General features: G+C 39.7%; 47 protein-coding genes (2 of these 47 running past the window's edge). 20 read left to right on the forward strand and 27 right to left on the reverse strand.

Features of this window, described 5'->3' with window-relative positions; translation table 11 throughout:
* From IE199_RS07475 to IE199_RS07485, 3 genes are all read right to left on the reverse strand, one after another.
* Nucleotides 1–609 carry the 5' portion of an ATP-binding protein gene (locus IE199_RS07475; RefSeq protein WP_189768804.1) on the reverse strand. Its footprint begins 750 nt before the window's first position, so the window shows 609 of its 1,359 coding nt (coding positions 1–609); it begins with the start codon at nucleotides 607–609; its stop codon lies off the left edge, out of view.
* Entirely contained in the window at nucleotides 602–943 is a 342-nt protein-coding gene (locus IE199_RS07480) for a hypothetical protein (protein ID WP_063530254.1), read from the reverse strand. The genes IE199_RS07475 and IE199_RS07480 overlap by 8 nt, the downstream gene beginning before the upstream one ends.
* A 419-nt stretch (nucleotides 944–1,362) precedes the next feature.
* The gene (locus tag IE199_RS07485) at nucleotides 1,363–2,901 is read right to left on the reverse strand and encodes a DNA cytosine methyltransferase (protein WP_189768805.1); all 1,539 of its coding nucleotides are present in this window, start codon (nucleotides 2,899–2,901) and stop codon (nucleotides 1,363–1,365) included.
* 368 nt (nucleotides 2,902–3,269) lie between these two features.
* On the opposite strand from IE199_RS07485, the gene IE199_RS07490 reads away from it, so the two are divergent.
* Both IE199_RS07490 and IE199_RS07495 read left to right on the forward strand, forming a co-directional pair.
* Nucleotides 3,270–3,632, forward strand: coding sequence for a hypothetical protein (locus IE199_RS07490; protein WP_189768807.1), 363 nt, complete (start codon nucleotides 3,270–3,272; stop codon nucleotides 3,630–3,632).
* A 259-nt stretch (nucleotides 3,633–3,891) separates the two neighbouring features.
* On the forward strand, nucleotides 3,892–4,617 hold the full coding sequence (locus tag IE199_RS07495) for a YkgJ family cysteine cluster protein (RefSeq protein ID WP_189768809.1): 726 nt from the start codon (nucleotides 3,892–3,894) through the stop codon (nucleotides 4,615–4,617).
* A 101-nt stretch (nucleotides 4,618–4,718) separates the two neighbouring features.
* Here IE199_RS07495 and IE199_RS07500 read toward each other — a convergent pair whose 3' ends face one another.
* A complete protein-coding gene (locus IE199_RS07500) occupies nucleotides 4,719–5,042 on the reverse strand; it encodes a hypothetical protein (protein ID WP_189768811.1) in 324 nt (107 codons plus the stop codon).
* Nucleotides 5,043–5,157: 115 nt separating this feature from the next.
* On the reverse strand, nucleotides 5,158–5,379 hold the full coding sequence (locus IE199_RS07505) for a hypothetical protein (RefSeq protein WP_189768813.1): 222 nt from the start codon (nucleotides 5,377–5,379) through the stop codon (nucleotides 5,158–5,160).
* Nucleotides 5,380–5,576: 197 nt separating this feature from the next.
* Between IE199_RS07505 and IE199_RS07510 the strand changes: the two genes are divergently transcribed.
* Entirely contained in the window at nucleotides 5,577–6,236 is a 660-nt protein-coding gene (locus IE199_RS07510; RefSeq protein ID WP_189768814.1) for a recombinase family protein, read from the forward strand.
* Between the two features lie 85 nt (nucleotides 6,237–6,321).
* Here IE199_RS07510 and IE199_RS22165 read toward each other — a convergent pair whose 3' ends face one another.
* Nucleotides 6,322–6,630: a winged helix-turn-helix domain-containing protein gene (locus IE199_RS22165; protein ID WP_189768816.1), complete on the reverse strand. Its 309-nt coding sequence runs from the start codon at nucleotides 6,628–6,630 to the stop codon at nucleotides 6,322–6,324.
* A 284-nt stretch (nucleotides 6,631–6,914) separates the two neighbouring features.
* Here IE199_RS22165 and IE199_RS07520 point away from each other — a divergent pair, with 284 nt between their 5' ends.
* Together IE199_RS07520 and IE199_RS07525 are read left to right on the forward strand one after the other, a co-directional pair.
* Nucleotides 6,915–7,775 (forward strand): hypothetical protein, encoded by an 861-nt coding sequence (locus IE199_RS07520; protein WP_189768818.1) that lies wholly within the window; start codon nucleotides 6,915–6,917, stop codon nucleotides 7,773–7,775.
* 406 nt (nucleotides 7,776–8,181) lie between these two features.
* Complete coding sequence (locus tag IE199_RS07525) at nucleotides 8,182–8,583, forward strand: DUF6957 family protein (RefSeq protein ID WP_100914093.1); 402 nt, start codon at nucleotides 8,182–8,184, stop codon at nucleotides 8,581–8,583.
* A gap of 18 nt (nucleotides 8,584–8,601) precedes the next feature.
* Here IE199_RS07525 and IE199_RS07530 read toward each other — a convergent pair whose 3' ends face one another.
* Nucleotides 8,602–8,895, reverse strand: a complete 294-nt coding sequence (locus IE199_RS07530) for a hypothetical protein (RefSeq protein ID WP_100914092.1) — start codon at nucleotides 8,893–8,895, stop codon at nucleotides 8,602–8,604.
* Nucleotides 8,896–9,144: 249 nt separating this feature from the next.
* Between IE199_RS07530 and IE199_RS07535 the strand changes: the two genes are divergently transcribed.
* Both IE199_RS07535 and IE199_RS07540 read left to right on the forward strand, forming a co-directional pair.
* The gene (locus IE199_RS07535) at nucleotides 9,145–10,482 is read left to right on the forward strand and encodes a HipA domain-containing protein (protein WP_189768820.1); all 1,338 of its coding nucleotides are present in this window, start codon (nucleotides 9,145–9,147) and stop codon (nucleotides 10,480–10,482) included.
* Entirely contained in the window at nucleotides 10,472–10,753 is a 282-nt protein-coding gene (locus IE199_RS07540; protein WP_229854591.1) for a helix-turn-helix transcriptional regulator, read from the forward strand. The genes IE199_RS07535 and IE199_RS07540 overlap by 11 nt, the downstream gene beginning before the upstream one ends.
* A 550-nt stretch (nucleotides 10,754–11,303) precedes the next feature.
* On the opposite strand, the gene IE199_RS07545 is transcribed toward IE199_RS07540, so the two are convergent.
* Both IE199_RS07545 and IE199_RS07550 read right to left on the reverse strand, forming a co-directional pair.
* On the reverse strand, nucleotides 11,304–12,032 hold the full coding sequence (locus IE199_RS07545; protein WP_189768822.1) for a helix-turn-helix transcriptional regulator: 729 nt from the start codon (nucleotides 12,030–12,032) through the stop codon (nucleotides 11,304–11,306).
* The gene (locus IE199_RS07550; protein WP_189768825.1) at nucleotides 12,007–13,344 is read right to left on the reverse strand and encodes a tyrosine-type recombinase/integrase; all 1,338 of its coding nucleotides are present in this window, start codon (nucleotides 13,342–13,344) and stop codon (nucleotides 12,007–12,009) included. The genes IE199_RS07545 and IE199_RS07550 overlap by 26 nt, the downstream gene beginning before the upstream one ends.
* A 386-nt stretch (nucleotides 13,345–13,730) precedes the next feature.
* Between IE199_RS07550 and IE199_RS07555 the strand changes: the two genes are divergently transcribed.
* Nucleotides 13,731–13,886, forward strand: coding sequence for a hypothetical protein (locus IE199_RS07555; protein WP_189768827.1), 156 nt, complete (start codon nucleotides 13,731–13,733; stop codon nucleotides 13,884–13,886).
* A gap of 53 nt (nucleotides 13,887–13,939) precedes the next feature.
* Nucleotides 13,940–15,286, forward strand: a complete 1,347-nt coding sequence (locus IE199_RS07560; RefSeq protein ID WP_189768829.1) for a hypothetical protein — start codon at nucleotides 13,940–13,942, stop codon at nucleotides 15,284–15,286.
* Between the two features lie 292 nt (nucleotides 15,287–15,578).
* Here IE199_RS07560 and IE199_RS07565 read toward each other — a convergent pair whose 3' ends face one another.
* The 7 genes from IE199_RS07565 to IE199_RS07595 all read right to left on the reverse strand — a co-directional run bounded on the left by IE199_RS07565 (nucleotide 15,579) and on the right by IE199_RS07595 (nucleotide 26,352).
* Entirely contained in the window at nucleotides 15,579–16,775 is a 1,197-nt protein-coding gene (locus tag IE199_RS07565; protein ID WP_189768831.1) for a tyrosine-type recombinase/integrase, read from the reverse strand.
* A gap of 182 nt (nucleotides 16,776–16,957) precedes the next feature.
* Complete coding sequence (locus IE199_RS07570) at nucleotides 16,958–17,821, reverse strand: YicC/YloC family endoribonuclease (RefSeq protein ID WP_189768833.1); 864 nt, start codon at nucleotides 17,819–17,821, stop codon at nucleotides 16,958–16,960.
* A 188-nt stretch (nucleotides 17,822–18,009) separates the two neighbouring features.
* Complete coding sequence (locus IE199_RS07575; protein WP_189768835.1) at nucleotides 18,010–19,188, reverse strand: AGE family epimerase/isomerase; 1,179 nt, start codon at nucleotides 19,186–19,188, stop codon at nucleotides 18,010–18,012.
* Nucleotides 19,189–19,198: 10 nt separating this feature from the next.
* Complete coding sequence (locus IE199_RS07580) at nucleotides 19,199–20,209, reverse strand: carbohydrate kinase family protein (RefSeq protein ID WP_189768837.1); 1,011 nt, start codon at nucleotides 20,207–20,209, stop codon at nucleotides 19,199–19,201.
* On the reverse strand, nucleotides 20,206–21,465 hold the full coding sequence (locus tag IE199_RS07585) for a sugar MFS transporter (RefSeq protein WP_189768839.1): 1,260 nt from the start codon (nucleotides 21,463–21,465) through the stop codon (nucleotides 20,206–20,208). Before IE199_RS07585 ends, IE199_RS07580 begins: the two co-directional genes overlap by 4 nt.
* A 5-nt stretch (nucleotides 21,466–21,470) precedes the next feature.
* Entirely contained in the window at nucleotides 21,471–23,981 is a 2,511-nt protein-coding gene (locus tag IE199_RS07590; RefSeq protein WP_189768841.1) for a GH92 family glycosyl hydrolase, read from the reverse strand.
* Nucleotides 23,982–24,036: 55 nt separating this feature from the next.
* On the reverse strand, nucleotides 24,037–26,352 hold the full coding sequence (locus tag IE199_RS07595) for a GH92 family glycosyl hydrolase (RefSeq protein ID WP_373304784.1): 2,316 nt from the start codon (nucleotides 26,350–26,352) through the stop codon (nucleotides 24,037–24,039).
* Nucleotides 26,353–26,617: 265 nt separating this feature from the next.
* Between IE199_RS07595 and IE199_RS07600 the strand changes: the two genes are divergently transcribed.
* The 5 genes from IE199_RS07600 to IE199_RS07620 all read left to right on the forward strand — a co-directional run bounded on the left by IE199_RS07600 (nucleotide 26,618) and on the right by IE199_RS07620 (nucleotide 37,635).
* Nucleotides 26,618–27,616 (forward strand): LacI family DNA-binding transcriptional regulator, encoded by a 999-nt coding sequence (locus IE199_RS07600; RefSeq protein ID WP_189768846.1) that lies wholly within the window; start codon nucleotides 26,618–26,620, stop codon nucleotides 27,614–27,616.
* Between the two features lie 246 nt (nucleotides 27,617–27,862).
* Entirely contained in the window at nucleotides 27,863–29,320 is a 1,458-nt protein-coding gene (locus IE199_RS07605; RefSeq protein WP_189768847.1) for a basic secretory protein-like protein, read from the forward strand.
* A 121-nt stretch (nucleotides 29,321–29,441) separates the two neighbouring features.
* Nucleotides 29,442–32,273 carry a TonB-dependent receptor domain-containing protein gene (locus IE199_RS07610; protein WP_189768849.1) on the forward strand — a complete coding sequence of 944 codons (2,832 nt, stop codon included), beginning with the start codon at nucleotides 29,442–29,444 and terminating at the stop codon, nucleotides 32,271–32,273.
* 21 nt (nucleotides 32,274–32,294) lie between these two features.
* Complete coding sequence (locus tag IE199_RS07615; protein ID WP_229854592.1) at nucleotides 32,295–34,355, forward strand: basic secretory protein-like protein; 2,061 nt, start codon at nucleotides 32,295–32,297, stop codon at nucleotides 34,353–34,355.
* 466 nt (nucleotides 34,356–34,821) lie between these two features.
* A complete protein-coding gene (locus IE199_RS07620; RefSeq protein WP_189768851.1) occupies nucleotides 34,822–37,635 on the forward strand; it encodes a TonB-dependent receptor plug domain-containing protein in 2,814 nt (937 codons plus the stop codon).
* A gap of 66 nt (nucleotides 37,636–37,701) precedes the next feature.
* On the opposite strand, the gene IE199_RS07625 is transcribed toward IE199_RS07620, so the two are convergent.
* A complete protein-coding gene (locus tag IE199_RS07625) occupies nucleotides 37,702–39,327 on the reverse strand; it encodes a methyl-accepting chemotaxis protein (RefSeq protein ID WP_189768853.1) in 1,626 nt (541 codons plus the stop codon).
* Nucleotides 39,328–39,518: 191 nt separating this feature from the next.
* On the opposite strand from IE199_RS07625, the gene IE199_RS07630 reads away from it, so the two are divergent.
* Both IE199_RS07630 and IE199_RS07635 read left to right on the forward strand, forming a co-directional pair.
* Nucleotides 39,519–40,595: a porin gene (locus tag IE199_RS07630; protein WP_189768855.1), complete on the forward strand. Its 1,077-nt coding sequence runs from the start codon at nucleotides 39,519–39,521 to the stop codon at nucleotides 40,593–40,595.
* A gap of 12 nt (nucleotides 40,596–40,607) precedes the next feature.
* Complete coding sequence (locus IE199_RS07635) at nucleotides 40,608–41,018, forward strand: type 2 periplasmic-binding domain-containing protein (protein WP_189768857.1); 411 nt, start codon at nucleotides 40,608–40,610, stop codon at nucleotides 41,016–41,018.
* Nucleotides 41,019–41,253: 235 nt separating this feature from the next.
* On the opposite strand, the gene IE199_RS07640 is transcribed toward IE199_RS07635, so the two are convergent.
* The 3 genes from IE199_RS07640 to IE199_RS07650 all read right to left on the reverse strand — a co-directional run bounded on the left by IE199_RS07640 (nucleotide 41,254) and on the right by IE199_RS07650 (nucleotide 45,209).
* Nucleotides 41,254–43,287 carry a TonB-dependent receptor plug domain-containing protein gene (locus IE199_RS07640; RefSeq protein WP_189768859.1) on the reverse strand — a complete coding sequence of 678 codons (2,034 nt, stop codon included), beginning with the start codon at nucleotides 43,285–43,287 and terminating at the stop codon, nucleotides 41,254–41,256.
* 338 nt (nucleotides 43,288–43,625) lie between these two features.
* Nucleotides 43,626–44,765, reverse strand: coding sequence for a putative porin (locus IE199_RS07645; protein WP_229854594.1), 1,140 nt, complete (start codon nucleotides 44,763–44,765; stop codon nucleotides 43,626–43,628).
* Nucleotides 44,766–44,771: 6 nt separating this feature from the next.
* Nucleotides 44,772–45,209, reverse strand: coding sequence for a type 2 periplasmic-binding domain-containing protein (locus tag IE199_RS07650; RefSeq protein WP_229854596.1), 438 nt, complete (start codon nucleotides 45,207–45,209; stop codon nucleotides 44,772–44,774).
* A 249-nt stretch (nucleotides 45,210–45,458) separates the two neighbouring features.
* Here IE199_RS07650 and IE199_RS07655 point away from each other — a divergent pair, with 249 nt between their 5' ends.
* Nucleotides 45,459–46,235, forward strand: coding sequence for a substrate-binding periplasmic protein (locus IE199_RS07655; protein WP_189768860.1), 777 nt, complete (start codon nucleotides 45,459–45,461; stop codon nucleotides 46,233–46,235).
* Nucleotides 46,236–46,382: 147 nt separating this feature from the next.
* Here IE199_RS07655 and IE199_RS07660 read toward each other — a convergent pair whose 3' ends face one another.
* From IE199_RS07660 to IE199_RS07670, 3 genes are read right to left on the reverse strand one after another with little or no spacing between them, the layout of a single operon-like run.
* Nucleotides 46,383–48,086: a GMC family oxidoreductase gene (locus tag IE199_RS07660; protein WP_189768862.1), complete on the reverse strand. Its 1,704-nt coding sequence runs from the start codon at nucleotides 48,084–48,086 to the stop codon at nucleotides 46,383–46,385.
* Nucleotides 48,083–48,766: a gluconate 2-dehydrogenase subunit 3 family protein gene (locus IE199_RS07665; protein WP_189768864.1), complete on the reverse strand. Its 684-nt coding sequence runs from the start codon at nucleotides 48,764–48,766 to the stop codon at nucleotides 48,083–48,085. Before IE199_RS07665 ends, IE199_RS07660 begins: the two co-directional genes overlap by 4 nt.
* A gap of 2 nt (nucleotides 48,767–48,768) precedes the next feature.
* Complete coding sequence (locus IE199_RS07670; protein ID WP_189768866.1) at nucleotides 48,769–49,290, reverse strand: thioredoxin family protein; 522 nt, start codon at nucleotides 49,288–49,290, stop codon at nucleotides 48,769–48,771.
* Nucleotides 49,291–49,495: 205 nt separating this feature from the next.
* Here IE199_RS07670 and rph point away from each other — a divergent pair, with 205 nt between their 5' ends.
* Both rph and pyrE read left to right on the forward strand, forming a co-directional pair.
* Nucleotides 49,496–50,209: a ribonuclease PH gene (gene rph / locus IE199_RS07675; protein WP_189768868.1), complete on the forward strand. Its 714-nt coding sequence runs from the start codon at nucleotides 49,496–49,498 to the stop codon at nucleotides 50,207–50,209.
* Nucleotides 50,210–50,217: 8 nt separating this feature from the next.
* Nucleotides 50,218–50,859, forward strand: coding sequence for an orotate phosphoribosyltransferase (gene pyrE / locus IE199_RS07680; protein ID WP_189768870.1), 642 nt, complete (start codon nucleotides 50,218–50,220; stop codon nucleotides 50,857–50,859).
* 57 nt (nucleotides 50,860–50,916) lie between these two features.
* Here pyrE and IE199_RS07685 read toward each other — a convergent pair whose 3' ends face one another.
* Both IE199_RS07685 and IE199_RS07690 read right to left on the reverse strand, forming a co-directional pair.
* Nucleotides 50,917–51,348, reverse strand: a complete 432-nt coding sequence (locus tag IE199_RS07685) for an META domain-containing protein (RefSeq protein ID WP_189768872.1) — start codon at nucleotides 51,346–51,348, stop codon at nucleotides 50,917–50,919.
* 358 nt (nucleotides 51,349–51,706) lie between these two features.
* A complete protein-coding gene (locus IE199_RS07690) occupies nucleotides 51,707–52,333 on the reverse strand; it encodes a peroxiredoxin-like family protein (protein WP_189768874.1) in 627 nt (208 codons plus the stop codon).
* Between the two features lie 144 nt (nucleotides 52,334–52,477).
* On the opposite strand from IE199_RS07690, the gene IE199_RS07695 reads away from it, so the two are divergent.
* On the forward strand, nucleotides 52,478–55,747 hold the full coding sequence (locus IE199_RS07695) for an ATP-binding protein (protein ID WP_189768876.1): 3,270 nt from the start codon (nucleotides 52,478–52,480) through the stop codon (nucleotides 55,745–55,747).
* A 4-nt stretch (nucleotides 55,748–55,751) separates the two neighbouring features.
* Here the strand turns inward: IE199_RS07695 and IE199_RS07700 are convergent, their stop codons facing one another.
* Both IE199_RS07700 and IE199_RS07705 read right to left on the reverse strand, forming a co-directional pair.
* Nucleotides 55,752–56,312: a GNAT family N-acetyltransferase gene (locus IE199_RS07700; RefSeq protein WP_189768878.1), complete on the reverse strand. Its 561-nt coding sequence runs from the start codon at nucleotides 56,310–56,312 to the stop codon at nucleotides 55,752–55,754.
* 12 nt (nucleotides 56,313–56,324) lie between these two features.
* Nucleotides 56,325–57,671 carry the 3' portion of a methyl-accepting chemotaxis protein gene (locus tag IE199_RS07705; RefSeq protein WP_189768880.1) on the reverse strand. Its footprint extends 531 nt past the window's final position, so 1,347 of the gene's 1,878 nt are visible here — the last part of the coding sequence; its start codon lies off the right edge, out of view; the stop codon is at nucleotides 56,325–56,327.

The raw sequence follows: 57,671 nt of genomic DNA on the forward strand, positions 1-57,671 counted from the left end.
CATAAACTTATGGAAGTGTAATCGAACATAGCTTTTTAAATTAGTCAGGTCTTGACCCAAGACAGCTTGAAGCTCTGAAACTGGATATCCATCATATTTTCCTATATTTTCCCATATGATGGCTGTCCCTTGCTTACCGAATTGGATATTGAATTTGGAACATAAATCATTTGTTTCTACTTCGGAGTGTTTGATAAGTTTCCAAGCATTTTCATGTTCAACTAAATCCAAATCCCAAGTTGCACTCTGGGGTTTCGAGCTTGAATCCTTACTTATTACGGTAAGCTTTCTCGCTTGAGAAAAACTAGCCATTTTCATTCCTGAACCAAATCGCCCCAGATCAAACTCGTTTCTAATATCAGCAGGGTCTTTACACCCAATTCGCATTGAATCTATAAGCGTCTCAGGGGTCATTCCGTAGCCATCATCTAGAATAATTAAAACGGCTTTCTCATCAATAATATCTATTTCAGTGTAGATGTTGTTTGATTCTGCTGTGACAGAATTATCAATGATATCGCTTATTGCAGAGTTAAGGTTGTACCCTATTCTTGCTAACGTTTTAATATGTGATTTAGGGTTTGGAGAAAGGTCTATATGTTCAGGCACCTGTTATCTCCTTCCAAGATATTTTCCAAAAATTCATTACCTTGTGGAGGGCTAAGTTTTCTTTTAGATCTAAACCGTCTGCTGAGGCAGTTTTAACCGCTAAGCTAAGTGCTAGTAGTTGACTTTCTTTATCGGTGATTTGTTCGCAGTAACTTTCTAATTGAAGGTCTTCTTCAAAGAATTCATCGATCCAAGAATCTAGTGACTGTCTGCTAATATTTGGAATGCTTTGGATTACTAGTCTTATTAATTCACTCTCTTCTTCTTGGGAAAATACACCGTCATTACTTGATATATATAGAACAACCTTAACTAGTGATTTTTCAAAATCCATTTGTGCAATATCCTTTATTATTTTAAAGTGAAACTGAGAGTATGTTTAACATAATTCTATATAAAAATCATTGATCTAGTTAAAATCCTAGATATCTAGTAAAAGAATTTCACGGTTTTTCTATAGGAAAGTTAGATGTCCTCTACTTGTTACGTATATATACTGAAAGATCATTGCTGCCGACCAGCTAATGTTTTTATATTGGAAAGGAACAGGCTGAAGAAAACCCAAGCGGAATTACAAATGCTGTTTGAGCATATTATTTGGGTCTTCAATCAGACAATCAAGGAAAGCAGCAAGATTACTTAACCTACGGTGCGCTAGGTCTTCTATTGAAAGAGGGAGTACTCACCACTGAAAAACAAGCTAATCGAAGAATATATAAGAAATCCTGACAATTACTCTAAATCTTTTAACTACTAAGTTGTAAGTAGCTCTAATACAACTTTGCCAATTTTTAAAGCCAAATATGGCGGAACAGCATTCCCAACTTGAACATACTGTTGTGTTCTATTTCCCTCAAAGAAGTAATTATCGGGGAAAGTTTGCAGTCGAGCAGCTTCTCGTACAGTAAGACTTCTACATTGCTGAGGGTCATAGTGAATAAAGTAATGACCATCTTTCGATATGTGGCTTGTAACTGTAGTAGCTGGTTTATTTGCGGCCTGCGTTCTAAACCTATCAGCATGAGAGCCTGAATTCCAATTATCGTGCTCAGGCGCGAGTTCAACAGGGAAGTCTCTAGACTTGGGCGAAACACCGTCATTTAGTTTGGTAAAAGCAGCACTATATCCATAACGCAGTAAATCAGAGGTCATGTGACCTCTTGTTTCATGATTAAGCACGTTGTTGGGGGCACAGTCTAAGTACCACTCTTTAATATGGCTTGGTATTTTAGGCTTAACATTTGTTTTCTTTGTGGAAAAGCGAGTTAGGCCTTTAATTGGGGTAAGAGGTAGAGTAGAAACAGATTCCTCTCCAAACCTTTTCGTAAGTAATTTCGTGATTACTTTTGAGTTATTTAAAATCTGTTTTTCCCAATCACATTGAATATCTTTTTGTTTGGAAAATCCACTTCTAAGAGGAGGCAGATCCGTAAGGACTTCTTCAACTGTTACTTGTTGCTGTAATTGTTCAATTGTTTGCGGTACGCGACCTAAATCCTCTCTCACTCCCAATAAAATTACTCTATGTCTAGCTTGGGGAATACCGTAATTTTCGGCTCTGATCAAAAAGTCAGAAGAGTTTTTATATTGAGGATTATTAGGGTTTTCTGCTGGTGCAACCAAAGAATAGATTTTATATCCTGGTACACCTTTAATCTTGGTAACTCTCCCTGGTTTTCTCAAGTCCTTGAGTATTTGAGGAAACATTACTTTGCCATTAATCTTTGCTGAAAGGATGCCTCTTACATTTTCCATTACGAAAACATCTGGTTGAGCAATTGATAGTACTTTTAAATATTCTAAATATAAGAAATTACGATGGTCTTTTTCAGCTTTATAATCTTCTATTCCTGCGTTGCGAGATCTTCCTGCAAGTGAGTAAGCTTGGCATGGAGGTCCACCAATGACTACTTTAGGTCCATTATGGTCGCTAATCAGCTTTTCAATACGGCTATGAATTAGTTTATTATCTTCACCAAGAGCTTTAGGGCCTTCTAATGTCTCATTTAGAGCAAGTTCAGATTGCTCAGGAAATTTTGCAAATAGCTCTTCGCGGGATAACTTTCCTTGTAAATATAGATTATAGTTTTCTATGCCTTTGGGCATCGTTCTGATTTTTCGAAAGAATGATCTGGTTGTTAAAGTTTTATGTGCCGAAGGTTCTTTTTCTACAGATATACGAATATCGAAAGGTTTTTTACCATTTTTATCTGTCGTAGCAGAAATACCTTCACCCAAGCCACCGGGGCCTGCAAATAGGTCTATTACCAGAACTTTATCTTTCTTATTCAATCTTATTTACCACTTTAAAATTCCGAAAGTGATGATACCAGGACGAAACATTTATAAAAAGCTAAACAGTAGAGTTTATATAACAAAAAATATTTAGGTTTTGTTACTTTATCTGTGTTTCTTTGTGTCGTGACAAGACAGTTAGTTGTTTTGAAAAGCTAAGCTCCTCACTATTCGCCTGTTTTTTGACAAGTTGTTGAACTAACTGAATATGGTGTTCAAGCTAATTAAAACGGAAAAACACCATGTTAAGCTTTAAGCAAGAATATTACTTACCGACTGCTGAGCAGCACCAACAAGCTTTAATTTCAAACCTTCAAGATGACTTAATGTCAGAACCAGAGTTCAAATCCCTGGTATCCAATCTCATGATCACCGATAGTGGCTTAGAAGCCGTTTTCGCTATGTCGTTAATTGACTTGAAGGTTAAGCAAATGAATCAGCATAACCAGAAGAACTATCAAGAACTAATTAATGACGCAGTGACTGCCATAACTGTCCTTAACGATGAAATTGATTACATTGTTGATGTTGCAGATGAAGAGCTAACTGTTCACGCAGTTATGCAGCCGATACTTGCTGTCACTACATTCCTATTGGGGAAGTCACCTATAGTTAGGTTTTGTGAGGAAAGGGAAGAAAAGGATCTTATGACTCGAGTTGAAGAACTCATCAATTCCTTTCATAACACGATCAGAAAATCCAAAGAGCATAACCGACGTCCTCATTAACTTGAATTAGCCCTGTTACTCAATTTTGCTTAACAGGGTTTTTTGTAGGTATAACAAAATTTACTTCTATCAATTCTAGGGAAGTTCTAAATTTCACTTATTTATGTCTTCACCGAGAAAATGGAGCTCGTAAAACTAAATCGAAGCAAACTAGGTTCCATCCCATAGTGCCTATGAGGATCCAAGTAAATTATGATTTTTGACAGGTTTACGGGCTGGGCGACACTAATTGCAACTTAATAAACAAGGCGCAATTATCATGACTTCAACTAATCCACTTTACCTTCTGCAATCTTTTTCTAAGCAAGCTCAGAAAGAAGCAAGCAGTAAACTGAGTCGGAAGACCACTATATCGACATTGCAGTCATCACTTAGACGACATGAATCTCTTATTGAAACAGTGAGCCAAGCGACCAATAAACAAGTAGCTTGTAAGGAAAGTTGCAGTTATTGCTGTTCGTATTGTCGGGTATTTGTTACGCCTGCCGAAGTTTTCTTATTAAATCAAAGCATTCAAAAAAGCCTTTCTACTACTCAGCTAACAGATTTCATACATAAGCTAACAGACAGAGTTAGGCACTTAACTACGCTTTCAAACGAAGATTTTTATAATTCAAATATCGACTGTATCTTCTTGGAAAATAATCTATGTAGTGTTTATGAAGTTCGTCCATTTAATTGCCGAAACTATCATGCAATCGATGTCGAAGGATGTATCGCAACATATAATGACGCCGAAGCTGATGTTGCCAACGCTTTCGTTGAAGAGCTATTTATCGCTGGGCAAGGCTTTAGCGAAGGTGTAATAAATTCTTACCAAGCTAAAGGATATGATGTTACTAGCTATGAGTTGCACAGCGCTTTGTTAGAAGCATTTACCAATACAAAGTCTGAGCAACGTTGGGCTAAGAAAAAGAAGGCCTTCTTAACAGCAATAGCACAAAGTTCTAGAGTGCCAACGGAGCCTTTGCAACTTGCTGTTTAACGTCGATGAGTACTTGGAGAGAAAAACCTACGCCGTAGGTTTTTCTTTGAGAATCATTCTATATCAATAATTCAGGTCGTATTTATTCTACTGTTTGAATATTATACACAATGCTGTTCAGATAAAGCTGAAACAGCCTTATAAAATTTATCTACCAAATCTTTTGCACAAGACATATCCCTAGAGAGAAAGTCAGGGCAATCAATGTTATCGAGCTTTAAGCTGTAAAAGTTATCTTCAAACTCGAAGTAGTCTTCAAGCTCTTCTAAGATCTCGTCTATCGACTCTTGAGTAGGCAAACTTTTTGACGCTAAGAGTTCATGGTACTCGTTTAATGCTTGTTCGAAAGTGTCGCTGATTGAGATTCCACTTTGAAGCGCTTCAATGGTGTCGTGAATATAGTCTGTCAAAATACTTGGTGTCATTTACACTGTTTCCTTTAATTATTAATTTAAAGCGAAAGCAGTTTAAATCGATGTCTCTTTTTTCTTGAGTGTGTATCGTTGACATTGATTATGAGTGTGTGAGCCGTTCAGTTAGTTAAGTGAAAATCAAAATGGCAGTTAACATTGCACTGCCAATACTAACTATCTTCAAGGTATATAAGTTCTCATCAAACCAAGTATTTGTGCGTAAATCTCGGTTCATTTCTATTGCAGTTTTGTAAGCAAATTCACGCCACTGAGCCACATCTTCAGGCTGATATTTATTTTTATATCTTTTAATTCGTTTTGCTCTTGCGAGTCTATGTTTGTTGTCCATTAGTAGGCCCCATAGTTTTGCTTTGTAGTCAATTATGGCGCCAAAAGAAAATAGAGAGAAGGCCCCTTAATTCTACTTTTCAATATTTGAGTACAACGGATATTTTTTGACGAATCTTCCTACGCAGGCAATCTACTAAGTCTAAATACAAACACGCAAACCGAAGATATTGCGCCTCTGTAATTGAGTACAACACTATGAATTTTATCGCTTACTATCGTGTTTCGACACAACGACAAGGTCAAAGTGGTCTTGGATTAGAATCTCAACAGTCTGTGGTGACTGATTATATAAATAGGCAAGAAGGCGCTTTGCTACATCAATACACTGAAGTGGAGTCAGGGAAAAATAACAACCGTCCAGAATTAGCCAAAGCACTTCAACATTGCCAGCTAACCAATTCAACATTAATCGTTTCAAAGCTGGATAGGTTGTCTCGTGATTTGCACTTTCTAAGTTCAGTGATGCAAAGCAATATTAAGTTCATTTGTTGTGACCAGCCCAACTCAGGCCCATTGGTGTTGCAAGTACTAGCAGCAGTGGCGGAAGAAGAAAGAAGAGCGATCTCCACAAGAACAAAATTAGCTTTAAAAGAAGCTAAAAAGAGAGGCGTGGAATTAGGTAACCCTAACTTTAATGAAGTCAGAAATACTTGTACCAGCAATGCTCATGCACAGTTTATGACAAACACAAAAAAATACCGAGAGGCTATTTTACCAGTTATTGAAAATGTGAAAGCCGCTGGCATAACAACTTTAAAAGGCATTGCTGACGAACTAAACCGGCTAGGCTTTAAAAGCCGAACAGGCAAGCAGTTTTACCCCTCTACAGTCAGAGGTTTGATAGGCCAGAATTAACGGCCTATTTGTAATATCTTGTCTTGGCAGGACCTTAAAATATGATTTTATATGTAAAGGTAGTCGTAGTTTTTTAATCATAGAACTAACTGCTGCAATTAATAATGCTCTTTAAAGGAGGGCTCTCGTGAGATATATGCTCTTCGATTGGATGCACGTCAGCAACTAGTCGATAACCTAATTTGCGTCTTGTTGCTATATATCGAGAATCCTTTGCAGTATCACCAAATATGGATCGTAGTTCTGATATCATTTTATTGATTGAGCTATCTGATACCTCGTGTTTCCACACCTTTAAAATTAACTCACGTTTATTCACTAAGCGATCATTGTTTTCGACCAAAAAGGTGAGAAGTGCAAATGGCGTAGATGTGAGCTCATAGCACTTTCCCATAGGGCACTCAATTTGTGCCAGCTTAGTGTTAAATATGTAATCACCGATTTTGTACAAAACTCACTCAGAAAACTAATCAATCCTATCTTCTATTATCCATGCCTTAGCACTTTGTCAAAAAACACAGAGGAGGCTACAGGCCCCAATTTTATTGGGGTGAAGTAAATGCAACGAAAATACAATCTACAGGTAAGGTTTAAGAAAGTTTTGTGCTGTGCATATGAAAGTGTCTACGTAAGAATGCGGTTGATTTTGGAATAAAATAAATAAAATGGAGAAGTCCCATGATCAAACGTATTGCGCCGATTGCTGTTTTAGCAGCTTCAATATCTGCTTGTGTTTCGGTTCAACCAGCTCGTGATATCCCGATCACTACAACTAACTCGAAAACATTCACTTTTGATAAAACACCTGCTCCTGGCGTTGAACTAACTCAATCACAAATATTATCAGGCTTAAAGAGTCAAATAGCTGAGGCTGCATCACATAAATACGGCTGTAATCCGATGTGTAATACCCCTAAAGGCTATAGCCCTGGCTACTTTTTCGAAGGGGCGATAATTGAGCGAAATGCTGATAGCTATGTTGTCACTTATCGTAAAGGTGACACTTATCGCTCAACAACAGGCACTATGATGGAAGCAAAGAAAGACATAACAGCTAAGTTACCTGTTAAGGTAGAGGAGATAGGAGACTCTTGGGTTGTACAATTATCATCACCTTCGATGCTACATAAAACCAAAGGGAATGATGATATGTTCTTGTTTAAAACTGATGCTAAAGCTATTAGTCAATACAATAAGTTACTATCAAAGTTAGACCCTGTCACCCTGGCAGAAAAAGTAGAAACGGGTGAGTTTAAAGTTAGTTATGATCCAGAATCAGTGGCTACTAGCTTAAATCGCAAATTACAAGCGCAGACAAGAACGACCACTAAAGGCGGTGCTTTACGTACTGTTTATAATCTAAAAAGTGGCGAGCATTCGGCTATAGCAGAAGTTAAAGTCTACCTTAACAAAGGTTCGTCACTTGTTGAATATTCTATCAAGCAGAAGTTTAATGTGGACGCAAATGGCGGCTCTTCTTTTGATGGCGATGCTTTTAAATCATTCAAGCAACAACTTGTTGATGCAGCAAATAGCTAGCCCAATTATTAAGTGAGTGCATTGCAGGTGCTAAGCTTTTATCGATACCTGCTCTGCCTCAATTTACACAATCAAAATCGGTTACCTCGCTATTATTTTATTGCTTAAGATTAAGCTCAATGAGCCCTCGAGTAGATTTGGGTGCCATGCAATAACTTAGGTACCTAGCAGTTAGCTAAACTGCCGCTCGATTCACACAAGAGCATTTACTGCTCATATCCGTTTTACATGTCAGCGAGCTGTTATTACAAATGCAGCCATCCTTTCCACAGGAAAAATGAATCATCCATTTTTTTAAAGTTCAAGGCAGGAAGCCTTTTGCACACATTTAAATTCGAAGTAGTTTTTTTGACAGATTAGAGAGTGCGCTCAAGCTAGTCATAACGTTTAATAGTAAGAGACAATTATGACTGATGAAATGAAACAAGAGCTTACTAGGCTTGCAGGTGTTTTGTCTGAGCCAGGAGTATTAACGAACTTTGGCTGCTTAGAATCACAAATCGAACTGATGAAACTAAAATGTGAGCACTTCTCCCCAAATAAACCAATATGCGTAGTTAAAGATTGGGCTATATGGGATATTGAGCCCCCGCAATCAGCACCTGATTGTGTAATATCGCTGATAAAGGCTGACTACATTATTTACGATGAGCTAGATAGGTTTCCTGTTGGTGGTTGGGTGCGTACAACAGCAATAATCAGTATCCACGAAAATTGCATATTTGCGACTAATAACACTAATTATATTTTGGTGGGAAGTGGCACTAGAAAAAATGTCGAATTCAAGGACATGATGAAGTTTTTCTGAGGTTGATAATAAAGCAGGTTACCCCTGCTTTTTTTGTTCACTTGGAACCTCCTCGCTCTCTTTAGTTTTTTTCGTAAAGTAGCGTTGATCAATACACAGCGCTAACAGATGGTTAATTGATGCGTCGGTATCCCCGTTTTGAAAGATGTCCATAGCATCTTGAAAGCTTATCTGTTTATCCAATAAATGTTTTGCCCAAGTATCCGCTTGTGCTTTCTTAATACCTAATGATTCTAAATCTTCGCTTTTCACTGCATCTGTAACTAATAGAATAGCAACTGCGATACGCTGCACTTTAGTAAAATTTTTCATAACCTATACCTCTGTTTTGGTTACAGAGGAGCGTAAGTAATAAATAGGTAGGCCTTCGGCTAAAACTCTAAGAAAGTTTGACGACTTTTAAATTTAAAACGGTAATAAAGTTCCGACTTGGAGGTTGTGTTTTATTAAAAGCGGTAGTTTGATACTGTTTTGTTGCTCTATTTTATAATGTAACGGTAGATTTCTACCGAAAAGTTGTTATTATCAGAGACTAAACAGTAATAAACTACTGGAGTAGCGATGCAAACTGTTACATTGCAGTTATTTAATCAAGGTCAATGGTGGGATGCTGCGATTTTGAACTTCTCTGAAGAGCAGTTTAGTGCCAGTTGTTCATTGTGCTATGAGCCTGAATACATTGCTGCAGTAGCAAGCTATGACATCAAAGACTGTTGGGCATGCACAGTTAATGCTCCCATTAGCATCATTCCGAAAGACTATTCCAAGTGGCCAGCATTACTAGATGACATTTTGCCAGTTGGTAAATCTCGAGATTGGTGGCTTAAATATCTTAATGTTAGCCGTTCTAACGAATTTCAGCAAAACTATGCGCTGCTCACAAATGCTTGTATGTCACCCGTTGGTAACTTACGAATAAAAGAGTCAGTAGCGACAGAGGGTAGTATAGATCCTCGCCGCTTTCCCATTGAAGATGTTATTTCATTGCAATACGACTTCTTAGAGTATGCCAATGAACAAGGTGCAGCGGTTGGGGGAGCTACTGGAGCTGGTGGTGTTGCTCCAAAACTTTTACTAATGCTCGAAGATGACAGTGTTTTTATTGACGGAGATTTTGCTGGAAAACCATTGGCTGCCACAGCCTACTTAACAAAGTTTGCTAGAAATAGGCGTACAACTCGAGACAACAATATTCTCAAAGCTGAAGGTGTTTTTTATCAGGCTCTTACAGAGCTTCTTCAAGGTACTAGTGTTAAAACCATCGAAGTCAACAAGTTAAAAATACTTGAAGATAAAGAAAGTGGACAAATCAGTTTATGGCTACCGCGCTTTGATATCGGATTTGAAAATGGCGTGGCTACAAGAATTGGTTTGGAGAGCATCTACTCAATCATTGATGCGGAGCCAGGCAGTTATCAAGAGCATTTTGATGTTATGGAGACAGTTTGGAGAAGGATTAATTCTGCAACTCAAATGACCAAAAGTGAATTTGCAAAGCAATATGTTGTTAGAGACTTTTTAAATCTTGTTTTTGGTAATTCAGATAATCACGGCCGTAACATTTCATTTTTAAAATTTGACGGCGACATTCGTTTTGCTCCTATCTATGACTTTGCTCCGATGAAAGCCGATGAAGAAGGAGTAACTCGTTTATTCAAATGGGGACGAAATTGTGAACTTGGTGGGCAAGTGAGTTTTTCAAAGATTGCTGAGCAACTTTCTGACTTTTGTGAACCGGACGAAATGATTTTATTTTTGAGTCAACTTGCTGAAAAATTAATCGACTTGCCAGAGCTGTTAGCAAGATTAAATTGCCCTGATGAAATATTAAATTTTCCTGCGATTGGGTTTAGCAACATAAAAAATAAATTAGTAGAGATGGGAGTTTATGATGGCTAGTTTGTCTGGTGAACAGCGAAAAGAAATTCTTGCGAAGCTAGAAAATGATGTTGCCAACAATGTAATCACCATTGGTGAATTAGTTAAGCAAGTTCGCACACAATTGTATGGTATGACACAAACTCAATATGCAAAGTTTATTAAGGTGTCTGACAAAACGCTTAGAGATATTGAAAAAGGCAATACAGATCCTAGAGTCTCAGTGCTGAATAAAATTTTAGCTCCAGGAGGCTTTCAACTATCAGTTCGTGCTCTTCGCCGTGAGATTTAATTTTTTGCAGAGTTTAGGTCAAACAACTTAAGGAGAGGAGATGCCAATTGTTACCATCTCAGTATTTCTGATAAGCGTATTAGTACTGACTATTACCTTCTTACTTTTATATAAACGTAAGTAAGTTCTAACCTTAATTGGCTCATCAGTCAGTTAGAACTTTTTTGTAAGTAATCAGAATCACCTCATTGATTTGTAGAATCCAACGACAAGATATTTTATCAATATAAAAATACTCGATATTGTTATTTCTTTATAGCGAGATAGTTCAAAACATAACCTTATGTTCCGCCCGTTGTTTAATCCTCATTATGTTGCAATGTCAAAGGGGTATTACCTCTGCATATTATTCCTCGCAGGAAAACAGTGTTCCTGCAATAGGGTACTGGTTTTAAGTTGAAGCGGTTTCTGCGAGGTATTGCAGGAAGTGTTGCACGCTCGAGCCACAAAGTTGGCTCTGTAGTCGAGCATATAGACAAAAGCCTGCAAGTAGTTGCAGACTTTAATCTTGAGTTTTAGGTTAGGTGCTTTTTTTATCAGATATGTCTGATTAGTTGGACGTGGCCCATTGCTGTACAGCTCTTAAGTTTATGTGTATAGACGCTTCTTTTTTGTTTATCTTTCGTTGGAAATCAAGGCGGATGTGCTTTCCTATTTTCCATTCGTTTTGAGCGAGTCTTGCTATGATTTGATGAACTGAGATGTCGACTATTTCAATGTACTTTTGCAAAGGTAAATGTTCCTTGTTGGAGTAATCGTCGACAAGCTTATCTTCTCTAAATCCAAGCTTAATTGGCTGTTCATCTACCTTAGTGTCACGTCGATTTTTTAGCAGTTCAGACATTGCTTCACTCTTAATCTTTACCAGATTAAGCTTGAGGTTATGTTCAAAGTGATCATCTAGAATATAAAATTTAGATTGAAAACGTCGACGAAAAAGATCCACGTTGATACCTGCAATTTCTCCAAATGATTTGATTGAAACTGTTGACGGAAACTGAGATAACTCTGAAAAAGAGATGATATTTTCTTGTTCAGTTAACAAATCTAGCTTTATGTTTCGTTCGTTTAGGTCTGTATCAGGTTCATGAGTACAATTGTTCATAGTTCTTTCGAGCGTTGACTTGCGCCAGAAGATTTTCCGACCAGATTTACGATCTGGAGGAGGAAAATTTCCTAAACGAACTTGCTCAAATAGCCAAGAGTAGCTTTTGTTTTTCGCTTTCAAAACTTCGCTGAGCGATAGCGTAGGTTCAGCTTTCAGATATTGATTTAGCATTTTTATTTTCCTGCATTACTTCTTCTATCAAATTTAATAATCGCGCCTCTTCAATTAAATTTTCTATAGTGTCTGAGAGCTCTATTGAGGCCCGTTTCCTAGCTGGATATAAATGGTAGTCATCGTGCCTGTATCGCCTTGTTGAGTGCAAGATATAGCTATCAGCAACATGATCAGAGACTTCCAATTCACTCAATAACGTTCTACAAGTGTGCCTCAGCTCGTGAGGCACTTTGGTCAGTTTCGGAGCAATTTTCCTAATAAACTTGTTGGGTGTAGATGAGCTTATAAAGGGACTGTCAGAATTAGACTTCCTTGCTGGAAATAAGTAGTTTGAACCATTCTGAACCTCAACGATTTCCAAAAGTAAGCTTTGAACAAACTGCGTCAGGTAAACAGCACGCTGGATACCGTTTTTTTCAGCAGTAAGATTCCATACTAAGTCAGCTTCTTCATCATCGCTAAGATGTTTTGTTGTATGCCCAAAGTCTTTGTTGTGAGCTTTTATTAAGTCTCCTTTTCGAGTGCCAAGCACTAGCAAAATGTAAACAATATTTACGTTAATAGGGGCTGTATTTCGGACTTTCTCTAAACATTGAATAAGGTAAAGCAGTTCCTCAGGTGCCAATGCAGTTCTATCGGAGTCATCAACATAGCCAGTTTCTCTAGCTGTAAAGTAACTAGCAACATTGATGTCGATTAATCTATATCGTATGCCTCGCTTGAGTAGTTTTTCTGCAATTTCTCGTGCCATTTTAGCGGTTGCTTTGTAGGAAAAAGGTGTTCCTGCTGCTTTTGCTCTTATTTTTTTCACCATGACCTCGATGAGGCAACCATCAAAGTGAGAAATGGATGCGTTGCCGATGTATGGTTGCATGTGTTTGTGATATAGGCCTTGAATACGAGCCATATCTTTAAGAGGCTCAGGTTCTGTAATGTCAAACTCAGCTTCAGATGCTATGAACCAGTCATAAGCTAAGTCATCAATGGTTTTTATGTTACGACGATGCTCTTGAAGCTGATATGTGTAATCGTCGATATAACCGTTTGTGTTCAACTGTTTTTCGTAAACAAAGCTCTGCTCGACAGCCTCTTCTAATGATATCTGCTTATCAAGTATTCCCAATGTTTGGTAATGATATTTCCCATGTTTTTGCATCCGGAAAATGAGGGTTTTATTACCTTGTTTAGCAGAAGCATAAAGACGGTTTGCAATTTTTCTTGTCGGAAATGCCTCTCCGAAATTCGCAGTTAATGTCTTGAGCCTTGTTTCAGCATCTAGAAGGCGTTCGGTATATATCTCTTCAATCATTTATTACTTAGTTCAGTGTTGTTATTTAAGACTCGCTCAATATATTCTGTGAGCAGTTTTCCCTCCATTATGAGTCTGTTGAAGCTTTCAGGCCTTTATATACAGGGGATAGGAGGTTTTTTGCCTCTTTGATTGGATCGGAGTATTCAAAAAAGAGAAGAGTATTGTGGCTGCTATTCTCCCTCTCAAGATAAAGAGGTTGAAATCCTGTGAACCAAGCTTGTAAGGGGCTAGAGAGGGAGTACGATAAAAAAGTATCGGTTGTACTTACATTAAGAGTTGTGAAACTAAGCTATAAAAATTGCGCCACTTGATTCCTGTCAACTTATTCAAATTTTTTCGATGATTGCTTATGAAGTTTATTTGGAATTATCAAGGAGAACATTATGGCTTCAAAAGCAAATGCAAAACCACCAACACCTATGACGCCACAAGTGGCGCAACGAATTCAAAGTTCGACAGCTAAAACCAATGGTGGCAACGTACCAAAAGGTAGTTTTGCGGCTCGCGCAACTAGTAGCGCTGCTAAAAATAATAAATAATAGTGAGGGGGATCACCCCTCTTTCAAAAAGGAACTTTTTAAGGTCTTAATTTATGGTGCCTATCAATGAATCTTATCCAAACATTGGATATGTTTTAAATCGTCTAGCTGATATTGCCGACACCAAATCATTGGCGGCTAAGGGAAAGAGCCGTTATCGCAAGGAAGAAGACTTTGCATCTAGGAAGTCTTTAGATCCAACACTGATTTCAGAGTCAGTGCGACATTTATTTTATGAGCCAATCTCTCAGGTTGTTACAGGTAGTTTCGCTGAGTTTTTCTCTGACTGTATCTGGATGGGGTTAAACAACTTCATAGAAATCATGAAGCGTGTACCTATGGAAGGAGTAGCACAAAATAAGGTAGTTTATCAGCTTAATCAGCACCTGCTTGTAGAAACACTTGCGAGTATCATTTGGCAGGTAGGAATTAACCAAATGCCAAATAATACTGTTCCAAGTTTCTATTTGGATAGTCATCCAATCAAAGCACTTATTGATTTTTACAATAGCCAGCAAGATTTAGCTGAAAACGACATAAAAAAATTCTTTGAAAATACTGACAGAACAGTTAGAAAGTGGCGAAGTGGTGAAGAGCTCCCTAATATTGGTAACTTAACTCTACTTGCTCAATGGGCATCATTATCCAATCCAGAGGCGGTTAATGAAGAGATGGAAACTTTGTTTTTAGCAAGATTCATTGATTCATTTCATAGAAAAACCAAGCATCAGTTTGTTACTCATTTAAAAGAGGCTGTTTTGTGGCGGTTACAACACAACCAAGAGCCGTTTATAGATTTTGGTCGAATATTTTATCAGTTTTACATCAATGAAATAAGTTCAGCCAACTTACATATACTGTCAGCAGAAGGTAATGAACTTCATAAGCTCCTGAGACGCTCTACAACTAAACCTTCTGGCAGTTTTGCTGATTATTCAGCTAGATTAGCTTCACTTAAAAAATCAATTGAAGAGCATAATTTAAACGATGAGCTTAGCTATCACTATTACTGGCTACAGGGACGAATGCTAATACTTAGTGGCCAAATCGATACAGCGCTTGAGTGCTATCTCAATGCAGTTGAGTCATCATTGTATAAATCGGGTGATAATATTCGTAATTTGTTAAAGGAAGCTCTAGCGATTGCAGCTATTCAACAAAAACCTCATAAACCAACTTTGAAAAAAATAAAAAGTCGAGCATTAACATTTTGTCCCCAAATAATTGAACCTCAACTTAGAGAGTTACCTGTAAATATCACAAAAGAAGACGTTGATGAATGGTGCTTTTGGTTTGCAATACGTTTCCCTCAATCAGGCTGGTTTGAGGAAGGGAAAGAGATACTAATGGATCGTTTAAGACAGCTAGGTTTAGACGAAGTAGCAAAAAAGTGCCATTAGAAATCAAAGATTATCAAGCTTAAAAGTGTAAAAGCGTTTATGCCAGAAAACTTGCTAGTGGAGACTTCAAGAGCATCTGCTAGCAAGTTATATCTAGGGATATGTATACCAGTGGTTGCCTTGCTTTCTGATTTTGCCTCTCAGAGTCGCCCTAACTAAGGCCTGCTTAACTATTTGTTCGTCAAACATAGGGAGAGCTTGGATAATGTACTCAGTTGTGGGCGGATAACCGTCCCAGTGCTTCAAATCTCTAATTGTTTCAATTAGCTTATTATCTGTTACGCGTTTCATCTTACTGTTCTTCTTCAGGTAAACATGCGCAAAAAGCTTCAGCTAACATTAACAGGGCTTCTCTTTTTTCTGGCAAAAATGAGTACTTGTTATAGATATGCTGCATCTTAGGGAGTTTATGGTTTAAACATATTTCGGCGACTTGATCAGATATGCCGAGTTTTGCCAATAATGTTCTTGTTGTTCTGCGGATATCGTGTGGTGCTAAAGCAAACGGTAGATTTAGATTCTTGAATGCGTGGTTTAACGTATCATGATAAACATGGGGGACACGGCTTTGCTTTCTTGCCGGAAACACATAATCGCTGCCACAGGCTCTTATTTTTAGTTCATCAAGCCAAACGATGACTTGTGGTGAGAGTGGAACTAAGAACTCACGGCGCGGTTTTGTTCTCTCCGCTGGAATTGTCCACAACAACTCGTCAAAGTCGAATTCTTCCCACTTAGCCCCTAACAGTTCCATCTTTCTAGTTGCCGTACAAAACAGCAAGCAGGTTGCTAGGTAGTTATCTCTACTAAAGGCGGTGCCTGCTGCTTCGGCTATGTCGAAAAACTGTCTGATTTGTTTTTCATTTAAATAGGTATCTTTTGGCCTTTCTTCACCGCCTGCATCCATAGCTGTGAAGGATAGGGCTAGGTTATGACGAATTAAATCGAGCTTAACAGCATGTTTAAATAACGCCTTCAGTAAATAAAGCGATTTATTTGCTATCGAAGGTCTCGGTGCTTTTGTTCGTGTGCCTTTTTTGATTCTCTGCAGTACATCAGAAATCTCCAAACCGTTTATTTCTTTAATTGAGCGATTACCTAATGGCTGCTGTAAATTCATTTCATAAAGGCGCTTTAAACGACCTGCATGCGCATAACGAGATTCAATGATTGTTTCGAAATAATGTTCAAAGACTGCATTTAAGGTATTACGTGCTTGAAACTCTGCTTTACGTTTTTCCATTAAAGGGTCGATACCGTTTGCAAGCTGGTGGCGAAAAAATAAGACTTTCTGTCTTGCTTCTTTTAACGAAATAGTTGGATAGGGGCCAATAGCGATCACCGAACGTTTTCCGTTAATTTGATAACGGAAATTAAAACTCGCATATCCAGATTTAGTGAGTGAAAAAAATAGGCCATCTTTATCGGCAATTCCGCGAGTTGGCTCTGCCTTTTTGATGATAGATTTTAGTATGGTCTCAGTTAACATATATATCCTCCAAATTTGTAGGGTTATTTGGACGACATTGGTGACTTGAGAGAGCGAACTACCACTCGCACTACCACTTTTTTGTATTTTTGGCCTAAATTATTCAAAATAATCTGGACGCTAAAAACACAAAAGCCCAGTATGACTGGGCTATAGCGGAGGTGTTTGGACTCTAATGGATATTATTCTATATTCTGGATCTGCTCACGCATTTGCTCAATTAACACTTTTAGTTCAACGGCAGCGTTAGTAATGTCAGTATTGATTGATTTTGAGCCTAGGGTGTTAGCTTCACGGTTGAATTCTTGCATCATAAAGTCGAGGCGTCTGCCCTGTGCGCCACCTTTTTTCAAGATGCTGCGGGTTTCTTTTACATGTGAAAATAAACGGTCGGTTTCTTCGTCTACGTCCATTTTTTGTGCCAGCAATACTAGCTCTTGTTCAACGCGTTGTGAGTCTAGTTCTAGCTTTGCTTCTTCAAATTTTTCTAAAATACGATCGCGTTGCCATTGCACAATTTCAGGCATGCGTGCTTTTACCGTTTCTGCTTGAGTTACTATGCCATCTAAGCGCTGTTCTATCAGCACTTTCATGTTTTCGCCTTCGCGAGCACGGGCAGCAATAAAGTCTTCAAGCGCTCGGTCAAAGCCTTTTAATAGGTCTACCTGAATTGCGTCCATGTCGGTTTCTTCGGCTTCCATCACACCCGGCCAACGCATAATTTCAACAGGGTTTACTTGGCTGTTTAACGTTTGTTCGTTGATCCAACCTGCGTGCTCTAATAGTTGGCTCGCCAGTTCTTTGTTTAAACTTAACTTGCCTTTGGCCGATGGATTTGGGTTAAAACGTAAACCACATTCTACTTTACCGCGAGCTAATGCTTTGCGAAAACGCTCACGTAAAACGGGCTCTATACCGCGAAATTGTTCAGGTAACCGAAAGTAGTTTTCTAAAAAGCGTTGGTTAACGCTGCGAATTTCCCAAATCGCATTGCCCCAGTCTTCTTTAATTTCTACGCGGGCAAAGGCGGTCATGCTGTGGATCATATAAAACACCGAAGTCATTGAAGTAGTGCGATTATGCCAAAGGTAGGCAAGGGTCGCCACTATTACCAACGTTTATTTGTTTTTGATCAGTATTTTGGGTGTGGCGCAAAGCAAGTTTGCACTTACTAAGCACCACCAAGGGAAGTAGGTTGCCAGTTGGCCATCCAGTGAACCAACCAGCGGGGAGCTTATACAGCGTTTAATTGGTTATAAACCTCAATACAAGCACCTAATGTGTGATAGTCACATTTAGCACCCGCTGCGCTTTTCTCATTTGAGTATTTGGTATTGTTTAGTGTTAATACGCGATACCAAGCGCCGTGTTCATGGTCGATAAAGTTATCCCAGCAGTATTGCCACAAGGCGTTGTATTGCTGTAAATATTTTTCATCGTTTGTTTGTTGATACAACATGGCGGCCGCCGCTAAGCTTTCGGCTTGTACCCAAAAGTATTTGTCGGTATCACACCAATTGCCCTGTGGATCAAAGCCGTATATTAACCCGCCGTGTTCTTTGTCCCACGCTTGTTGGTAAGAGCGGTCAAAAAATTCAGCCGCCTTTTCCACTAACCAAGCTTCAGGCGCAAGTTCGTTAATTAATAACAGTAATTTTGCCCATTCAGTTTGGTGACCCGGTTGGAAACCCCACGGACGATATAAGTTTTTTGGATCGTCTTTGTTGTAATCCCAGTCAGGTTCGAAGTTATCGTGGTAGTGTTCCCACACTAAACCGCCTGTTTTTGCTGCTTGTACTTGGCAGATATTTTTGGCCACCGTTTGTGCACGCTGTAAAAACTTGTCATCACCTGTTGCTTGGTATGCCGCGATCATGGCTTCACAAATATGCATATTGGCATTTTGGCCACGATACGGCGATAACTCACCCGAAGTTGAAAGTTCATCGGCATACAAACCGTATTCCGCTTGCCAAAAGCGCTGTTCAAGTAACTCAAATACTTTATCGAGTTTTTCATTGCTTGTGATCACACCAGCTTTATAACTGGCCGCATAAGCTAACAACACAAAGGCATAGCCGTAGGCTTGTTGTGTCATATCACTTGGCGCATTGTTGGCTATTGTCCACGCATAACCTTGAGCTTCTTCTTGCCAATGCACGGTTTCTAAGTAGTTTAGGCCGTGTTTAATTTTGTCTAGGTGCTGTGTTTGCCCTAGGTATTTAACTGCAAGCGCATAGTTAACGATAATGCGCGTGCTGCTAACTAAATGTCTGACATCTTTGTCGAATAATGATCCATCATCATAAAAATTTTGAAAATACCCCCCAGCATTATCAATAATATTTGGCTCGTAGAAGGAATAGATAGACGCGCAGTGGTCTGCCAAGAAGGTACGACTGTAAAAATTCACACACTTTCCTTTATAACAATTCGATAAGATTAGTAAAATGTTGCGATACGTTGTGCTCTTGAGCCCCAAACGCATGCATTGCTTGCTCAAATTGAGCAAATGCCGGAAATGCCCCTTGCTGACTGACAGCAATACCGCCGCAGCAGCAGGCAAAATTGATGATATTACTTAGCAGCAATTCATCGCTTAACGCTGTGTCTATATCGTCAATTAATGACAACATAAACAATAAAGCGCCAATAAAACCATCACCACCGCCTGTGGTGTCAGCAACCGTGACACTTGGCGGCGCGCAGCGAAACTCTCCGTGTGCTGATATAACTCGAACCGCACTGCCACCGTCAGTAACAATTAGCAGTTTGCAGCCCTGTGCCATGCAGTTTTTGACATACTGAGGTTCGTTGCCTTCGGCAAGAAATTCTAGTTCTTCAGCAGAAAACTTAAGAACGTCGGCTTGCTCAACAAAGCGATTAACTCGAGCTTTGTCGGCATGGCCTGCTTGCCACAAATTGTGACGCAAATTAACGTCAAAACTCACCAACGCCTGATGTTCTTTTGCCACAGTAATTGCTTGTAAAGTGCAATCAGCTATCGCTTCATTGGTTAAGGTATTGCTGCAAAAGTGAAAAATTACAGGTTTTGCAAACCAGTTAGCATCAATTTGGCTGGGTGAAAAAATCACATCGGCGGTGTTGTCTCGATAAAAGGTAAAACTGCGGTCATTGTCTTTATCAAGCATAACAAACGCCAAAGCCGTTGGTGCAGTAGCATGTTGATAGGTAAAACTCACATCAACGCCATATTCTTGCATTGAGGCAATTAAAAAATCGCCAAAGGCATCTTTACCCACTTGGCCAACAAAAAATGCACTGCCGCCAAGTTTGGCAACCGACACCGCGGCATTGGCAGGAGCCCCCCCCGGAAACTGGCGATAGCCTTTAATATTAAGTTTGTCTTGCGGCTGTTCATCAACGTTTAAAAAGTCGATTAGCGCCTCGCCAAAACAAATTACGGGTTTCATGCAGATGCTCCCACACTCGGCGTTCTTTTTGCGCTATATAAGCCGTAGAACAGAATATAAATATAGGCCAACGCTGGTACGATAAAGCTCATTTGTACTGAACTTACATCAGCAACATAACCTTGAATTAATGGCAGAATTGCGCCACCAACAATACCTTGGCATAACAAGCCAGAGCCTTTAGAGGTTAAAGGCCCTAAGCCGCGAATCGCTAAGGTAAAAATCGTCGGGAACATAATCGAGTTAAAAAAGCCAACCGCTAACACACTGTACATCGCCACGTTACCTTCTGTGTTCATGGTAACGATTAATAGAAGCATCGCCATCACGCCATTAAACGCTAAGATCAAACTCGGTTTGATAAAACGTGTTAAATATGCGCCAACAAAACGGCCTATCATGGCAGCACCCCAGTAGTAAGCTACCATGTCGCCCGCTTGCTTTTCAGTCATGGCTGCAATGTTGTTTTGCATAAAGTAGTTCACTAAAAAGCTGCCAATTGACACTTCAGCGCCAACATATAAAAAGATCGCTAATGCGCCTAACAACAATGGTTTTTCTTGCCAAATGGAACGATTAGCATCGTCAGGCGCTGCATGTTCAGCACTAATGTGTTTGATGGTTGGTAAATGTAGAAATTTAAACGCTACTGCAACTAACACAGTGGCACCAGCAATTAATAAGTACGGTAATTTAACCGCACTGGCATCAGCACTTGACGCTGTAGTGGCTACCGCACCAAAAATAAGGGCACTACCAAAGACAGGGCCAGCGGTGTGGCCAAGAGAATTAATAGCTTGCGCTAGGTTTAGTCGGCTTGCCGCTGTTGCTTCTTTACCTAGTGAAGCCACATAAGGGTTTGCTGATACCTGCAAAATCGTAATGCCAGAGGCAAGTACAAATAAACCTGTTAAAAATACCCAATAAGCGCCCATATCAGCTGCTGGGTAAAAAATCACACACCCGGTTGCTATGGTAAGCAAACCAGTGATGATGCCTTTTAAGTAACCAATTTTACTGATCAATCTGCCGGCAAAGGGGGAAACAATAAAATACGCACCAAAGAAGCAAAATTGCACCAACATGGCTTGAGTATAATTTAAGTCAAACGCGCCCTTTAAATAAGGGATCAAAATATCATTTAACGCAGTGATAAAACCCCAAATAAAAAACAGGGTGGTCATGGCGCCAAAAGCAAAATGATAATGTTCGTTATCGTTGCTCACGACCGTTGTAGTTGCAGGTTGAATCGCCATGTCAGTTACTCCTTGTTAGCCGCAGTGCTGTACGACGGTGGACGATCGTCCTTAGCCGCGCCAAACGCTGTATTTGGTGTTGTTGATAAAGTGAAGTCTAAGCTAACGGGTTGTTTAACGTGTTCGCTGTTGATCCAACTTTGATTTGTCGATTTACCATTCACTTCCAATGATTGAATATAGCGGTTTTCGTCAGAAGCGCCCGGCGCATTAATGCTAATATTGCCAATTTGTGCTTGGCTAAACAGTGGGCTAGACAACACCATATCCGCCTTGCCAGGGAAAAGTGGGTACATACCTAACGCAGAAAATACGTACCACGACGACATTTGACCTAAGTCGTCTTGCCCTGGAATACCCTTAGTAGTGTTATTCCAAAGCTGAGCCATGGTTTCGCGCACAGTATCTTGTGTTTTGTATGCTTTTCCTGAAAACAGGTACATCCAAGGTGAGGCAATTGATGGCTGATTAGATACATCTGAAAATTCGGCACTGTCTCTGAACAATACCCAAGAGCCATCAGGTTTATGGAAATGGCTGTCTAGGCGATCCGCCATGATTTGGTCGCCACCTAATTTGTCGTTTAGGCCTTGACCATCAAACGGTAACATCCATAGGTATTGCGCGGGGCTGCCTTCAACAAATAAATGGCCACTGTTGGCATCAAAGTTTTCTTTCCAAGTACCGTCTAAGTTACGACCTTGAATGTAGCCCAATTCAGCGGTTGCTTTTGGGTTATATAAGTTTTTCCAATAACCAGAGCGCTCAAGCAAAATGTTGGCGTGTTTGTCATCTTGCATGTTTAACGCTAATTGCGATAAGGCAAAATCAGCTGATGCTTGTTCTAACGTTTCAGACGCTCCTTCCCAGCTATTTGATTGGTCAGAAATATAGTTAACCGACATCCACTGATCGAGTGACGGATGCTGACCACGACAAAACACTGGGCAGCCTTCATCACTTAAATCAAGTGGTGTTGGGTTCATTGCCGCAGTTATTAGTGATTGATATGCACCATCAACATCAAAATTATTGGCACCAAAAGCAACAAAGTTGGCAATAGCAATACTAGAAGGATCGCCACTCATTACCCCCGTTGGGCCTGAGTTATGTGTCCATCTATCCCACACACCATTGTATTGAGAAGCTTGGTTATATAAAGATTGCGCAATATCGCTACCACGCTGTTGGTCAAGCATAGTCACTAACTGCAGTTGAGAGCGGTAAACATCCCAACCAGAAAAGTTAGCATATTGCGCCGTTTGTTTGTCTGTGATTTGATGAACTTGTTGATCAAAACCTTGATACTCACCGTTTACGTCACTGAAAATATTTGGATGATAAAGCGAATGGAAAAGCGCTGTATAGAATGTGGTTAACTTGTTTTGGTTTTCAGAAACCACTTTAACTTTTGCTAATTCGTTATTCCACGCTTTGTATGCTTGATGTTTAACATCGGCCAAACTCGTGTTATTGGCTTGTTCTGCTGCTAAGTTTTTACGGGCGTTTTCTAAGCTAACGTAAGAGATACCAACACGCATGGTAACTGGCTGCTCTGCCGTTGCCGCGAGATTCACCCAAACACCTGAACCTTGGCCCAAAGTAGGAACGCCTTTTTCACCATACCCCATGCCACCTTTAGCTTCGGTTGCATCAGCATAAACTTTATCGTTAGTCCAACCACCCGAGCCGGTGATTTTAGTGTCTAACTTGGCAACAAAGTGTAAGGTGTAGTAGTCACGGCGATTGTATTCACCTAAGTAACCACAAAAATTACCACTGGTTACATAACCGGTAATTTCGCCTTTTTCAGCGTCCACTTTGGCATAAGCATCGCCACTGCCAATTTGAGAATACGATGAACGGAATAACAGCTTGGCATGTTCAGGTTGGCTAAAAGTAAATTCAGCAATACCAGTGCGCGCCGTAGCTGATAATTCAACATTAACGCCGTTATCTAAACCCACTTGGTAATAACCCGGCACAGCGGTTTCGTCATGATGAGAAAAGCCTGCACTATAGTATGCATTTAAAAAGTCAGCGTCAGGTGAATGGGTAATATCTTGGGTAAATGGCATCACCGGTATATCACCCGAAGCACCTAAACAACCAGTGCCCGATAATCGTGTAAATGAAAAACCTTTTACTCTGCTTGCCGCATAGTTATAACCCCCCGGAGAGACAGGAATACGACCTTTTTCAACACGCACACGTTTATCAATGCCAGCGCTTTCTTTCAGCAAGTCTTCGGTATAAGCGTGTTCGGGGCCAAAGTTAAACATACCAAACGGGATCAACGCCCCAGGTGTTACGTTAGACGCCTGTCTGTGGTTGTACACACCTTCAGTACCAATGAAAGGGTTTACATAAGACGCTGGGTCGGCTACCCAATTGGGCTCGGCTGGTGTTTGTGCAACTTGCGCTGCTGGCTCTTTAGGGGCTGACGCTTGTTCACATCCTAAGGTAGCAATACACGAGGTCAGTATCGCTAACGGGTAAATTATACGGTTTTTCATGATCTAGTCCTTGGCCTTGCACAATGGCAAGGCCTTGTCTATTTGTTGTTATCGACTATCGGCTCATTGATGGTGGTCTGTGCTCAAGTGCACTGCCCCATGTTTTGTTTGGCTTGTCAGACATTTCGAAGGTTAAAACGCCACCTTGTTGAATATCATCATGAGTGATGTAACTGCGTTGTAAGGTTTTGCCATTTAAGTTAACCGACTTTATGTATTTATTCGCTTTAGACAACCCTTTCGCTTCCACAGTAAAGGTTTTGTTTTTCGCTAAATTTAATGAAATTTTTGGCAATTGTGGTGCGCCAATGCTGTAGCTTAAGTTACCAGGAGCCACAGGATAAAAACCCATTGCAGAGAAGATATACCAAGCTGACATTTGACCAACATCATCATTACCGGCTAAGCCGTCTGGTTTGTCAGACGATAAGGTGTCCATGATTTGGCGAATACGCTCTTGTGTGCGCCAAGGTTTACCCGCATCGTTGTACATATAAGCAATATGATGACTTGGCTCATTGCCGTGAGCATATTGACCAATTAAGCCGGCGATATCTTCATGTTCTTTGATTTTTTCGTGGCTTAACTCTTTTTCAAATAAGGTATCAAGGCGCTGCTCAAATGCTTTGTCACCACCAATAAGCTTTATCAGCTCTTGTGCGTCATGCGGAACATAAAAGGTATATTGATAACTGTTACCTTCAGTAAATGGCCCCATCAGTTTTGCTTCTTCTGGATCAAACGCTGGGTTCCATCCACCTTTTGAGTCTTTACCGCGCATAAAACCTACCGACGGATCAAATACATTTTTGTACGATAAGGCGCGACGATAAAATTCATCAGCAATTTTCTGCTCACCTAACGCCTCGGCAAAACGAGCAATAGTGAAATCATCGTAGGCATATTCTAAAGTGATCGAAACCGACTCACTTAACTTGTCCATTGGCACATAACCGTATTTGATGTATTCAGGAATAGCATCATATTTAGGATTGTTTGCTGTATCTAACATGGCTTTAAGCGCCAGTTCATGATCAAAATCACGAATGCCTTTTAGGTACGCGTCAGCAATTACAGATACCGCGTGATAACCTATCATGGTCCATGTTTCGTGGGCATGGAATGACCAAATTGGCAACATGTCATCGTAGCTTTGTTGGTAATGCACTAACATCGATTGGATCATGTCAGACACTTTTTCAGGTGCTACATAAGTTAAAAGTGGGTGTAGCGCACGATAGGTATCCCACAATGAAAATAAGGTGTAGTGTTGGAAGTCTGTGGCTTTGTGAATTTCACCATCAACACCTCGGTATTCACCGTTCACATCTTGGTAAACAGAAGGTGCCTGTAGTGCGTGATAAAGTGAGGTGTACAACTGACGTTTTTCAGCTTTTGTACCCTCTGCATCAATTACATTGAGCTTATCACGCCATTGTTCTTTAGCCTCAGCGCGGACACGTTCAAAGTTCCAGTCAGGTAATTCAGTGGTTAAGTTCTCTAACGCATTACTTCTGCTCACAGCAGATAAACCAACTTTCACTAATAACGGCGCTTGTTTTGCGTCATCAAAATGTGCAACCACTTTAATGTCTTTGCCTGCTGTAAACTGAATGGCGTCATTTACTATGGTTGACGGCTTGTTGCTTTTACCAGCATCTAAACAGCCATTGCAACGATAGCGAGCATTATCTTCATTTATTAGTTCAATACGGTCAAACGGGCGAGAAAACTTAATGGCAAAATACATTTCACGGTGTTTTGCCCAACCATTTGTAGAGCGATACGCTAATAAAGTTTGATTATCGATTACACGCACATCACTCCACACCACTTTATTTTTAAAGTTGTAGATTGATGAGGTTAAGTCCATCACCACGTGGCCATCTTTTTCACCATTAAAGGTGTATTTATGTAAACCGGTACGTGTTGTTGTGGTTAACTCGGCTTTAATTTGGTAATCATCAAGCTCCACCATGTAATAGCCAGGTGACGCTTGTTCTCTGTCGTGACTAAAACGTGAGCGATAACCGGAATCAGGGTCTTCTTCAGTTCCAGGTTTTGTATGAACTTTACCTGTACCCGGCATAATCAATAAGTCACCTAAATCAGAATGACCTGTGCCACTAAAGTGAGTATGTGAAAAGCCAATAATGGTGTGATCGTCATAATGATAACCAGCACAGTGTTTGTATATTTCATGCTGAGGGTCAACACCACGGCTTAACGCGGCAGTATCTGGGCTTAGTTGCACCATACCAAACGGCACAACGGCACCAGGGAAAGTATGACCGTCACCACCAGTTCCGATAAATGGGTCAACCCATACGGTATTGTCTTTTTTAGCTTCTTTATTAGCGGCATTTGCCATGGTAGGTACACCTACCAAACAAACAACTGCTAACAAAGCGCCTAGAGAGCGCTTTTCAAATACGCTTGCTAATCGCTGCATTGTATAGCTTCCTTCACTGATTACACCTGAGTATTTTTTCATTGTATGCAACATAATGATTGCCAAATACTTATTATTTTATTTTTGGAACGTTCCAATTATTGTGATTCAATATATCTTGAGTTAAGTTATAATTCAACCATCAAAAAATATTTTGCTCGCAGTTTTACCTAAGGAATACCGTTTGAAGAAGCAAGAAACCATCACTGTAGTTGACGTAGCAAAAAAGGCCGGCGTATCGAAATCCACGGTTTCCTTAGTCTTGACCAATAGTAATAAGGTCAGTGAAAAGTCGAAACGAAAAGTGCTAAAAGCGATCGAAGAAACTGGTTATGTCTATAACCGAGACGCCGCCTCACTGCGCAGCAGACGATCAAATTTAGTTGCAATTGTTATTAACGATTTAACCAACCCCTATTCAACACAACTTACAGTTGCCCTAGAGCAGCAGATCCGCAGCATTGGCATGTTTGCTATTTTGGTGAGTAGTGGGGAAAGTGTTGAGCAGCAAAGCGAACTTATTCAGCGGTTAGAAGAATATAAGGTGTCGGCTTATGTCATTTGTCCTGCACCAGGAACCAGCCCTGACTTTTTAAATGGCTTAGTTGATAAAGGTCGCTTAGTGATCAACATCATGCGTGAGATTCAAGGCGCAAAAGTATCAACCATTATTCCAGACAACGTCTCAGGTACTTACATGAGTACTAACTTGCTGATCAAAAAAGGCTATAAAAATATCGCTTTTTTAGGCGGTAACGAAAGTATTTCGGATTACCACCAACGTTTAGCTGGTTATAACAATGCCATGCATGAACATTTTCAAGATGACGCATTAACGCAAGTAATTCAGTCAAATACGACACGAGATGGTGGTCGAAAAGGCATGAAAGAATTATTAAACCAATCACCAAATATTGAAGCGGTTGTCTGTTTTAGTGATGTTATCGCTTATGGCGCGATTGAATACATGAAAGAGCAGCAAATTAAACCCGGTGTTGATATAGGTATTATTGGCTTTGATGATTTAAAAGACTCTCAATTAATGTCACCAGCGTTAACCACGATACATATTGACGAAAACCAAATTGCTCGTGCCGTTTGTCAGGAATTGATGGACGCCAATAGCAATGCGCGCAATAAGGTGCTTGTTGGTGTTGATTTAATCGAACGTTCTTCCTGTTAATAAACTTAACGAGTAAGCTATTGATCATGGCTTACTCGTTTGTTTTGTCGATTTATTAGACAGAACGCAACTATCTTATTCCACCTTATTCCACAAAAATATTCTGGCTTATACTTGACATTAGATGGCTTTTGGCAGAATCTAAATTGGAACGTTCCAAGTCGTATTTTAATAATTATAAAATCAATTTCTGCGTTTCAGTTACACAAACCGCTGAGTTGATTGCACCTAAAAGTGAGAATATTCATGTTGCCAACAAAGGTAAAACTGGCCGGTGTGGCCGCGTCTCTTGTTGTTAGCTTTACTGCTCTTGGCGGTAAATATGTAGCTACGCCTGTTGCTAGTAGTCAGTTATCTATTATCAGTCAGCACAGTAACTCACCCAAACAAGAACCAGTAGATGCTTTAATCGACGGGAAACTCGATTCAAAATTTTTAGTCTTTGATAACAATAGCCAAATTATTTTCCAATTAGATCAAGCACAAAGCTTAACAGGCTATCGTTTTACTTCGGCAAACGACGCACCAAAACGCGATCCCGAGCAGTGGCGTCTTGAAGGCTCTAACAACGCTAAGCAGTGGCATGTTATCGATGAACAACAACAGCAAACTTTTACCGATCGTCAACAGTCACGTCAGTTTCAGCTTAACACTGCTACAGCCTATCGCTTTTATCGTTTAACACTATCTCATGATAATACCTCACAATATGGTGATAACTATTTACAGTTAGCTGAAGTTACTTTTTTTGCCGATGATCAGCGCCCTATCGCCCGCTTTGGCAGCAGCCATCAACAAGCATCGGTTAACGACGTTGTAGAATTTTGGGATCACAGTCAAAACCACCCTACAAGCTGGCAATGGCAATTTGAAGGTGGTATACCTGCGACCAGTAATAAACAAAATCCAAGAGTCACCTTTGACAAACCAGGCGCTTACAACGTCACTTTAACCAGTCGTAATGCTTTTGGTGAAGATTCAAAAACGCAATCACGTCGTATAAAAGTGCTTGATGTTAATCAGCCGTGGCAAGGTTTTGAATTTCCTCAGGTTGAATTTCAACATGAAGATACCACCAGTGAAGGCTACCAACGTTTAACACGATTAATGCCTGACATTGAAAAAATTATTCACAATATTTCATTAGAGGTCAATAAACGCCTTTATAAAAACTACACACAATCCCCCAACTTTGATCGCATTGTTGTTTCACTGCAATGGAGCGACGTTCTTGCATCACGCGGTGGCAGCGGCAAAACCATGTTACTGACTTTTTCAACAAAATATGTGGCAGAGCGACTAAAAGACAAGTCAGATGAAGAGGTGTTGTACGAGCTTGAAGGTGTCTTTTGGCATGAATTAACCCATGGTTATCAATATCACATAGGTGCAGGGAATTATCTTGGCGGCTCGGGATACCACGCTTTTATTGAAGGTATGGCAGATTTAATTCGCATTGACGCCGGTTACCACAAAACCAGAAAACCCGTTGCTTCAGACTCATGGTTAGGTGGATACACCAACACAGGTTTCTTTTTACATTGGTTAAGTGAAAACTATCAACCTGACTTTGCTTATCTATTTAATCAAAGTGCAAAAACCTTACCTAACTGGACATTTGAAAAGGCCGTTGAATCCATTATCGGTGAACCGATTGACTCACTTTGGCAACGCTATCAAGCCGAGCTTGCCCAACAAGGATAAAAATACCACGCGTTAAATAATAGTTGCATTAACACGTATTGAAACCCCTTTTAATTGGAACGTTCCAATTAAAAATAAAAAAAAGAACAATTAAAAAATAATGATAAACAGGAGAGACAATATGCAGACGAGAAACAAAGCAACAGGCTTTAAACTCAGCCCTTTGGCCTTGCTCATTGGATTGGGTTTACAGTTGCCTGCTAGTGCACAAGAGGCACAACAGCAAAAGGCAGAGGAAGAGACTATCGAACGAGTGATGGTCACTGGTTCACGCATCAAGCGCACCGAAATGGAAGGTGTGGTTAATGTGCAGAGCATTACCTCAGACGACATGATCAAAAGTGGCTTTTCAAGTGTTTACGATGCGCTGAGTAACCTACCTGCAGCTAACGGTGCAATTTTAGGTGAAGTGGAAACAGGCTCTTATACACCTGGTGCAAAAGAGCTTAATTTACGCGGCCTTGGCCCTGAATACACACTGATCTTAGTTAATGGTAAACGCCTTGCCTATTACCCTATGCCTTTTGGCGGTCATACCAACTTTGTAAATTTGGATATGATCCCACAAGCTATGGTAGAGCGCATTGATATTCAAACCGGCGGTGCTTCGGCTATTTATGGCTCAGATGCCATGGCAGGTGTTATTAACATTATCACTAAACGTGGTATTGAAGGTCATCACGTTGAAGCTAAATACGGCTTTGACAATTACGATTCAAACAAAACCAAATCGTTGTCCTTTGTTGGTGGCTTAAAAGAAGGCAATTTTTACTTAGACTACGCCTTAGAATACCGTCAAAACGATGGATTACATTCAGGTGATAGACCATTTCACGACAGCGTATGGGACAGCCCAGATCCCAATTCAAATCGTGAATTAAACCGCTCAATTACTGTCTATTCAAGAGACACAGAGTATTTAAATAACTACGTCACTGAATATTGTAATACTGACGCAAACCCACACTCAAAAGCGATTCAGCACTTTATTGCTCGTAACAACTATGGCCCAAGCTGTGGATGGGACGAAACAGGTGAAGCACATCTGATCAACAAAAATGAAACCGCCAGTGTTTATGTGAATGCTCAATATGACATTACAGACACCGACACCTTTTTTGCGACTGGTTATTACGTCACTCAAGAGAAAAAAGGTAACCGTGGCAGCTTATTCTTCTACGATAAAGCGTTTTGGGATCCTGATCTAACCAATAAAGATGGTAGTCAAGGTGGTGAAGTTACCTATATGTGGCGCAAGGTTCTTGACCAAGAATATACCAGTGACGGTTACGGCAGAACCTACGACGATGCGGCTTACACCATTAGCTTTGGCTTAGAAGGCACGTTAGGTGAATTTGATTATTCAATGGGCTTCACTCGCTCAGCCTATGACTTTAATGATCAATACGCCCATTCAACGGTAGCAGGTCGTGAAAAATTATTAGGTCCACAATTAGGTACATATAACAATTTACCCATTCACCGCCCTGACTACCAAACATGGTTTGGCGGTTTTGATAAAGACACCTTTTTTGGTTTAGCCGACTGGGTGGAATACAAAGGTGAATCTTTCACAGAAATTTTTAATACTCATATCTCTGGCGAGCTTTATGAATTAGACGCCGGCCCAATCGCGTTTTCATTTTTACTTGAAGCAATGAAAGAAGGTACAAAAGCGATTCCAGATAGCCGTGTGATTAACAAAGAATTTACCGGTTTAACCGGTGTAATAACTGATGGTGAGCGTAAACGATATGCCGCAGCACTTGAGTTATTAGTACCAGTGCACGAAACCTTCGATATTGAGGGTGCAATTCGTTATGACTACTACGACGACAAATCGAACGTTGGTGGCGCAATGTCTACCCAGTTAGGTTTTACCTATCGTCCATTTGAAGATTTTGTGTTTAGAAGTGCCGTTGGTACAACTTTTAGAGGCCCAGACATTTCTGCTGTTTACAAAGGTTTTAGTGGTAACTTTGGCAGTGGCGGTGATCGAGTATTAGGCCATGCCTGTTTAGATTTGGCCAATAATGGTGCTGTTCCAGGTTACGATACTGACGCATTAACATTAACCTGTGCTACCGCTGATCTTACGACCAACCCAGAGCAACCTTCGTTAAATGTAAACTTTGAAAGTGAATCTGTTGGTGATGCAACGTTAAAAGAAGAAACAGGTGATACTTTCACGGCTGGATTTGTCTATGAATTAAATGAACATTTTTCATTTAACATTGATTATTACCAAATCACTATTAACGACAAAGTCGCATTATTAGATGCTGGCACCATTTTAAATATTAACTATGAGTGTTTTGCTGGCATTCAAGATAGCGATTCTGAACTGTGTAAAACGACCGCTGATCGAATTAAGCGTTACGACGCACAAGGAAATGGGGTTGACCGTTTAGGCAACGCAATTACTGGCGATCCGTATACACCACACTCGATTACTGAAGGTTACATTAATGCCGCAGTAAGAAAACAATCAGGTATCGATTTTGGTATTAAAGGCGCTTGGGAAACAGAGTTTGGTGAGTTTTCTTACAAGTTTGATTTAACCAAAGCACTAAGCAAAAAAATCAAACTACGTCATGACGACCCACTGATCGAATACATCGATCGCCAAGACAACTTCGACTTTAAAACTATCGCCAATGCACAAGTGACGTGGCAAAAAGATGACTGGTCAGTGTCATTGTTAGCAAATCGCAAAGGAAAACTGTGGAACAACGCTAACTATGGTGAAAGGGATAAACTGCCTGCTTGGACACGTTACAACTTAACGATTGCTAAACAATATGATGACCTTCGTTTGTTAATGTCGGTAACTAACTTACTTAACGCTATGCCACCACAAGATGAAACATTTACCGGTTATCCGTTTTATCGCTCGGGCGCATACGACACGTTAGGACGCCAATTTTCATTCCAAGCGAAATATTCATTTTAGTCGAGGCAGAGGATTTTTATCATGATGAATTTAATACAAAAAAACAAAGTTAAAGTCACTCTGTTAGCGGTAACGATTAGCAGTGTTTTGTACGGTTGTAATGACGGCTCAGGCTTTACTTCAACACAAGCCGATAAAGAGCAACCCGTCGTAACGGATTCAAGCAGTGCAACGCGTAACATGGTATCTGATACCAATACCGCCATTGAAGCACCTGGTGCAGATTCACCGGGCGCGGAAGGTATTGCCAACTTAATTGATGGTGACATTAATTCTAAGTTTTTAACCTTTACTACTAGCGCAGAAGTGATTTTCACCGCTTCAAAACCCTATGTTTTGACCCACTATGTGCTGGGTGCCGCTAATGATGCACCTGAGCGAGATCCTAGTCAGTGGACTTTAGAAGGTTCGAACGACAAGGAAAACTGGACGTTAATCGATGAACAAAGTGGACAAAGTTTTGCCAATCGTTTTCAAAAACGTAATTTTGAATTGAACGAAGGGGATACTGAATACAAATATTTTCGCTTTAATTTTAATAATACCAGTGGCGATATTTTCCAATTAGCCGAGCTTGAATTATTCGTTAAAGCTGATGCTCCACTTACTGAGTTCACCGTTTCATCAACAACACCGGCACCTGGTGATTATGTTATTTTCAAAGATACCTCTCTTGCCAACCCTACCAGTTGGCAATGGACCTTTGAAGGTGGCGAACCAGCGACAAGTACCGAAAAAAGCCCTCTTGTTCACTACAATGAGCTCGGCCCTAAAACGGTAACTTTAGTAGCAAAAAATGACAAAGGTGAAACAAAGCTGGTCAAAGAAAATTTCATTCGCGTATGGGATGAAAACAATCCTTGGGATGGCTTTCCTCAACCGAGCATAAGTTTTGTTAAAAACAACCCAGATCATGCAGGCCAAGCATTACTAGAGCAGGTTGTTCCTGATCTAGAAGAGCAAATTCAGGCAATTAGCTTAGAGATTGCCAAGAAACTCTATAACAATGTTACTGAAATTAAAGTGTTTAAAAGTGTGCAATTTGAAACGGGATTATATGATTTTCCTGCCGCTAAATCTGGCACTGACGAACATATGATCTTGCTATTTGATTTACAGCATATCGCTAATGTCGCACAACAAGGTGATGCAGCTTTACGCAACGAGATCCTCGGCGTGTTATGGCACGAACTGACTCATGGGTACAACATGGTGCCCGATTCTGGCGTATACCAACCAGGGAATGAGTTACACAGCTACTTAGAAGGTTTAGCTAACTATATACGAGTTGATGCAGGTTATTTAAATTTAACTCCTGCTTGGATCGAGAGCTGGAATCAAGACGCTTACAATCAAACATCATTATTTTTGAAGTGGGTTGCAGAAAGCAATCGCAATACTGACTTTATCCGTCTGTTTAATGCATCTGCCAACACCATTGATAACTGGAGTTTTGATAAAGCATTTAAGTCAATTTTTGGTGAACAACGTGGTATTGAACAGGTATTTGGTGAATATCAATCTTATTTAAAAGATTTAGGCTTAGCACCTTTTCCAGAACCAGTTTCGGGTTATCGAAATATTGCTGTAGAAGAAGGTGTAGAAGTTACCACTAACGCTACTCATATTGGTGTTTGGGGTGAAGGCCCAGATAAAATCAACGATAACAATATTAACAAAAAGTTTAACGGCGTTATTGAAGCACCATGGTGGTTACCCCAGTATTTGCCAGATCTTATGCCAATCAACGAAATTGATGCGGTTGAACTGGTATTTGAGCTACCAACAGCTAAAACGGTAAGTAAGTATAGTTTAACTACTGGTAGTGATAACGTTCCTAGAGATCCAACAAGTTGGTCATTAAGTGGTTCAATCGATGGTACAACTTGGGTCGCATTAGATACAGCGAGCTATCCTCAAGCTCCTGCGCGATTAACCACTTTCCACTACGATGTTAGTGAAAACGTCGCGGCTTATAAGTACTACAAATTTACTTTAAGCAATGATCAAACAGAAGGTGTTGGCGGTGATAACGGTCGCTTGATCCAAATTGGTGAAATTGCACTGTTAGAGCAAGAATAATCATAGTTTAAATATGAAAACCAAGCCGACTTCATTTGAGGTCGGCTTTTTATTGTGTGTCAAATACTTACTCGTTATTTATATTGGCTTGTTTTTAACACGTTATCGTAATTTATCTACCAATCGTCACCATATCTCTACCAAGTTCTGCATAAATTTCATTTGAACAATTTGTAACAAGTATTTTTTGTAAAAATGTTCAAAAACCCCTTGTTGGAACGTTCCAATAATGATTTAATGATTTTGTCTTTATTTTAATCAAATCGATTATTACAAGGGCAAAAACCATTAACACATTGCTAAGTATTAATGGTTTATTTTGTGATTTTCGTTCCCGTAGCGTTTGTAAAGTAATGGTTTAATGGGTGTTAGCCATTACTTTACTTTTTTTAAAAGTATTTACTTCAAACCAAAAATGGAACGATCCAATTTTATAATAAATATAACGGCAATAAGGGATATCAAGATGAAAAACATGCCATTGGTCAAATGTACCTTAGCGCTTGCCATAGCAAGTGCTTGCACCACAACTTATGCATCTGCCTTTGATGAAGCAGAATCAGTTAAAAAAACCGAAAAAATTGTTGTAACTGGCTCACGTATCGCACGAACCAATTTGGTTTCTGCTGGCGCGGTAACAGTTATTGATAAATCAGCTATCGAAGCTAGCCCATATAAAAACATTGGTGATATTTTACAAACCATGACAGTGTCACAACCAGCAGAAAACTCACTTTCTGCCAATGGTAGTGGTGCGGTTCGTTTTGACCTTCGTGGTATCGGTGCTCGACGCACCCTTATTCTACTCAATGGCAAACGTTTACCAGCAGGTGGTAAGGGCGCTGACTCATCAGCAGATTTAGGCGCAATTCCTACTTCAATTATTGAGCGTGTTGAAATTTTAATGGATGGCGCTTCAGCAATTTATGGCTCTGACGCGATCGGCGGTGTGGTGAACATTATCACACGTAAAGATTTTGAAGGCTTTGAAATTAGCGCAAGCTATGGCGACACTTTAGATGGTGACGGCGCTAAAACGACGGTTGAGTTTATTGGTGGCGTATCAGGTGACAAGGGCAATGTTACCTTCTCAGCGAGTTATTCTGAAGATGACGCTATTTACTCTAGTCAAATACCGTTTTCAAAAAATGTAGTGCAACTACAAAACGATGGTTCAGTAAGCCCATGGGGTAGTTTTTGGGTTCCATGGACAGCGGTCACCGACGCTGATGGTAATCGATTAACTCAAGGCGCGGATTACGGTCCATTTAGAAAATTTACTGATGCCGATCGCTATAATCATCACGAGCAATCGTTCTTACAACAACCGACAGAAAAATACACTATGTCGGCTCTAGGTAATTACGAGTTTGGCAATATCATGGCTTCGCGTGATGTATTTTTAGATTTTGAAGTTTTGTATTCACATCGTAACAACGACTCAAACTCAGCTGCGCAGCCTCTTATTCCATGGATTGGTGGTTACGACGACATCCCAATTTCTAAAGACAACTATTACAATCAACAGTTTGGTCCAAAAGACGCCAATGGCAATGCCTATGACATCTTTAAATGGTCAAAGCGCATGAACGAATTTGGTCCAAGACAAAGCCGCTTTTCTTCAAATCAATATCACATTGCGCTTGGTTTAAGTGGTGACTTTAATGACGATTGGTCATGGCGTGCAGGTTATACTTTCGGCCGATATGAAAGCCAAGAAACTCGCGAAGGTGTATTTAACTGGGATAGAGTGCGTGACGCTGTGGGCCCAACACACTTTAACGCCGAAGGTGAGCTACGTTGTGGTGTTGGTCCTGAAGCGATTCAATTTAAACAATCAACCTGTGTTCCACTTAATGTATTTTTAAAGCCAGGGGAAGCTCAAGATCCTCGCGCTATGGCTTATGTTTCTGGCGATTGGTCAAACGTAAGTTATGGTCACTCTTCAATTAAAACAGCAACGTTTGATGTTACTGGTTCGCTACTAGAACTTGATGCTGGCCCAATTGGCATTGCCGCTGGTGCATCATATATGGAACTTGATGGCCGTATTCAAACTGACAGCAACGCGGTACACGCAACAACAACTGACGGTAATGGTCGCCCAACAGGTGGTGGTTATCACGTATCAGAAGCCTATGTTGAAGTGAATATTCCAGTATTTACTGACGCTAGTTTCGCTAAATCATTAGAAGTTAACTTAGCTAGCCGTTATTCAAACTACAGCACTGGCGCTGGCGCAACAACGAATTCAAAAGCGTCAATTTTCTGGGCGATTAATGATGATGTAAGTGTGAGAACAACATTTTCTCAAGCTTTTAGAGCGGCAAATATTCGTGAATTGTTTGCTGGTCAATTACCGTCTTTTGCCGATGGTATCGATCCATGTAAAACACTGGATGATGATGGTCCACTGCGCCCACTAACACAGGAAAATGACGCTGGTTGTTTAAAAACAGGTGCACCTGCATCGGGTTTTAGAGATGGCCTTCAACAGATCAGAACCAATACCGGTGGTAATCCAGATCTAGAGCCTGAAACCGCAAAAATCAAGACCTTTGGTGTGGTTTATACACCAACATGGTTAGAAGGTTTTTCCGTTAGTGCAGATTTTTACGACATCAAGCTTGAAGATACCATTTCGACCTTTAACGCCGTTCGTAAAATTGAGTTATGTAATGAAACAGGTGATTTCTGTGACGACATTCACCGTTACCAAAGTGGCCCACTACAAGGCGTATTATTAGGTGTTGATACCTACAATGAAAACTTAAATGCTTCACACTATCGTGGTGTAGATTCTGAAGTTCATTATCAATTAAATACCCAAGAATACGGTGACTTTACCTTTGGTTTAACTTGGCACCATACCATTAAACATGAAATCAGTATTTTTGACGGTGGTGTGACTGATTATGCCGGCACACATACGGCAAACGGTGGCTTCCAACCAGAAAACAAGTTTAACCTAACAGTTAATTGGATATTAGACGATTGGTCAGTCAATTGGGCGACTTATGTGATTGGTGAGTTAACCACCGATGGCCGTGCAGTTGATGGAGTAACGCCTGACTACACCCTTGACGCTTGGACCTATTCAAACATTAACGTTAATTACTACCAATCGAACAATCTAAGTTATTCATTTGGTATTACTAACCTATTTGACGAAGATCCAAGAAGAACCATGTTAACTAACGGTAATACTAACTCAGCGGGTGCTTATAGCCCTGCGTTCTTAGGCTCAACCTTCTTTTTAAGAACAAAATATTCATTCTAATCATTTGAATTTTTTGACTAAAAAAGCCATCGATTGATGGCTTTTTTTATAACGTCGATAATTAGATTATTTAATTTCTCCAACATTAAATTTATCGGTGGCATCTAGAAGTTGCTCTGATAACGCATGCAAAGTTGTGCCAACACTTTTCACTTCATTTAATGAGTCTAATGTTGAACGGAAAGATTCGTGCATGTTTGATACATTGTCGACAACCACAATGGCTACTGAAGTTTGTTCCTCTGTTGCAGTCGCAATTTGCGCGTTCATTGTGTTGATTGACAGTATTTGTTCGGCAATTTTTTCAATGGAGGTACCCGTTTTCTTAGCGGTATCCGCGTTGTTCCTTGCCATTTCCATCGCTTTTTTCATGGCTTGCACTGAGTCGTCAGCAGCAACTGTTAGTGCATTAAGTAATTCTCTGATTTCGTTAGTAGATTTTGCCGTTCTTGATGCTAATTCTCGAACTTCGTCTGCCACTACCGCAAAGCCTCTGCCTTGCTCGCCTGCCCTAGCGGCTTCAATCGCAGCGTTTAGTGCCAACAAATTAGTTTGCTCTGCAATGGAGGTAATAACATTTAGAATTTGACCAACATTTTGTGTATCACTGGCAAGTTTGTCTATGGTAACGGCTGCTGCGTCTATTTCTTCACTTAACAGGCTAGACTCTCTCACGGATGAACGAATTTGAGTTTGACTAACATCTACTTCTTTTTCAGCTTCTTGCGCGGCTTCTGCCGCTGATGCTGCGCTGTTTGATATATCTCCAACACTTAGTTTCATTTCTTCCATTGATTGTTTTACTACTTCAGCATCTTGCGACTGTTGATTTGTCGCTCTTTCTGCAGATTCCATACCTTGTAGCAATTGAGTGGATGAAAGAGTTAGAGGATCGACAACAGCGATAACGTTTTCGACAGTGCCTTTTAATAAAGCAATAAAATCATTAAAGTTTTTCGACACTAAACCGATTTCATCTTGCCCTCTGACCGTGAGTCGGGTGTTAAGACTTCCGCCCCCTTTTGCAAGTTGGTCAAGTGAATTGGCTACATCTTTTGCAGACTCGCTAATTGTTTTTGCAATATAAATAGCCAATCCAATAATAATAATTAACGAAACAACGGTTATCGACATACCCAAAGTTAACGCTGAGTTTGATCTATCTTTAGTTGTCTCTATCAGCTGAACAAAGCGTTTATCTGCTTGTTGTTGAATGCTTCCCAATGATTCCGTTAAGGTTTGAAACTTTTCCGTTTTGTCTTTTGCTACTTGCTGAATAGTACTAAAGTCTATTGTTTCATTGATCATACCGTTAGCTATGTTTGAAGCTATGGTGCGGTAATCTGATAACAAGCTAAGATATTTTTGCGTATTATAGGCGCTATCTAAGCTATTTAATCGATTTAAATTCTCTTCAATTTGTTTAGCAGTTTCTTCTGCTTTGCTGATCAGCTCCTCGTCTCCAAATGTCACCGCCTGCGTAAATTGTTCGTCTAGCTTTTCAATCAGGTACTTATTCGCGGTAGCTAACTGGACAACTTGATAACTCACTTCAGAAACTTCTTCCAGCGAAGCTTCATTTTCCACTAGCGTTGTATAGTTTTCTAATAACATGACCACCAATATAAGCGCGGTGATACTGGTTATAATGTGAATTTTTTTATTAATGCTTAAGTCTGCAAAAGAGAGCATATTTCCCCACCTTCACTTAGGTAAACGGTTTAGTTTTTATTCATTACTTTTCATCTAAAGTGTTATCTAAAATAAAAAAATTGCTAGTTTTTTGGACATATTTACATTTTGTCTATACTTGGTGTGGGAAACAATAAGAATAAGCTACGGCCACTCCCAATTGAAATTGCACCAAACTAGGAAACTGTGATATGAAAAAAACACTAAGTTTGATAGCGGTTGCGACGATGTTAAGTAGTCCTTGTTCAGCCGAAATAAATCTATCTGGATTTGCCAGCATAAACGCGGGTAAAGTACTAAGTGGAACAGGAGTGCCGCAATTTGGCATTGACGAACCGACCTTCTTAGCCGATTACCCAATAGTAAGTACCTATAATGATGAAATCACCTTTGAGCCTGAAACCTTATTTGGCCTTCAAATCTCAGCCAATGTTGGTCAAGGTTTAAGCATTATTGGACAAGTTGTTGCACGTGGTGCTGATGACTTTGATCCAACGTTTGAGTGGGCCTACTTGTCTTACGAGATCAACGAAAATTGGACAGTGCAAGCAGGTAAAAAACGTTTGCCACTGTTTTATTATTCGGATTTCTACGATGTAGGGTACGCCTATGTTTGGATGAGAGCACCGGCAGACAACTATACATGGCAAATATTCAATTACAGTGGTGCCAATGTTTTATACACAGGCGAATGGGGCGATTGGTCTATTTCTACCAATATTTATGCTGGTCGAGAAGATGACAAAGAAAATAAATTGTTATCTGAGTTTTTCTTTAGTGAACCTACTCGAGAAATATGGAAAGATATTGTTGGTGGTGTATTTCAAGCCAGTTATGATTGGTTTGAAATTCGCTTAACGCACATGCAATACACTAACCAACGCTACCAGTCGGGCGAACCTGTATTATGGGATGGTAAAGACGAACGAGATGGCAAATTTTATGGCATTGCCATGAATGCGGATTGGGGGAATATTTTTGTATTAACCGAGTTAAATCGGCTTGATTTAGGTGGTAACTTAGATACACAAATGATCACCCTTGGCTATCGATTTAACGATGTCACTCCCTACATTTCTTACGCCGCCTTTGAAGAGGACTCCGTAGGAGGTGAAGAACACAATACCACCTCTTTAGGTATTCGTTGGGACTTTCACCCGTCAGCTGCATTTAAAATCCAATACGACGACGTTCAAGATAAGTCTTTCGATTTAGCCGTCGCAGGGGATAGTAAATCACTTACTGTCGGCGTCGACATAGTATTTTAGCAGGAGGCCATTATGAAACATTTCATTTTAGGTGTAGCAATTTTTGCCATGGCAACCTCAGCAATCGCTGGTGTTGATGTGATCGTGCACCCATCAAATAATAACGAAATTGACGAAGGTACTATCAAAAAAATCTTTACCGGTAAGGCAAAATCATTTGCAGATGGCAGTAAAGCAATTCCGGTAACGCAGCAAGATGGCAGTGCGGTAACCGATGAATTTAATAGTAAAGTCGTGAAAAAATCGTCTAGTCAGTTAAAAGCATATTGGTCAAAACTAGTTTTTACTGGAAAAGGTACGCCACCAGAAGAAGCAGCAAGTGATGCAGAAATGCTTAAACTGGTTGCTAACAACCCTAATTTAATTGGCTTTGTTGAGACAGGCAAAGCGTCGGGGGATGTTAAAGTCATCAAGTCATTTTAACGCTTAAATAACATTTAATAAAACCTGCCTTAATAAAGCAGGTTTTTTCTTTTATGCAGACTCCTGATATCTGTTTAGTTATCGCAATAACATTGCATTGTGTTTCTAGAGCCTTTATGTCCATTTCTCATTTAAAGTTAACTGATTAATGAATATCTCAGAAGTGAACATACAAAACTTATCTAAAGTATCGATAAAACTATGAATGTCATCAAAACTAATATAAGTTCACTTTTTAAAACTCATATCTTAATCCAAATTGGAAATATCGTGGCAATCGTCTAACGTCAAAATAGCCGTCCGGCGCATATGTTGGATTATAGTGATTTTTATTGCCTAAATTTGATATTTTTAATATGAAAAACAAATTAGGTTGAAACACATTTTTTACGGTCAAATTTGCATCGGCAATTAAATAGCTGCCTTTATTGTCCTGCACTCTTTTGACGACATTGGTCACTCGATTATGGTACGTGTCGCTAGGATTTCTGCTTCCACTCCAGTTTAGGCTAAGAAACAGGTTAACATCTCTTTTTTCAAAATTAAGTGACACATTAACCGTGTCTCTTGCCACGTTAGGCTGGTCGGAGTTCAAATGAGTCAAATTAACGTTCATTGCCAAACTGTTCAAACAACATGACTGAAAAATCACTGCTTTTTCCCACTCAAGTTCAGCACCATATATCGTGGTCTTATCATCCGAATTTTGATAAGGTCCGCCATCAAATGAACGAATAAAGTCCTTTAACTCACTTTTAAAAGCTCTTGAGGTGAGTTTTTGATTTTCATCGATGAAATAACTCAACTCCCACTCTGTTGTCGATATACTCTCAGGTTTAACAGCAGGGTTTCCTGGAACATTATTGTCTGCTCTAATTTCATATTGTTGAATAAAGGTAGGTGGCCGAAAAGCAGAACCCCACAAAATTTTTGTAGACCAATAATCATTAGACTGCCATGTTAACCCTATGCGAGAAGATATTTGAGAGCCGAAAGTAGAGTGATAATCGTATCTTGCACCTACAATCAATTCGAGCATATTGTCCAAAAACGAAATATCTTGCTGCCAAAATGCGGCATAATTCTCTCGGCTTGGCTTATCATTCCCTTTTTGATCGAGTTTGGAGAGAATTATTTGCTGAGTGACATTATCTTTTTTATGAATAGTTTCATGATAGTTAGCTACAGACCATTTATCATAGAACAAACCAAAATTTGTCTTTAACTCATTTGAATGTTCATAAGATAGCTTGCTATTGATCCCTAGGACTGAGGAGTCTAGATCCGATGTTGAAAAAAACTCCAACTCATTTGTTAAAGGGTCAATCACTCGATGATCAAATATTCGAGACAACTTATTGTAGTAGGCAACCGTTTTTACAGAATACGACTGTGTTTCTTTATCATGTTTTAATGAAAAGTTGTTTGACTTATATCTTTGTTCCTTGTGCTCATTGCTGCGATACAAAGGATACTCTGTCATATAGTTAGTATGATTAAAATTAAACTGCCAGTCATTTAATTCGATCTTTAATTGGCCATATTTACTTTCTACATTATTTAAATGTGTTGAAGGTTGGCCACTTCTATCATACTGCTGCTCAAAACCATCAGTTTGATAAACTCGAGCGTTGAAAAATACATTCGCCGAACTTAACGCTAAATTTTTCTTTACACTCACTTCCTTGCTAGCAAAACTTCCAATCTTACCTTCAAACAATTGCGGAGAAGAAAACTGCTTGGTTGTGATTGACACAATACCGGAATAGGCACTGCCGCCATAAAGCGCTGACCCTGGCCCTCTTATCAATTCAATTTTTTCAATATTTTGAGCATTAAACTGTTCATCAGGAGACCAGCCCCCGAATACGGCATCATTTTGCGGCACACCATCAATAATCAACAATACTTTGGTATTTCTGCCACTAGTCACCCCACGGATCCAGACCATATCTCTGCCATTTCTTCTGTGGTTAATTTGAATGCCCGGAAATAATCTGAGTAACTCAGATAATGTACTTGCGCCTGAGAGCTCTATACGGTTTCGATCAATTACACTGACAACATTTGGTGCCCTAGCCAATGATTTGTTTGAAAGAGATGAGCTCTCAATTTGTAACTGAGATAATTCTCTTAAAGACAGTTCTAATAAGCCATCGTTATTCGTTTTACTGCTAAAAGCATTACATGGAAGCGATCCCATCATTAAAGCAAATGCCGCCACATTCATGGCTTTATGTAATTGAACTGAAGATCTCCAATACCACATCAAATTGTTAACCCCATCCTACTATTACTGTAATTTCAAGCCAATTTAGGCGTTTATAATCCCTTGGCACTATGAATTCACTATCAGAATTTTGTCTTTATGTGCATCATAAATAACAAAATCAAACAGCTTAAAAAATACATGCGTATAATATAGGAATCTCGACAGCACCAGAATTCGTATTTCTTATTTATAAGATATTAGTTCACCGCAATAGCAAGTCGACATTTTGTGTTTATTATCGTTTATTTACAGTCAAGTATGTATCAGAAAGGTTTTGAAACCTATTTATGTTTATAAATAGGCTTCAATATTAAATTATTAAACGTGTTCAGGTATTAAAAAACAAAATCAATACCAAAACTTATCGCTTTTGCATCACCATGATATGCCCAACCTGTTGGCTCGTCTCCTTGGTCGACAAAGTTGTCATACTGCAGCTTCAGAGCGATATTTGACATAATGTCATAACGAACCCCCACGCTTAACACATAGTGTTCTTCGAGAGCTTCTGTGGGCACTTTGCTACGTTCATGATCTGCCTTGGAATAAACAATATAAGGCTTTACATCACCCCAATTATACACAACAGAAGCAAGGTATGTCGGGAATTCAGTCCCTAAATCATCATCATACTCGACATAGTTCATATCAAATAAAAACGTAAAGTTTTCTAGCCAAATTGTGCCACCAAAACCAACAAACGACTGTGAGAATGGGGTGTATGGATCAATACTGCCGTCTTGCTGAATAGTTTCTCTGTCCCTATCATTTTGAAAATAAACAAAGCGTAAGTCGAAGTTATCACCTGAGATATTCCAGTTCATGCCCAAAATATCTGTCCAAAACTCATTAACGGTTTGAGCACTTCCGCCGTACAACCTGTCGTAATACAACATTTCTACGTTGTCGTTTGAGTATTCGTTACCATAAAAAGCGGTGATGGTACTGGATAGCTCTCCTATATCAAAGTTATACATTGCATTTATGCCATCAAACTGAGTCACTTGCCACCAATATAGATTTGATGGTGGCCGCATCCAAGGATAGGCGTAGCCGACCTCTGAATACTCTGAAAAGTAATACATAGGAATGTTTCGGCGACCGAACATAAAAGTCAGATCGTCTTTCGCTTTATAAGTTAAATAGTACCAATCAAACTCTGGTTCAAAATCATCTACCCCTTTTGCTACCAATTGTGCGGTAAATGAAAATTTCTCATTAAACTTATACGTGCCCTGCAAGGCCAATATTGACTCGGCCTTGATGGTTATATCATTATCATATTGACCAACATCATAAAAATCTGCCGTGAGAATCTCATCTCTTTTTTGACCAGGACTTAACGGATCATTAACAGTGCCAAATGTTTTACCAGCAATTAAAGAACCATAGCCACTTATCTGAAGAGCAGCATTAGCACCCAGCGATACAAAATACATACAAATTGAAATTGCAAATAAGATCTTATTCATCATGTTCTCCTAGAAAGTCGCAACAACTTTAACACTATCATCTACAACACTTGGATCTAGGTAACCTATAGCGTCTTGATTTGACGCGACCGCTTGCAGTACCAGAGCACTAGAATCTAACTCTTGAGGAGGGGTTCCCTTGCCAGTAAAGAGAATCTTTGACCAATAAGCTTTTACTTGGCTGCTCGATTTGCCAATAACCTTGCGGTTAAACTCTTGGGTAATATCATCAGTACTGCTAAGGCCAATTAATATGGTAGACTTGCCATTTGAAAAGCTCTTAGATTTTCCTAAAAAAGTCTTCTTAATTATTGTTTCATCAAATTCAGAGTTATTAGATGGATGAACGACTACTGCAACATCTGCCGAGACATTTCCCGTATACAACAAACTCAGTGAAATAAATAAAGGCATAACTTTCTGTAAGCTTTGCTTAAATCTTTTCATATAAAACCCTGTTGTTATCAATATTGAGGTTAGTTTCAAATTAATACTAGTAACGATTCTGTTTTGTGCAAACTTTGTATGGTAGTCTTTTTAATGAAAAAATTAAGTAAATAAACTTTTTACAACTAAACTTTAAAAAGGTTTGTGAGTTGTTAACCTCATTTTCCTATAAACTTTTGGTACAGAATTAATAGTCTATTCATCTTCATAGACTACTTTTATAGCATTGAAATTATTGTGGTTAGTTGCATGTCCTACACATTGAAACTCGTTTTTTGTTTGCTGTTTTTTTCTATTTCATCTCATGCAAAACAACAAAATCAAATCAGCGTTGTTACCGAGCATTTCCCTCCTTATCAAATAAACGCAGTTGATAGAATTGAAGGAATGGCCGTCGATATATTTTTTGCATTAAACAAACTGAATGGCGACACGTACGAGATAAATTTATTTCCATGGGCTAGGGCCTACGAGAAAGCCATAACTACCCCAAACACACTAATTTTTACTATTGCAAGAACAAAAAGTAGACAACCTTTATTTAAATGGATTGGCGATTTACCTTTTGAAGATCAACTAGGTATTTGGACAGTAGCCGATTTACATTTAAGCTCCAATATAAGTAGTATGGATCTCAGTAATTTAACAACGGCCATACCAAGATACGATTCCAATATTGCTTTATTGAGAGAAATAGGCATCGAAGAAGGTAAACAGCTTATATATGTAAACCAATTTGAACAAGCAATAGAAATGCTTTTGCACAGGCGAATAGATTATATAGCAGCAGGAAAAATATCGATGTGCTTTCAATTAAACAAACTTAATAAAAAACTAGCTGCTTTCAAATTTACACCTCTAAACGTCAGAAAGTCCGCACCTCTGTCTTTTGCATTCAATGCACAAAGCAATAAAGAATTAGTATCAAAATATCGCTTGGCATTTAGAGAAATTAAAGACAATGGCACGCTCGATAAAATAACAAATAACTGGCTTAAATTGATAAGTAATCAATGCAAGTTTTGACAAGCTGTATTTAAATAGGCGCTTACATGGCTAAATGACTAATGGTTTGCGCTTGTGACTATTTTAATACTCTTAATATAGTAGCCTGAACTTAGCTTAAGCCCGTAATCAAAGACTCAACCTATCCAAGACGAATACTTAAACATGTTAATCGCCTTGCCATTTTTGTTTAATATGTTCAGCGACCCGAAACGCATTGGCATAAATCGTATAGGTATGGGGAACACTACCACCTGTTGGCATAAAAGAGCCGTCAGTGACATATAAGTTGTTAGACTCATGAGCTCGACAATATTTATTCAACACAGAGGTTTTAGGATCGTTGCCAAATCGGCAACCGCCCGCCATTAAATTAGTTGGCGGGTACTGACTAACGGACGTGGAAATATTTTTTGCGCCCATTTTTTCGAGTAACTGTGCGCCTTTTTCAGCGAGGTATTCACCAACCAATACGTCTTGCTCATGTGCGCCAATTCGAATTTTAGCAACTGGATCACCCCATTTGTCTGTTACTTCATCGTCAAGTTCAACAAAACAATCGTCAGTAGGTAGCCAATCGTTAAACACTTCAAATCTAAGTGTTTTATAAGAAGTAAATTCTTCAAACAGATTTTTCTTGAGCGCTTCGCCCCAAACTAATGCGCCGTCTTCATCATATTGGCTGCCAGATGCTCGTGAAATTGGGTTTCGGAAAAATAAAAAATCGATAGTGCCGCCTTTCGCTTTACCTGCTTTATTGGCACCGTTAAATGTTTTATCGTCAATTTGATACCAATCTTGCAGTGCTCTATTAAGAAACGGCCCATCCGATTTTAGTGCTTGCTGTTGCTCTGGTGTTAAATCGGAAAAGATAAAGTCCCCACGGCCAGTACCACCACCACTAAACACCAGATTTTTGCCTACTTGGCCATTGTTGTTGGCTAAACCGTTTGGAAAAAACTTACTTTTTGACTGCAATAATAAACGGCTGGTTTCCACTGCCTGACAAGCAACAACAAAAGTACGGGCATTTACCAACTGCTTTCGACCCGCTTGGTCATAATAATGCGCCGCAGTTACAGCACCTGAATCATCACTGGCTAAATGAAACACTTTGGCATTGGGGATAATGGTTAAGTTACCTGTTGCCACCGCATGATTTAATAGCGCAGCTCTGCCACTACCTTTTGCGCCAGAGGAACACCCATAACGACTGCAATAACCTGAATATTCGCAGCTTTGTCGTCCCATATCGGGGCGTGACAAAATAGCTCTGGGTACTGGAATTGAGTGAAAGCCGAGCTTTTCTGCGGCGGTATCAATCCACTGTGCAACAGGGTGATCAATCAATGGCGGATAAGGGAAGTCGGCCGATCTAGGCTCTTGATATGGGTGTTCAACTACTTTACCTGACACCCCCACTTGTTTATCAACTTGAGCATAAAATGGCTCTAACTCGTCATAGCTAATCGGCCAATCAACAATGTTAGCCCCTTCAATGTCACCAAAGGTAGATTTAAGTTTAAAGTCGACGGGTTTTAACCGGTGAAAGTAGCCGCTCATAAAATTAGAAGAGCCACCCACAACATTGCCATTCCAAAAACTCCAGTCTGACTCACTGGTCGCTTCTTTATGCCAATGTGTTTGCCCATCGTCTTCAACATGCCCTTCTTCAATCACATGTTGTTCATCAGAGAGTTTTGGGTTGTAGCTATCACGAATATTTGCTGCAAGTTCGTCTTTGTAAAAATCATCCTCAGTCAGCCAAGGGCCCTTTTCAAGTACAACAACTTTGGCGCCAGCTTTTGCAAGAATATAAGCAATAGGCGATGCGCCAGCACCGCTACCAACAACACAAATATCATATGTCATGCTTTTTGAAACCTTTTACTTTGTTCTAATGGTGCTACTTGTTTAATAGCGATTGTTTGTGTTTTTGGCGCAGTTGAATTGCTACGAGCGGGTAATTCGAAATAGCGCTTACCTTCGGGAGGTAGTGGAAAACCCATTGGATGTTGAAGCCATTGCCAGCCTATACCGTCAGGATTGCCTCCATAAGACGGAGGTGCCAGCATGGCTTCGTACATATTAACAATCAACATATTTAACCAGTTAGTACCTGCCTGCGAACGGCTAATACCGACAAGTACTTGCTCTTTATCTTCATTGGCTAATTGATAAAAGGCTTTATTAAAACGCTTTTGAGTAAAGCCCTCTAACCAAGTGACACCTTGATAGATAAAATCAATTTCTTGTTGTGCGCTAGGTTGAATGTGAACTAGCTGATACAAATAAAACGTCGCTTGTATTTCTTTGGCGCCAGGCCCAGAAGGAGAACTAGGTAACAAATGATTTAAAACCGCATCTAATGTTTGCCATTTGTCTTGTGTTAAGGCTTGTTGAAATTGACTAACAACGTTAGGTGTCACTTGAGCGAAAGTAGGGGTAGCCGCAACAACAGTAGCGCCCGCAGCCGCTTTGAGTACATGACGCCTCGTTAATTTATTTTTTAACCAAGCTGGGGTTTGTTGGTACTTTTGTTCAAAATCCATGATTATTCCGCCGAAACTTGTTTGATATTGGCTGTATTGTTGCTAACCTGCCATTTATCCAAAAAGCTTAACCAAGCTTTTCTTGAGTGTTCACCATCTTTATCTAAAAATTCCCCAGTATCTTTTGACAGCAGCATCTTGCCCTTGCCGGTTGATACATACATATGAGGATAGCCCAGTACCGGAGGTAAAGATTTCATAAAATCGGCGTTGTCATTGGTATCGCTAACATTAATTTTTAATAACACGTATTTACTGTGTAACGCGTGATAAACATCTGGATTCTTTTCTAAAAACACATCCATTTTTTGACACCAAACACACCAATTTCCGCCAATTTCAATCAAAATATTGCGATTGGTACTCGACGCTAGCTTTATCGCATCACGTGCATCAACAAAAGGGTCGCGAGCTTCATCGTATATTTTGCTATACAAAGGCAAAGTTAACGTCTCAGCCTTACTACTCATCGCCAGCAAAGAAGTAAAAACTAAAGCAAGTGTGAGTATGTAGGATTTTTTCATTTTAAAGCTACCCTGTTGTTGTAATAAAGAGCCTATTTGTTAAAACAAGACCTTTATACACCTAACTTTCTTTCATGTTCAATAACCTACAATACAAGGTTTATACCCACTCAGTAAAATTGTTGTCAAAAGCCATTAAGCGGTGTCAAAATTTATCACAAGCGCTTATAATTGCCGCGTCTATCGAACACAAAGGAAAAACACCATGCGTCCTAGCGGAAGAACCACTGGCCAGATTCGCCCGGTCACCATTACTCGTCAATTTACAGCCCATGCTGAAGGGTCTGTTTTAATTGAGTTTGGCGAAACAAAAGTTATTTGTACAGCGTCAGTTGAAGAAGGTGTACCTCGCTTTTTAAAAGGTGAAGGCAAAGGTTGGATTACCGCAGAGTATGGCATGCTGCCACGTTCAACTCATACACGTATGCGCCGCGAAGCAAGTGCTGGTAAACAAAGCGGTCGTACACAAGAAATTTCTCGTTTAATTGCTCGTGCACTTCGCGCGGCAGTTGACTTAAAAGCCCTAGGTGAAAACACTATCACCATTGATTGTGATGTTATTCAAGCCGACGGTGGTACACGTACAGCGTCAATTACGGGTGCTTGTGTTGCGTTAGTTGACGCTCTTAATTACATGCGCGCAAAAGACATTATTCAAACAAATCCACTTAAGCACATGATTGCTGCTATTTCTGTTGGTATCTACAAAGGTGAACCGGTTGCTGATTTGGATTACCCAGAAGATTCAGCCGCAGAAACCGACATGAACGTTGTAATGACAGATACTGGCAAGCTGATTGAAGTACAAGGTACTGCTGAAGAAGAGCCGTTTTCTTTTGACGAAATGCAACAAATGATGACCATGGCAAAACATGCTATTAATGAATTATTTGATGCGCAAAAAGCCGCTTTAAACTAGGAGTAACCATGAAAGATTATCAACGCGAATTTATTGAGTTTGCTCTTGAAAAACAAGTATTACGCTTTGGTGAGTTTACCTTAAAGTCAGGCCGTACAAGTCCTTACTTTTTTAATGCAGGGTTATTTAACACCGGTAAAGATTTAGCACGTTTGGGCCGCTTTTACGCAGCAGCCCTGGCAGATGCAGGTTTAGCATTTGATTTACTGTTTGGCCCAGCCTACAAAGGCATTCCTATTGCAACAACAACGGCGGTGGCTCTAGCTGATCATCACGACCAAGACGTACCTTATTGTTTTAACCGAAAAGAAGCTAAAACGCATGGCGAAGGTGGTAACTTAGTTGGCTCTGAACTTAAAGGTCGTGTGATGTTGGTAGACGACGTGATCACTGCTGGTACAGCAATTCGTGAGTCGATGGAAATTATCCAAGCAAACGGCGCAGAATTAACAGGTGTATTAATCGCCCTAGATCGACAAGAAAAAGGTAAAGGTGAGTTGTCAGCGATTCAAGAAGTTGAACGCGACTTTAACACCCAAGTCATTTCTATTGTTACTTTGTCAGACTTGATCAGTTATTTAGCCGAAAAAGACGCTGACAGCGAAAGCTTAAAGGCCATTCGCGCTTACCGTGAGCAATTTGGTATTTAATCGCTAAGCATTAAATATTTGAAATATAAAAGCAGTCAGTTTCTCTGACTGCTTTTTTTAATGGCTTTTTCCTTGAAAGGTCAACAACACTTGGCCAGATGCATCTTTCAGTGTCATTACTTTTCCGTTTACCTCCATGGCTGCCGTTTGTTTCAATGCCTCAGCAAATGCCATCTCCAGCGCCATACTCTGCATGCAATAACGTTTAGAGCTCATCACAGGGCCAAATACTGCGCTGCCTGCCTGCAAAGAAATTGCACTTTGAAAACGATTGCACCCTAAATAACCTGACACCTTGTTTTCTGGCAAAAAGTCTAAATAAGGCACTAACTCCGCTTTTTCTGGAATTTCTTGTGCTGAAGAAATAGCGATTAGCTGCCAGCGATAAGCACTAAGCGTATCTATATCTAATGATTGCGTGTTAGACGAAGATTGAGGCTGGCACGCACTAATTAACAATAACAATAATAAAGAAAAATATTTAGACACACATCACCCTGAATAAAAATGCCTCCAAAACCAATATTGTAATGCTTTTAACCAATATGTCTGTTACAAAGTGTCAAAATTAGACTAAAGTTTAGGGGCTGTTGATCTTTGCTGTTTGAATTTTGTTCAAGGTAAACGCCTTCTGATCGCGACACTTGGATTCTTGCATAGTCATTCTATGGTTAATTCAAGTAACAAAGAGCAGGAGGCGTTTAGTTGAACCCTTTGGGCAGCATCTGGTCGACATTTCTACTGTGTTACCGCTTGACTTGGGTAGAGTAAACACAAGGCGCAAGCGCTATCTTGTATAAATACCAAACAAATAGCTGCAAAAACAAACTTGAAAGATCAATAGCCCCTAATCTTGATAGACCTTTGCAGCGGCCAATAGAAGTTCACTACTTAAACGCACACGAAAGTTTGGGTTAACATAGTTAAACTGTACACGTCCTGTTTCATCCACTAAATATACCGCAGGCGCAGGCAATACTAAACGCTCTTCACCGGCAGCATTTTTTTGCAGCGGATTTTGTAAATTCATACCAGCTAAATAACGCTCAGTTGTTTTTGCTGAGGTAAAAAATGCTAAACCAAATGCCTGGCTAAGTTTTGAGTCAAAATCAGAAAACAGTTGATAATCCAACTTCATTGACTTGGTACTGTCTTTTAACATATCCACTGAATCAGTAGAAATACCAACAAGTTGATATCCCATTGCGACTAATTTAGGTTCAATTTCCTTTAATTGGCCTAGTTGGGTATTACAAAATGGGCACCAACCACCTCGGTAAAAAAAGACAATCGATTTTTTACCTTTGATCAGCTCCGAAAACTTACCTTGTTGGCCTGTGCTAGTGGTTATTAGTGTATCGGGAACCATCTGACCATTGAGTAGTGGTGAAACGGCTTCTGCATGTTCAGCAATGTCTTTAGCCTGTGTTACAAAAGACAAAACTAGCAGAGTTAGCGAAATAATTTTTTTCATTTTATGGTCCTAATTTAAACTTCGCCAACAAAGACCGTGACAAAGCAAAATAGCTTTCATCATTAAACGGCTTGATATTTAATAGGGTAAAGTGTTTACTTTTTATAGCCCTATCATTTTATTTGGAACAATATGAGTACTGACATGCAAAATCGATCAGCAACTTCTTGTCAGTCCTTAAAAAAACGCCTATTCAAGCTGTTAACTGTTTGTTTACTGGTAATCCAAGTACCCATTTTTGCTCAGGTATTTACGCCATCTGAAAGTGCTAAACCTGTTCGAAAGATCCGCATCGCACTGCCTGATCAACAAAGTATTACCGCTTCATCCCCAGAAAGATTTCAATTATTGGTTAACTTTTTAAAAGAGTATTGGCAAATTTGGGGCATAGATAATCATGCCGCAGTGGAGTTTGTTTATTTAAGTACAGCTAAAGCCGAACAGGAGTTGCGAGCCAATAATATCGATGTTATCTCTATTATCAATTTGCAACTGGCGCCCGCTGATTTTCTCTACAGCATGCCCTTTGCAAGCTACAAACAGAGCATTTTTCGGCATCAAGATAAAACGTCCAGACAAAAATTAAAAATCGCCGTACTTGATGAAAATAAACGAGCGCTTAATTTTTTACCCAATAACGTTGAACGCATCTACTTTGAAGATTTAGCCTCATTACTCGCCCAACATCATCAATTTGACGCGCTTTATTCGGTGCGTCCTTGGTTACTTAAAAGTGCTTTGGAAGAGTATGGTATTGCTCAGCAATATTACGTCAATCAAGAAGAAGTACCTGAAGTCACTTTGCACTTTGCAACCCGTAAAGCTAACAGAGCACTAATGTTAGAACTCAACGAGTACATCAGACAAATTAACCCTGCGCAAGCTAAGTTGTGGCAAGATAAATATTTAAATTACGAGGGCAGTAATTTTACCTTATCGCTAGGTAAGTATTTAACCAATATTAGTTTGGCTGAGAAACGCTACCTTATCGACAATAACACGATACATTTCGCCATCGATGCACTTGGTTCGCCACCGTTTGTTATTACACGCACCAGTAATTATCTTAATGACCGTGGCTTTTCCATTGATCTGTTAAAAATCATGAGTGAACGTACTGGCTTGGTATTTAAGCCAGTACGTTTTACCGATTACCAATCGGTATTAGAAAGTATTGATCAAAATACCGCACAACTATTGCCTATTGTTGAGATAAGCAACGACATCTACGATGATCATTTATTTACTATTCCTTTTCTAGATGCACACTACAGCGGCTTTTATAACCCGAATATATCTGATTTCACTAAACTAAGTGATGCCAATCAGCAAACCATCGCTTTGGTCAAAATGTTTCCCGTCAGCCAAGAGATAAAACAAGCGTTTCCAAAGGCAAAATTTATTGAGTTTGATACCATCGAACAAGCAATATCTTCTGTTGCTATTGGTAACTCTACCTTGTTTATTGGCCGCTCTTTACTGGCCGCTTCTATTGTTAAACAGCGGGGATACGCCAACTTAACATCGATTCCGTTAACTAACTTTCGACCTAATGCCAAGTTTGCGTTTGCAGCAAACAAGTCACATCAAGAACTTGTATCGCTGCTGAACAAAGCACTTAACAATGTTAGCGCGGATCAGTTTGATTCTCTATATGCCAAATGGAGCCAAAGCGCTTTTCCTGTTGCCGATGTTCAGGCTAAGGTTGCTGATGCTTATCGACATGCAAGTTACGTTTTTTTCGCCATTTTGTTTGTCGCGTTAATTCTCTTTTGGATTTATTACCGACAACTCAGGGTAAGAAAAGCCGCGCAACAAAAAGTTGAACAAGCCTTAGCAATTGCTGAAGTCGCCCGCAAAGACGCGGAAAAGTCAGCACAAGCTAAAATTAACTTTCTTGCAAGAATGAGTCATGAAATCCGAACACCAATGAACGGTGTTTTAGGTATGGCGGAAGCGCTTTCATATAGTCAATTAAACCAAGAACAATCTGAACTTTTGGAGACATTAGAGGGCTCTGCAAGGCATTTAATGGCACTGCTTAATGACGTATTAGACTTTTCTAAAATGGATGCAGGCAAGATGACATTAGAATCTGTGCCGGTGAATTTACACCTGTTGGCAAAAAACTTATTAAAAAGTTTTCACCACATTCAAGTCGAGAGAAATTTAGATCTGCAGCTTAACATTGATGATCAAATTACTCACAGCTACTTCACTGACCCAACGCGACTTAATCAAGTACTGAATAATTTGATCAGCAACGCAATAAAATTTACCGCAAAGGGTTCAATTACGCTTAGCATTCAAAGGGTTTCTCAACGTGCTGATAAGTTAGATATTTTTGACACGATACGCATATCAGTTAAAGACACCGGCATTGGCATTTCACCCGACAAACAAAAGCTGTTGTTTTCACCGTTTACTCAAGCCGACACAGATATTACACGTAAGTTTGGCGGTACGGGATTAGGGCTAAGTATTTGTCACGAAATAGTTTCAGCCATGGGCAGTCAAATTCAGGTCAAATCAGCACCAGAACAAGGTAGTGAGTTTTATTTTGAACTTACACTAAAAGAAGCTGAATTTGAGCGCGAAACAGAAGATAGAAGAAAAAATAGCAGAGCCGTTAACAGCCCATATGATGATCGCTTTAACGCCGTTCGTGTGTTAGTTGCTGAAGATAATATAGTTAACGTTAAAGTATTAACCGCGCAGTTGGCGAGATTGGGCATAAACGCTGATGTTGCTGAAGATGGTGTGCAGGCGTTGGTTAAACATGAAGAACATCCTTACGACATTATCATTTCCGATTGTCATATGCCTAATATGGATGGTTTTGAATTAGCTAAACATATCTCTAGCACCTACACCGCGCCCATTTGGTTGATTGCGGTTACAGCTGACGCATTGAGCGGTGCAGCTGAAAAATGTTTAGCCGCTGGCTTTGACGACTATATGGCTAAGCCTTGCCCTCAAGAGGAAATTACTGACAAGTTAAATCATGCTTACCGCGCCTTGCAAAAGAAAAAGCAATATCGCTCGTCAACGGTTGAATCAGTAAATCAGAACTACCTTGTTTTTCGCCCACAGGACATTGAAAGGGCTTACCCGAATGACTTCACCAAAATCAATGTGGTACTGACTGAATTTATGGCTAAATGGCCAAATGAAAAAGACAAATTATTAATCCACTTAGATTTAAAAGACAGATTAAAACTAAAAAATGATGTAATGCACTTAACAGATATTCTCAATGTGTTCCATCATGAGTATTTAACACAACTTTTAAATGATTGTTTACAAGAGCTTTCTTCAGAACAAAGTGACGTTCACCAATCAATATTGAAGTTATGCAGTAATTTAGACCTGTTGTTTGTTGAAATTGAGCAGTGGCTAACTGCAAGTTCTTAAGCATTTATGCATTCAATCTTGACCATTCATCTTGTGATATTTTAAACAAAACGTGTTCAGCTAATGGACTATCTTTCGAAACATCTGGATGTGTAAAATTTCCAGCGTGACACATACCAAGGTTACGCATTACTTGTTGAGATGGGGTGTTTATGATCGAGGTAAAAGAGACAACTTGGACTATATCTAGCTCAGAAAAGGCAAATTTGAGTGCTGCGTTGGCCGCTTCTGTAGCATATCCTTTTCCCCAATGCTTTGCTGCCAACCGCCAGCCAATTTCAACACAAGGACTAAAAGGCAAGTTACTTTTGGGTACGTGTAAGCCCACAAAACCAATAAAACTTTCTTGCTCTAGCAACTCCACAGCCCAAAAACCCCAACCGCGCTCATGAATGAGAGATTGAATCTTTAAAGCCATGGCATTGCTTTCTTTTTCGGTCAATTTTGCTGGAAAATACCGCATAACATCAGCATCCTTTCCCATCTCGACAAATTTCGGGAAGTCTCCTTCCTGCCACTGGCGTAGTAATAAGCGCTCGGTTTTCAAAGCGCTAGGTATAGTCATTAATAAAAATGTTTATACTTTAAACTTGCTGACCAATTCATTTAAGCCAGAAAATTCATCCTGCAAGCTATCACACGCTTGATCGGTTTGTTGTAAGTTATTGACACTTTGCTGGTTTAATTCCATCAATTGCATAATGTCTTCATCTATTGATTTAATCACATCACTTTGCTGACGAGTTGCTTCGGCAACAGCATGGTTTTCATTATCAACATCTTGCAACGACATCACAATCGCTTGCATTCTCTCATCAGCAATATTGGCTTTCTCAACACTTTCCGTGCTGTTTGATTGGCTTTGCTCCATAGAATCAACCACGGACACTGTACCTTGCTGCAAGTTCTCTATCATGGTTTCAATTTCAGTGGCAGCTTCTTGAGTTCGTTGTGCCAGTTGTCTAACTTCATCAGCTACTACCGCAAAGCCTCTGCCTGCTTCGCCAGCACGAGCAGCTTCAATCGCTGCGTTTAACGCAAGTAAGTTGGTTTGTGAGCTAACCCCCATGATTACATCTAATATACTGGCAATGTTTTGCGCATTGGCTCTAAGCTTTTCAATGTCACCACTGGAGCTTTGCATGGTACTTGAAAGCTGTTTAATTGAATCGATATTAGCATTAAGCGCTGCCATCCCTTCTTGCGATTGAGCACGAATGGCTGAAGTTAATTCGGAAGCATTGTTAGCATTAGATGATATTTCAGTCGACGAACTATTTAATTCAGTAATAGCGCTAGAGACGTTAGTACCACGGCTTAGTTGTTGCTCCGCCATCTGAATACCTGAATAAGCGCTTTGTCTTACTTGCTCAATATGCTGCTCGAGCGCTTGGGCTGATAACTTCACTTGTTTCATTGAGTTATGTACGGTTTCAATAAAGCCATTGAAGTTTGCTGACAACTGACCAATTTCATCTTGGCTGTCTATGGTGAGTCGTTGGGTTAGGTCGCCATCACCTTCAGAGATATCTTTAATAGCGGCATTTAAACGGTAAATAGGTTTCATTAAGTGATTAAACAACACTTGTAACAACACGACAGTCACTAGCAAACTAATAATGCCCACTACAATCGCGGTATTTCGTGCGGACACTAACGGCTGGTATGCTTTTTCACGATCTAAAATAACACCTACATACCAGTTAACCGACTCGATTCCTTTGATAGGAATAAAAGAGACAATGTTGTCATCTAGCTCTTTTAATTGAGAATTAAAAGAAACATTTGCACCTAAAACTTCACTAATATTTTTATTGACCATCTCGATATTTGGGTGGCTTAAAATTTTACCTTCAGCGGTCACCAAATAAGCATACCCTAAGTCAAGAAAGTCAATTTCATTAAGTATTTCTGCAATGGCATC

The organism is Thalassotalea marina (genome assembly GCF_014656435.1).
Taxonomy (GTDB): domain Bacteria; phylum Pseudomonadota; class Gammaproteobacteria; order Enterobacterales; family Alteromonadaceae; genus Thalassotalea_C; species Thalassotalea_C marina.

Bases quoted from the DNA above. Each gene is read 5' to 3' on its own strand.
- IE199_RS07660 (WP_189768862.1), bottom strand. From the start codon at position 48,086: ATGACATATGATATTTGTGTTGTTGGTAGCGGTGCTGGCGCATCGCCT.
- IE199_RS07545 (WP_189768822.1), bottom strand. From the start codon at position 12,032: ATGCTAAATCAATATCTGAAAGCTGAACCTACGCTATCGCTCAGCGAA.
- IE199_RS07605 (WP_189768847.1), top strand. From the start codon at position 27,863: ATGTTGCCAACAAAGGTAAAACTGGCCGGTGTGGCCGCGTCTCTTGTT.
- IE199_RS07540 (WP_229854591.1), top strand. From the start codon at position 10,472: ATGATGGCTAGTTTGTCTGGTGAACAGCGAAAAGAAATTCTTGCGAAG.
- IE199_RS07620 (WP_189768851.1), top strand. From the start codon at position 34,822: ATGAAAAACATGCCATTGGTCAAATGTACCTTAGCGCTTGCCATAGCA.
- IE199_RS07690 (WP_189768874.1), bottom strand. From the start codon at position 52,333: ATGAAAAAAATTATTTCGCTAACTCTGCTAGTTTTGTCTTTTGTAACA.
- IE199_RS07665 (WP_189768864.1), bottom strand. From the start codon at position 48,766: ATGGATTTTGAACAAAAGTACCAACAAACCCCAGCTTGGTTAAAAAAT.
- IE199_RS22165 (WP_189768816.1), bottom strand. From the start codon at position 6,630: ATGGGAAAGTGCTATGAGCTCACATCTACGCCATTTGCACTTCTCACC.
- IE199_RS07585 (WP_189768839.1), bottom strand. From the start codon at position 21,465: ATGGCGATTCAACCTGCAACTACAACGGTCGTGAGCAACGATAACGAA.
- IE199_RS07555 (WP_189768827.1), top strand. From the start codon at position 13,731: ATGGCTTCAAAAGCAAATGCAAAACCACCAACACCTATGACGCCACAA.
- IE199_RS07495 (WP_189768809.1), top strand. From the start codon at position 3,892: ATGACTTCAACTAATCCACTTTACCTTCTGCAATCTTTTTCTAAGCAA.
- IE199_RS07635 (WP_189768857.1), top strand. From the start codon at position 40,608: ATGAAACATTTCATTTTAGGTGTAGCAATTTTTGCCATGGCAACCTCA.
- IE199_RS07535 (WP_189768820.1), top strand. From the start codon at position 9,145: ATGCAAACTGTTACATTGCAGTTATTTAATCAAGGTCAATGGTGGGAT.
- IE199_RS07580 (WP_189768837.1), bottom strand. From the start codon at position 20,209: ATGAAACCCGTAATTTGTTTTGGCGAGGCGCTAATCGACTTTTTAAAC.
- IE199_RS07615 (WP_229854592.1), top strand. From the start codon at position 32,295: ATGATGAATTTAATACAAAAAAACAAAGTTAAAGTCACTCTGTTAGCG.
- pyrE (WP_189768870.1), top strand. From the start codon at position 50,218: ATGAAAGATTATCAACGCGAATTTATTGAGTTTGCTCTTGAAAAACAA.
- IE199_RS07640 (WP_189768859.1), bottom strand. From the start codon at position 43,287: ATGTGGTATTGGAGATCTTCAGTTCAATTACATAAAGCCATGAATGTG.
- IE199_RS07490 (WP_189768807.1), top strand. From the start codon at position 3,270: ATGATCACCGATAGTGGCTTAGAAGCCGTTTTCGCTATGTCGTTAATT.
- IE199_RS07695 (WP_189768876.1), top strand. From the start codon at position 52,478: ATGCAAAATCGATCAGCAACTTCTTGTCAGTCCTTAAAAAAACGCCTA.
- IE199_RS07510 (WP_189768814.1), top strand. From the start codon at position 5,577: ATGAATTTTATCGCTTACTATCGTGTTTCGACACAACGACAAGGTCAA.
- IE199_RS07530 (WP_100914092.1), bottom strand. From the start codon at position 8,895: ATGAAAAATTTTACTAAAGTGCAGCGTATCGCAGTTGCTATTCTATTA.
- IE199_RS07525 (WP_100914093.1), top strand. From the start codon at position 8,182: ATGACTGATGAAATGAAACAAGAGCTTACTAGGCTTGCAGGTGTTTTG.
- IE199_RS07565 (WP_189768831.1), bottom strand. From the start codon at position 16,775: ATGTTAACTGAGACCATACTAAAATCTATCATCAAAAAGGCAGAGCCA.
- IE199_RS07610 (WP_189768849.1), top strand. From the start codon at position 29,442: ATGCAGACGAGAAACAAAGCAACAGGCTTTAAACTCAGCCCTTTGGCC.
- IE199_RS07595 (WP_373304784.1), bottom strand. From the start codon at position 26,352: ATGGCAAATGCCGCTAATAAAGAAGCTAAAAAAGACAATACCGTATGG.
- IE199_RS07505 (WP_189768813.1), bottom strand. From the start codon at position 5,379: ATGGACAACAAACATAGACTCGCAAGAGCAAAACGAATTAAAAGATAT.
- IE199_RS07520 (WP_189768818.1), top strand. From the start codon at position 6,915: ATGATCAAACGTATTGCGCCGATTGCTGTTTTAGCAGCTTCAATATCT.
- IE199_RS07590 (WP_189768841.1), bottom strand. From the start codon at position 23,981: ATGAAAAACCGTATAATTTACCCGTTAGCGATACTGACCTCGTGTATT.
- IE199_RS07500 (WP_189768811.1), bottom strand. From the start codon at position 5,042: ATGACACCAAGTATTTTGACAGACTATATTCACGACACCATTGAAGCG.
- IE199_RS07570 (WP_189768833.1), bottom strand. From the start codon at position 17,821: ATGATCCACAGCATGACCGCCTTTGCCCGCGTAGAAATTAAAGAAGAC.
- IE199_RS07625 (WP_189768853.1), bottom strand. From the start codon at position 39,327: ATGCTCTCTTTTGCAGACTTAAGCATTAATAAAAAAATTCACATTATA.
- IE199_RS07650 (WP_229854596.1), bottom strand. From the start codon at position 45,209: ATGAAAAGATTTAAGCAAAGCTTACAGAAAGTTATGCCTTTATTTATT.
- IE199_RS07655 (WP_189768860.1), top strand. From the start codon at position 45,459: ATGTCCTACACATTGAAACTCGTTTTTTGTTTGCTGTTTTTTTCTATT.
- IE199_RS07630 (WP_189768855.1), top strand. From the start codon at position 39,519: ATGAAAAAAACACTAAGTTTGATAGCGGTTGCGACGATGTTAAGTAGT.
- IE199_RS07645 (WP_229854594.1), bottom strand. From the start codon at position 44,765: ATGATGAATAAGATCTTATTTGCAATTTCAATTTGTATGTATTTTGTA.
- IE199_RS07700 (WP_189768878.1), bottom strand. From the start codon at position 56,312: ATGACTATACCTAGCGCTTTGAAAACCGAGCGCTTATTACTACGCCAG.
- IE199_RS07560 (WP_189768829.1), top strand. From the start codon at position 13,940: ATGGTGCCTATCAATGAATCTTATCCAAACATTGGATATGTTTTAAAT.
- IE199_RS07480 (WP_063530254.1), bottom strand. From the start codon at position 943: ATGGATTTTGAAAAATCACTAGTTAAGGTTGTTCTATATATATCAAGT.
- IE199_RS07550 (WP_189768825.1), bottom strand. From the start codon at position 13,344: ATGATTGAAGAGATATATACCGAACGCCTTCTAGATGCTGAAACAAGG.
- rph (WP_189768868.1), top strand. From the start codon at position 49,496: ATGCGTCCTAGCGGAAGAACCACTGGCCAGATTCGCCCGGTCACCATT.
- IE199_RS07670 (WP_189768866.1), bottom strand. From the start codon at position 49,290: ATGAAAAAATCCTACATACTCACACTTGCTTTAGTTTTTACTTCTTTG.